Genomic DNA, 57671 nt, shown 5'->3' on the forward strand with positions numbered 1-57671 from the left:
AACACTTTTTAGCAAAGTGGACGACGATAATGGTTTCTAAAAAAGACGGTTTAGGGGCTATATTAGAAGGAAATAATCCCGATTTTGCGGGTGAACTTTTAATGACCTTGACCGTGATAGGATTTTATTTTGTCGCCTTCTCCCGTGAACGCACCGACGACGAATGGATTATGAAAGTGCGCCACGAGTCGCTACTCTGGGGGTTTTATGTACACCTTATCGGATTTATTTTGGCGGTTTGGTTGTCGTATGGCCTTGATTTTTATTTGATTGTATCGTGGAATATGCTCACGGCACCGTTGGTCTTTCTGGCGCGTTTTCACTGGATTGTCTATGTAAAACCGTTTTTTGAAGAAAGGAGAGCTGCCGCATGAAAAATACGATTCACGTAGAAAGAGCTATCAAGCGCATCACCCAAGCCGATTTGGCCGAAGCCGTGGGCGTTTCGCGCCAGACCATCAATGCGCTGGAAGCGTCGAAGTATGTGCCGTCGGTTGTGTTGGCGCTAAAAATCGCCCGTTATTTCGATAAACCCGTCGAGGCTATTTTTGAGTTGGAGAAAGAGGATTGAGGCCCATAGTCCATAGTCTATTAACCAGCGACCATCAACCATGGACTAAAAAAGCAGCTCAGGACGATACTCGAAGTGCATGGTGTCGTAGTGATACCACTTTCCTCCCCAGATAAAGCCGTGTTTTTCAAAGATTTCTACTACTTGAGCGGCTATCTTGTTACGGTAGGAAAGTGGTACATTTTCGTCTTTGCAACGACAATCCCACTGCCAATAATGCGATAAATTGAGGTTAATGTCGATGGCTACGCCGTAGCTGTGCATACTGAGGCGGTTGGTGCCGCTGATAAGTCGCCACACAAACGTACCCGCAGGGTTATTGACGTATTTGAGTAATTCGGGATGCCGCTCTAACTCGCCCGAAACCGCCTGAAAGTGTAGATGAACATTATTGACTTTTGACACCATCAGTTTTTTCTTCAACGTACTGGGTAGCCACACAATCTCTACGAGGTTTTGGCGGACTTCAGCTTCGGTATTTCCGTACATTTTTCTAAAAAAAGGTTCGTACCGAAATCTTCCTGGGTCATGGTTGAGTTGAGGGGCTTTTTCTTGGCGTTTTTTGGAATATTTCTGTACCAGTTGGTCTTCCAAGTCGGCGTTTTGGAGAAGTTCGGCAAAAGTCTTTTTTTGTCCGTCGTCAAACGGCATGAGGGTAGAGTCTTTCCACATTATGCCCCTGTGGGTGGCGCGTACAATGTGGTCAGGATAAGCCCGTAGGTATTCCGACTGGGCGTGGCTGGTGAGGTTTAATACGATAAAAAAAGCGGGAATGAAAAGCTTGAAAAATGACATTGTCGAAATTCGTTAATTGTCCTTAAAACGTCGTAAGTCACTTGGTTCAAAAGTCCACTCAGGTGTTTCCAATGTCTCGTTTTTAAGTTCGTACCACGGGCTAAGGGTGGAGTTGTTGGGGTTTTTCAAAATCTGGGTTTCTTGGGCGGGCATGTAGCTTTGGGCTAACAAAAACAATTTTTGCCCCGTCGTAGGATTTTGAACCATGTCCACTACCATCACCGCATGACCGAAAGGTACACCTTTTTGAATAAAAACGTCACCGATTTTCAGGTTTTGCATTGAAATAGGCTGCAACTCGTCGTGCAACGAACGGGTGTTGGCCGACGCGAAAATGGACTCCATGTACTTCCAAAATGTTGGATACGAATAGTCGCCTTTGGCGTAGGTGCTGAAATAACGGGGCTTACCGTCGGCCAAAAAATTGAAATGAATTTTATCAAACTGCTTTTGCTGAAACAAATACTCCGCCCGCAACCGCATGACGGCATCGGCGCATTGATGAAGGTCTTTTTTACCAATGCCTAAAGCCACGACCGAAACATAGACGTCGGGCGTGTTTTTGGTACGGCCGTCAAAATAGAGCACTTTACTTCCCCAGAGTTTGAGCGGAAGCTGGCGCAAAAACGCTTCAAACGATGTGGGCGCAGCGGCAGTACGCTGAAACCCCGCAGGCGCTGGAAACCGCGCCGACAAGGTCGTGGCGGAGGGTGACACGGGGGCTTGGGCGTGGCTGGTTTGAGGCAGAAAGTTGACCCCAAAGAGCAGAAAACAGGCGAGGAAGCGGTTCATAGAAAAGAGTTTTTTTAACACGTAGCGCACAGAGAATAAACACATAGAAAATACACCTATGTTTTTTATGGGCAAAAGCTATCTGATCTATGTGGTTAACTAAAAAGCTTCGTGCAAGAGAGAGTTAATCGACTGTGGAAAAACGAAGCGATGGGCAATTCATTTTTGTGTAGCTTTAAAAACTTTTTTGAAACGCTTCTATGAAACGCCCTTTGTACCTTTTACCGTTGGTGGTTATTGCCCAGTTTGCGGGTACTTCGCTGTGGTTTGCGGTCAATGCCATTTTGCCTGCCTTACAGGCATTCCATTCTACCACTGCGGCCTTTATGCCTACCATGACCACGGCTGTGCAGCTCGGATTTGTGATGGGAACGCTGACGTATTCCTATTTCTCGATTGCCGACCGATTTTCGCCCGTGCGGGTGTTTATGGGCTCGGCGCTGTTGGCGGCGGGTTGTAATTTGGCCGTGTTGGCTACCTACGAATCACTGACGGCGATGTTGTTGGCGCGTTGGGGAGTGGGTTTCTTTTTGGCGGGTGTCTATCCTGTTGGGATGAAAATTTGTAGCGATTGGTACGAAGCAGGATTGGGCAAAGCCTTGGGCTATTTGGTGGGGGCATTGGTGTTGGGAACGGCGTTTCCGTACGCAATCAAGTCGTTTTCATTGACTCTGCCGTGGCAATACGTCATTGAAGCGACCTCTGCGTTGGCCGTTGGCGGCGGGCTCGTGGTGGGTTTGCTACTGCGCGACGGCCCGTACCGTCGGGTAGCGGGGCGGTTCAACCCTGCGGTGTTACGGGAGGTGTTTCGAGACAAGTTGTTTCGTAAATACGCCTTTGGGTACTTCGGGCACATGTTTGAGTTATATACCTTTTGGGCGTTTGTGCCCGTAATTTTGAGTAGCTACAACGAACGTACGCATCACTCCTTACCCGTGGCCTTGGTCGCTTTTGCGGTGATTGCTTCGGGGGCGTTGGGCTGCGTCCTTACGGGCGAATTGTCGCTTCGCTGGGGAAGTCATCGAACGGCTTGGTGGGCGCTGATGGTATCGTACTTTTGCTGTGTGGCAAGTGTATTTTTACCTACCTACTCACCCGCCGTATTGCTGGGCTTTTTGCTCGTTTGGGGCATTAGCGTTGTGGCCGATTCCCCTCAGTTTTCTACCTTGGTATCGCTCAATGCGCCCGCGCATTACCGCGCCACGGCGCTTACGCTGGTGACTTCCATTGGCTTTTTTATCACCATTCCGAGTTTGTACCTGATTCAGTGGCTTTTTGGCTTATACGGCCACTACGCCCTGATTGTCTTGGGCTTGGGTGGCGTGGTTGGATTGCGGGCAATGGGGACTTGGAAGGGGTGAATCTCCGTTTACTTCATCCCAAACACCTGCACTTTGTCTTTGTTTTTGGCCAAAATAACGTAATTCTTCCCTTGCGCCGTTCGAAGGGTTTTCATGCGGCGTACTTGCCCGCGTACCGCAAAACCCGACTGCGCGGGGCGGACGGGCGCAAAAGTGGGCTGTCCGCTGGCATTTTTACCCATATTTTGAAGCAATAAACCATCGTTGGAGTCGTAGCGACCTATTTCTGGTAGCACGTCGAAGAAGTTGCCTGTGAGCAATAAATCGGTTTTACCGTCGTGGTTATAGTCGGTAGCTACAATGCCAAAAATGGGGGATAGCTGGGCTTCCAACGGTAACGCTACCAACGTAAAATTCCCTTTGCCATCGTTGAGCAATAAAGACGAGGCCGCCTGCACGGCTTTTTTGGTCTCGACACCTTCGAGTTGGTCGCTGGTAAATAATGCGTCGATGGGTTGCCCTGCGTAATCGACATGTTTCACGAAGCGCTTGTTGATGACAGGCAAGACTTTTTGCAAATCTGACTTCAAGACCATCGGGTAAGGTTTGCCGTCAGGATTGTACGAAACGATGATTTGTTCTACGGTGCCGTTTTGGTCAAAATCATTGATATACAGTTCGGCAGGTTCTTTTTCGGAGCACTTGAGCTTGGTGTTCAGCCCTAAGTTTCCGACCACAAAGTCAATGTCGCCGTCGTTATCAATATCCGTAGGTTCAATGACATTCCACCAGCCTTCCGACTGCGGAACGGTTTGCGGAAGGAATTTCCCTTTTTGATTTTTAAGTACCGTAATCGGCATCCAATCACCGACTACGACCAAATCGGGGTATGAGTCTTTGTCAACGTCGGCCCATTGGGCGTCAGTGACCATGCCTAGTTGCCCGTTGGTGAGGGTTTGCGTGGTAACGTCCGTAAAATTTCCTTTGCTGTCGTTTTGTAGCAGGTGGCTTTTGGGGCTGTAACCATACTGCGCCGACACCATCCGACTACCGACAAAGAGGTCAAGGTCGCCGTCGCGGTCGTAATCAGCCGCTGCCACGCACGAGCCATTGTCCAATAACTTAGGGAAGGTGTTGGACAGTGTAAAGTTCCCTTTGCCGTCGTTGAAATAGAGCGCATCGGCCAAGGCAGGGTCGTTGGATAAAAACTCATTTCCGCCCCTTACCACCAACAAATCAAGGTCTTTGTCACCGTCGGCATCGAAAAACAAGGCGGCGGTTTCGTCGGCTTGGCTAGGGGTATTGAACGTGATTTGATTAGACTTCGTGAATTTTCCCGCACTTGTTTGCAAAAACAACGCCCGTGGTTTGCCCGCCCCTCCACCAATGTAGGCATCGTCGAGGCCATCGCCGTTGACATCGCCCACGGCCAGCGCAGGCCCTTGGGTCGAATACATTTGTTTGAGAAGGCCGTCGCGGTTGTAGTCAACAAAGGCGTTTTCTTCGTGCAAAAAGTCCAGTCCCGAGGTTGACGTAAGATCGTTGAAAGGCAGGTTGGTAAACTGAGGAGGTGAAAACTTCCAAAGGTCGCGGGCGTCGGCGTGGTTCAACGTTAATTCAGTATCGGTCTTGACGTTGGCGAGTGTTTGCTTGCGGTCGTCAGGCCAAATGACCACCAAGGAATCGATTTGAGGGTTTTTTCCCAAACCAAAAACCATCGTCAGGTCGCTGGAGGATTGAAAACCGCGCGTTGGCATTTGTTGCAAACACTGCATTTGGCCTTTTTGGTAAACCGATACTTTGGCACCAATGGCGTGCGGGTTGGCGCTTGTGCCTTTTAAATTGACCCGTAAAAAATGCGTTTTGAGTTTTTCAACCGAGTGGTTTCGATACACACTGAGCGGCGAATTGTTGTTATTGACGACTAAATCTAAATCGCCGTCGTTGTCCAAATCGCCGTAGGCCGCCCCGTTTGAAAAACTAGGTTCGGCCAACCCCCAAGTGGGTGCTTTATCGTCGAAAGCAAGGTTTCCTTTGTTTTTGAAGGCAAAGTTTGAAATAGGAGTGGTCGAAATCATATCGACAAACTTGCGGTAGTCAAACTTCATTCTCCCTTCTAACATCGCCTGAATATTGTCTTTGTCGGCCAAAAACGCCACATAGTCTTGGTCAGTCAGGTTTTTGATGATGCCGTTGGCTACAAACAAATCCTTGAGGCCGTCATTGTCCATGTCAAAAATCAGCGCGCCCCAGCTCCAATCCGTTGCATGTACCCCCGCCAATTGCCCAACCTCGGTGAAGGTGGGGGAGAGGACTGTTTTCGGTTTTGGGTTTCCTGTTTCGAGTTTTTTGTTTTGGGTTTCCTGTTTACCATCGCCCATCGACTGTGGACTATCGATTATCGCCTGATTTCCCTGATTCAAATGCAGCATATTGCGCATGTACTGATGCCAATAATCTTGCTTTAGTTTAAATTCGGTCAGTTCGTATCCTTCAAATACTGTGGTGGTTTTGAGGCGTTTATCGTCGCGCGGTAGCATGTCGGTCACAAAAACATCTAATAAGCCGTCGTTGTTAATGTCGGCAATATCAGCTCCCATCGACGACATGCTGATGTGGTTCATGCTTTGCTCCAACGATTCTTTGAAGGTGCCGTTGCGTTGGTTGATGTACAAATAATCGCGTTCGTAGAAGTCGTTTGACACGTAAATATCCAGCCAATTGTCGCCGTTGACGTCACCCACGGTTACGCCCAAGCCAAACGCAATCAAACTCCCGTAGATGCCTGCTTCTTCGGAGACGTCGGTGAAGCGGATTGGGTTTTTGGATACCTCCTTTGTCGGTATGGCAAGTTTCGTGGGTGTGGCAAGGTTGGCTTTGCCTGCCTGAATCATTTCATTTCGAAAAAGCTTGTGGCCGCCGAGAGAATCGCGAACGGTACGGATGTTTTGGTATTGCAGTTTGTTGACGGGCGTAAAGCTATTGTTGAGCAAATACATGTCTAAGTCGCCGTCGCGGTCGTAGTCAAAAAAGGCGGCGTGGGTCGAATACCCTCCATCGACTAGCCCATATTCGGGGGCTTTGTCCACAAACGTAGGCACACCGTCGGGACCAATGCCTTGGTTGATAAATAGCTCATTTCCACGGCTATCGCCTTTGATGTTGCCCGCATTGCAGACATAAATATCCATCAGCCCGTCACCGTTGACGTCGGCAAAGGTAGTACCCGTGGACCAAGCCTTTTTGCCGCCTACGCCCGCTTTGCTGGTGACGTCCTCAAACTTCCAGCGTTCTTCGAGATTTTTACCTTTGTTGAGGTACAGTTTATTTTCTTCAAAATTAGAGGTTACGTAAATATCCGCCCAGCCGTCGTTGTTGACATCGGCGATGGCCACCCCGCCACCGTTGTAGAAATTGCGGTAGTTAAAGATGTTTAGTTCTTTTTTGTCAAGAATTTGATTGGTAAACTCAATGCCCGTTTCAGACGAAGAAAGTGTTTCAAACAGGTTTTCGTCAGGAGCGGATTGTTGACAACCGCTTGCTCCTAAAAACAAACTAAGAATAATAAATAATGAGGAATGCTTCATTGGTTACTAGGCCATTCTACGGCTGCCTATTTTACAAAAATACACAAAGCCACCTAGAACTTTCCGAAAGTTTTAAAACTTTCGGAAAGCTGGGGTGGTAAGTGATAAAATTTGGGCTTTATCGTTGTTTTTTGCCAATAGCCAGTACAATTTTCCTGCCGAATTTTTAAACGGTTTGATGTGCCGAACTTGCCCGTAAATCGGCACTTTGGAAAGCTGAATTTCAAACTGATTTTTGCCTTTGTTGAGCAAAACAGTGCCAAAATCGGCGTCGTACCGCCCCATTTGGATGTTGTTATCATAAAAATTTCCTCCTAAAAACACATCAGGCAGGTTATCGCCGTTGGCGTCGATGATGGTCGCTGTTTTGTACGGGCTCAACTGCGCCAAGTACGGCAAAGGCTGAAACTGAAAATTCCCTTTGCCGTCGTTGACAAACACGCCATTGGCAAATTCATTGGCTTCTAAAACCGCCATTTTACTGAGTTTATCTTTTCCAAACAGGTTTTCTACCGACGTTTTGGCAAAATCGCGGGCGTGGATGTATTCCTTTTTGATGTAGGGAAACTGCTTGTCGGTTTCCATTTTATTGGCAAACAAGGTTTCTTCGCCCTTGAGGTAGTAGGTCAAAATCTGGTCAACGCGGTCGTTTTTGTCAATGTCACCCACGTACAACCGAACGGGCTCTTTTTCAGAAGCTTTGATACGGCTATTTAATCCCAAATTTCCTGCCAAAATATCCAAATCACCGTCTTGGTCAAAATCGTGCGTCAGCGTAAAATTCCACCAGCCTTTCTGATTGCTTCCAAGGGTTATTGCTTTTTCAAACCGCCCGTTGTTTTGGTGAAAAACTGTTAGGGATTTCCACTCGATAGACAACAGTAAATCAAGGCGTTGGTCTTTGTTCAGATCCACCAGTTCAACATTGGTCACCATTCCGATGGTACGCAGTTCTGGCGCTAGTTGCGTTGTTTTGTCCGTAAAATTTCCTTTGCCGTCATTAACGAGTAAATACGAACTAGGATTGTCGCCGTAAGCTTTGGGAATGGAACGTCCACCGATGAACAAATCCACCGCTCCGTCGCCCGTAAAATCGAAAGCCCGCACGCACGAAGCCGTTACGTAAAGGTCTTTGAAGGCATCTTCTTTGCGGGTCAGTTGGCCGCGTCCATTGTTCAAATATACCCGTGGCTGGAGCTGGTACGTATTGCCAAAAAACTCATTTCCGCCGCTTGCCACCACCAAATCAAGGTGTTTGTCGCCGTTGACATCGGCCCATTGGGCGTCCACATCCTCGTAAATAAGGTCTTTTTCGAGGGCAGGTTGGGGCAAATTCTGAAACTTGCCGTTGGCATTTTGGAGATACACTTTGCTGAGGGCATCGCGGGCATTGCCCAAAAAAATGTCTTCAAGCCCGTCGTGGTTAATATCAGCTACCGCTACCGCAGGCCCTGCCGACGAGGCCAAATGCGGAATGAGTGCTTCGCGGTCAAGTTCGTTAAAATTGTTTTCTTGGTGCCCAAAATCTAGGGTCAGAGCCGTTGTTTTGTCCTCAAAAGGCACCTTGGGGGTCAGTAGTTTTTGCAAACGTTGATAATCAAAACGGGGCAAGTTTTCGCTTTGGACAAGTTTAAGCTGTTTTTTTACCTCGCTTTTACGTAACACTTGGTAGGTTTGATTGGGCCAAACGAGAAGCAACGAATCCACTTCGGCTATTTTTCCGACCCCCATCACCAGTGGAATTTCGGCGCTCGACTGAAAGCCCCGCACGGGAAATTTCTCGTAGCTAATCACTTCCCCTTTTCGGAATACCAAACACTTGGCGCCAATCGCGTTGCGGTTGCCCGTTTTCCCTTCGACTTGAAGGGTAATCGACTCGTTGGTCGTCGAAAGATTTTCGTAGATAAATGCCTTGTCGTTGATGTTGTTGGCAATCACGTCGAGGTCGCCATCGTTGTCCAAATCGGCATAAATCGCACCGTTAGAAAACGAAGGTTTGTCATTTTCGATGGCGTTTTGCCAATCAGTAAACTGCAGGTTTTGGGTGTTGTGGTAAAACTTATTGGGAAGTTTGATTTCGGGCAAAATATCCACCACTTCGGGGTCATCTTCGTTAAATTCGCCCTTGTTCATTTTCTGTTGGATGGCTTCGTTGGAGACAAACTGAATGTAGTCGATGTCGTTCATTCGTTTGGGAATGCCGTTAGAAATGAAAATGTCTTTCTTCCCGTCGTTGTCAAAATCCATCATCAGCGGCGACCACGACCAGTCGGTGGCGTGTATGCCCGCGTACATTCCCATTTCCGAAAAAAGGCCATTTCGGTTGAGTTGGAGGTTATTTCGGGCAAACTGATAGCTGTATCCTTGGCGGATTTTGTACTTGAAAATGTTGTACGAATCTTCTCCTTCCGAACGCTTCAAGATTTCTTTGTCGTTGGGAAGCATGTCGAGCGAGATAATCTCGGGCAGGAGGTCATTGTTCAAGTCGCCGATGTCGATACCCATCGAAAACTGACTCGTGTGCATGAGTTGCCGCTCAGAATCTTCGGCAAACGAGCCATTGCGCTGATTGATGTAGAGGTAGTCATTTTCGTGAAAATCGTTCCCGATGTACATATCAGGATAGCCGTCGAGGTTGACATCGCCAATGCCTACCCCCAAGCCGTAGCCTAGTACATCATCGATGATGTGCGCTTGCTGCGTAACTTCCACAAATTTGCCATTGTCGTTGCGGAAAAACTTATCGCCTGCCGTGGGGTGGGGCGTTCCTTGAAAAGCCGAACGAAAGCCAAAAGTGCCGTTTTGGTGAACGGAGTGGTTAAGTTGAAAAAAATCTAAATCACCGTCTAAATCGTAGTCAAAAAAGGCAGCTTGCGTGCCCAATCCTTTCAAATCGAGGCCGTATTCTTTGGCTTTCTCTTCGTAAATGGGGACTCCTTTTGCCGTAATTTCTTTACAAATAAACAGCAAATTTCGCCCGTCCAAACTCGGGATTCCGCCTACTTGGCTGATGTAAATGTCCAGTTTCCCGTCTTGGTTGATGTCCACGACCGACACGCCGTTGGCCCATGCCTTGCCTTGGTTGATGTTGGCTTGTGCAGTTACGTCTTCAAACTTCATTTTGCCCCGATTGAGGTACAGTTTGTTGTTCGAAAGATTTCCCGTAAAACACAAATCCACGAGGCCGTCGTTGTTGAAATCCCCCGCTCCTACGCCACTTCCGTTGTAGAAGTACATGTAGTTGAAGATATTAAGCTTGCTATCGGCTTTTAGATTGTTGGCAAACTCAATTCCCGTTTCGGACGATTCTAGTAATCGGAATTGGGCAGGTGCTTTGGGCTCGCTCGGCTGGCAGCCTGAGAACGAATAGGTTACGTAGCTAACGATACAAAAGGCAAAAAAACGGTATAAACGAGTGTGGTTAAGCATCATTAAAATTCAAAATTATAGGCTAAACTAACAATAGGCGCGCCAAAAATCTGCAAACGTTTTGCTTGGCTAATGTTCTTTTCGGTTTTGAAAAAGACCGAATATACATTCCGACGGGCGTACAAATTATAGACCGTAAATGCCCATTTACCTCTGAAACGACGGTCTTTCATGCTGGGATTGTAAATGTTCCAAGCAAAATCTAAACGGTGATAATCGGGCACGCGTTTGTTGTTACGTGCTTCGTAAAACGGAAAGAAATTGTTGAGGTAATTGACAAAACCCACGGGCTGCGTGTAAGGCCGCCCTGTGCTATAAATAAACGTAAAACTAAACGAATTGTGTTTGTCAATGCTGATGTCGAACGAAGTGTTGACGCTGTGCGGTCGGTCGTAATTGGCGCGGTACCAATCCCCGTTGTTGACTTGCTCAATCGAAGGGAGGTCGGTGTAGGTGCGGTTAAAGGTGCGCGAATAGGTATAATTGACCCAGCCGTTGAGCCGCCCTTTTTTCTTGGTCAACATCACTTCGAGGCCGTAAGCTTTGCTCAAACCTTGTACAATTTGCGTTTCGGGGTAGGGTTGGAGCAAAAAATCGGCGCCAGGTTTGTAGTCCACCATGTTTCGGGTGAATCGGTAATAACCTTCCACCGAAATCTCATAGATGTCGTTGTCGAACGAATAGTAGTAGCCTGCCGATAACAAATTGCTGATTTGGGGTTTGATGTGCAGGTCGCTTGTTTTCCAGCGAGAGGTTGGGATGGGCGTGGTGGTATTGGAAACAATCTGCAAATACTGACGCATGAGGTTGTACCCAAACTTGAACGACGTCCGTTCGTTCAGGGCGTACCGAATCCCGACTCTAGGTTCAAAACCGCCGTAGTGGCTAAACACTTTGTTGTTACCCGCTTGTACAGAGTCTATCACGGAGAAATCGTCGCGGGGTTGGCCTGCTTCGTAATTTCGGTAAAGGGCTGGCCCCAACGTCTGAAAATACGAATACCGAAGCCCGACTGAAATCGCCAATTGCTTGTTGAAACTGTATTCATTGTCGGCGTGCCATGCCCATTCGTTAGCGCGTTCGGAAGGCGTGAGCACATTACTCACACTGGTGCTGTTATTGGGGACTAGCTCGCCAGGTTGAATATCGTAACGGGTAAAACTAAGCCCCGTTTCCAGCTTGTAGTTGGTCAATACATAGTTTAGGTTGGACTTGAGTTGCTTTTGAGTCAGGGCCGAATTCAAATCGACGAAGTTGTCGGTGTCTTTTTCTTGGGTTGATATTTGTGGGGTATAATGGGCATAAACGGCGGTGGTTTGGATGTCCATTTTGGGTGAAATTACTGTCAACCAGCGGGCGGCAGCGTTGGTAGAAGTATGCTGGTAGCGGGTAAACTCACCAATCACATTGGGGAGCCCTGGGAGGAGATTGGTGCTAAAAAGGTCATAGCTTTTGTAAAACGTGCCCGTCAGGGTGTTTTTAGGGTTAATTTTCCAAAACCCTTTCCAAACGCCCTCGCCAAATTTTGCTTTGATGTCTTTCAACTTATCGGAAGCAATTGGCAACAAAAAATCATTGAAAGCACCCCGCGCTGCCACATAAAACCCAAGTTTGTCTTTGACAACGGGAACATTAACCATGAGTCGGTTTGACACAATGCTGACGCCACCCTTGATTTTGAGGCTGTCTAAGGCAGGATTTCGGAGTTTGATGTCGAGTACTGACGCCGCGCGTCCACCGTACCGACCTGGCACGTTGCCCTTGTACAAATCCAAGGTAGAAACCGCATCGGGAGGGAATACTGAAAACAGCCCAAACATGTGCGTAGGGTTAAAAATGGGCGTATCGTCCAAGAGAATCAAATTTTGGTCGGTGGTTCCGCCTCGAATATTGACCCCGTTGGAGGCTTCTCCCACGCTCGTAACCCCAGGGAGCATCTGAATTCCGCGCAATAAATCCACTTCCCCAAAAGCCGAAGGGAGTTTTTGGAAGGTCTTGATGTTGATTTGATTTACCCCCAAAATCGGTTGTCGAATGGTTTGGTCAAACCCTTTGGTCGTAATCACGACTTCCTCCAACTGATTTTCGGTTTTATCCAACAGCACAGTTATTTTCAGGCTGCGGGTCATTGGCGGAAAATACTTGGAATAAGGCACGTACCCTACATAACGTATGGCTACGACGTGACTTTGGCGGTCAACGGTGAGGGTAAACTCACCCTTTTCGTCGGTTTTGGTAGCTCCTTTGCTGCGGTTGTGGTCAAGGATAACAGTGGCTCCCACGAGCGGTTGCTTGCTAATGGAGTCCAAAACCGTTCCGCTAATGGTATATATCTGACCCAAAACGCTAGAGGCGCTCAAAAGCCATCCCAATAATAAGTAAAGTGTTTTTTTCATCGCCAGCCAAGGGGGGTAATAGGGGTGCGGGTAAAACTTGGTTGACAAATGGCCAACGGAATATCAGGACGCTCGTTTGAGAGTTCTTCGAGCGTAACGGGGCGGTTGTTGATAAAGCTATAAAGGCCATTTGGAAGCCCTCCTGTGGTATTTCGGCGGTCGAGCATTACGCGTACCTCGCTCACCGAAGAGGCCGAAAAATAGCCCAATACCAACTCATTGGCGTCTTTTATGTTTCGGATATTTCCTCGCAAAGGTGCAGGAGGCGTATCGGCCAAAGTACCTGTATTGATAGATTGGTCTTGGAGTAATTTTAGATAACGATAAGTGTTGGGTGCCAAGGACATTTGCTGGAGACTTACCAAGCAAGGATTCGACTGCCGCAGGGGAATTTGGGCGGCAAGCCTGTTTTTTTGAGATTTCCCATTGGTATAAACATCCGACAAAATGTTGATGTCCGAACTGTAAAAAATGTCCCAACAGCGCGTTCCGCAGTAATAATCAAATCGGTCGTTGACTTTTAAGGTCAGGTCTCGGTAGCAATCGCCTGTTTCTCCTTGTTCGGTTTCAAATAAATAATAGCGTCCTTGGGTGCACGTGGCACAAATGCGCTGGATTTCCCAGTTGACCCACCGCCAGCGGTAAAAATTCTTTTCGTTGGGGGCATCATCAAAATCGACATAAATATCGTTGCTCGAAACGGTTGTACTCGACCCTGCTGCATTGGGAATCCCTGTGAGGTTAAAATCCTCCGATACGTTTTTGATGGCTGGTACAGAATACATTGTTTCGACATCAGTTTCATATACTTTGCCGTTGGCCAACTGAAACCGCAATTGGTACGTATTTCCTGCTTTTGCCCGAAAACCATTGGGACAATAGTAGTAACCCGCGAGCCGTTCTTCGAGCTGAATTTCGTCTTTTTGATTGATAATCAGCTTGACGAGGGCTTGCTGCTCAGGGAAATAAGACTGCCGCGCTGGATAGATTTTGGACGTGAAATCGGAGCTTTTGAACGAAGCATCTTTGGGCGTACTAAAAATAGAGATATATTGAGGCTCGTTTAAGTCTGTCAGTGTCCCATCTACCAGCAAGTATTCTTTGGAGGTGTAAATATCTGCATTGAAATCGTCCACGCAGCCGATGAGATAAACCAAGCTACACAAAACTCCCATCGCTATCAATAACCGTTGGCGTATCATAGAATCATCATTTTTTTGGTGGTCACTTCCCCTTTTGTGTTTCTAAGCAGCACGGTAAAAATGCCCTTTTGAGGAGTCGAGGGGAGGCTATGGTGGGTTTGTTGGTATTGGGTCAAGTTACCGAGGGAGTGTTTGTAAACCAAGGTTCCCAGTATATCAATCACTTCAATGGTATAATCGTCGGTTGTAGGGGCGATGATTTGCAAGTTTACTGCGCCAAAGTCCTGGGCTGGATTGGGATAAACAACGAGGGCGTCTTTTGCTGATGGTACAACACTGGTGAGAATCCCCAAATCGGCACGAATGATTTGGACTGAGGCGGTCTTGTTACAATCCCAATCAAAGGGGATACTCAATTGAAAATTGGGTAAATCGTAATAGGCCGTTTTAGCTTTTAGGGGCGACTCCGTTAAAAAGCTAACGGGAATCGTTTGCCCATCGAGCAGCACCGCTTTAGGAATGCTGGTTACATTTTTTATTTCCAACAAAATATAACGACTCCCGAGCCCTTGGGCGTAGGTGTGCGTGCGGGTGAGTGTTACACCGATGGTGTCAGTCTTGGATTTTCCCGCCAGTTTGAGGAGTTCGTAATTTTGATTTGTAAGCGCGTTTGCATCCGTGCCCTTGTCGTGGAAAATGGTAAAATCGGAGTTAGGTACCGACACATCCTGAAAAAACTTGATGACTAAACTATCCGAAACGTAGGCATCGGTCGAAGACTTAGCACTGACGGCCATGGGGACAAAACCACCCGCAGGTACATACACGGGGATATTTTCGAGGGCTACATTTTCAAAAATATTACCTCCACCCTGATAAGATTTCTTTGACCAGAAATCAAACCATTTTCCATTGGGCAATTGCACTTTCCGAACGAGCATTCCGTGAATCATAACGGGAGCGACGAGTAGGTTTTTGCCAAAAAAGAACTGATCGTCGATGTTTGCTAGGCGGTTGGATGGTTCAAAGTAGTCCATTGAAAGGCACAAAGGCCGCCCCGTTGTGGTGGTGTGATAGGCAAGGCTGTAAATGTACGGAAGTAGCTGATAGCGAAGCTTTATCGCGGCGCGGGTGTTGTTGTAAAAAGGCTGCGTTAGGATGTATGGTTCGGTAACGTTTCGTTCACCATTGACGCGCATAATGGGCGAAAACGTCCCAAATTGTGTCCAACGCATGTCCATTTCTTCGTCTTTAGGCGCTTTGTCGGAGGGTGTCACATAACCCCCAATGTCGGAGTGCATATATGCTAAACCTGAGTAGCCCGCGTGAATCATCATCGGAATTTGGAGGGTAAGCCCTAGCCAATACCGAGCAACATTGCCAGTCCAAGGCAAAACTCCGTACCGCTGTGCGCCCGTCCAAGCCGAGCTTGAGAGATGAAACAAGCGACTGGCGGGAAAAGCCGCGCGGTGGTTGTCATAGATGGTTTTGGCCCAGAGCAACGAGTAAAGATTATGGACTTGTGCCGAGGGAGTATTGTTATGGACAAAAGACGTGGGATGTTGCGGTGGCTCTAGCCCGACACTCGCCCAGCCGCCGATACCGTCGTTTGTCCGAGGAGTTAGTTTACTGGCGAGCCACTGTTGGGTATTGGTTTGAAAAATGTCCAGCAAACTGGTCGTATCACCGCCTTGGGTGAGGATACCTGTGGCTGCCGAAAGTGTTTTTGTTAAAAGACGAAGCGAATCTAAACTACGGTAATTCGGGGAGGCTTTGTTGACGTAGGGTGAGTTCATCACCACTGTTTTTACCCCTTTGGCCAACCAGTTTTTCATCATGTTGGCGGGGGACGGAAAGCCCGTTTGTCCCCAATTCATATTCCCAAGGTTGTTGGTGTTTCCTTGCCACGGGGTATTGATGATGATGGCATCCAAGGGAAAGCTCTGACTCTGTAAATTGGTAATTACATCGTTTACCTCGCGCTCGGTACTGTAGCTGCTTTTGGATTGGAGATAGCCCAATGCCCAACGTGGAACCAACGGTTGCCGTCCCGTGAGGGCGGTATATTCGGATAAAATTTCGTCGTTGTTGGCGCCGTTGATAAAATAATACGACCAGAGTCCTGGGCTGCTTATTTGGGCATCTATTCGGGTAGAGTCCAATGCGCCTAAGTAAGCGCGCATGTCGCCAGGGAGCGGACTGTCGAGCAAGAGGCCGTATTGCCCCGAGGCCACAAAAAACGGGATGGTAATGCTTTGAGCCAATCCGAATGTTTGTCCATAGATATCATCAAAATACCACGAACGGAAGGTATTGGTAAACTCGGCGACTTTTCCTGTCATATTTACTTTGGACACCCTTCCTCCTGTACCGTGAAAAATTTCGTTGGGATTGATGACAAACGAGAGCGAAACGTCTTGGTTCTTATAGCCAAAAACGTCTTGTTTGATTTTGGTTTTGCTGTTTGATTTTAGCGCAATCGAAATCGGGGACTTGGTGATTTCTAATTGGCTAGAAGGGGTAACAATCGTCAGCGTCGAAGGGGTTTCTACCAACTGAAATTGACGCAGTGAAAGCGGTTGGCCAACGACGGCATAGGAGGTGTCTTGAAAAACGCTGTTGGAAGGAAACTGCGTTACCTTAAAAACGTTGTTCGAGAAGACCTGCACCCGCACTTCGGCCGACGAGCCAACTAAGCGGAGTTCGGTATTTTGGGCCGAAAAACGAAGTAAGTTGCCCGCATTTTGTGCTAAAATAGGCCAAGAAAAGCACCCAATAAGCGCGATTGTTGCCCCAATAAATTTCCACATTCCTGTCCGCACTTTGTTTTTCATAGCGTGGGTTTGGGCTGTTCTATTTTAAATAATTGTGGTATGGAATTGTTCAATAAACTAATCACGTATGGCGTGCCATTGACCTTGACGGGTTTTAGTTGGGTCATTTCGCCCTGCGGAGTAAAGCCCGAAAAGTGGTCGGAGACTGCGGCAAAAACGCCTTTTCCCTTGTTGATAAGAATTTTTCCCTTGAAAGCGTCCAAACGCGAAAACTGAGGAATGAAATTGTAGTTGTTGCCTCCCAGCAAAATATCTTTCAATCCATCGTTGTTGATATCGACGCAGTAGGTCGCGTTGATGCACGAAATCTGGGCTTCCACAGGAAGTATTGATAGGCTAAAATTGCCTTTGCCGTCGTTGATGGCTACGGCAGAGTGCATGTAGTTTACTTGTTTGACCGTTGCTTTTGAAAGTACTTCGGACGTAAATAAATCCTTTAGCCTTTTGGTCGCGTACGCCGAGTGTTTCAAACTTTCTTTTTTCAAAATCGGAAACTGCTCCATCATTTCGCGTTTCAGGAGCACAGGACTATCTTCGTCCTCAACGGTTTTGGTTAAGATTTTATCGGTTAATCCATTGTTGTCAAAATCGCTTACCCAAATTTTGATAGGGCTGTTTTCGGAAGCGCGCAACATGAAGTTATCGCCGATGTTTCCTAGTACCAAATCCAAATCTTTATCGTTGTCGATGTCCACGGCTTCGATTCTTCCCCAAAAGCCTTGGTAATCTTCTAAACCTGTTTTGATTTGGGTAAAAGCTCCGTTTTGGTACGCAAAAGTCATGGGATTCATCCAATCACCGACTACTGTGAGTTCTTTGTTACCATCGCCGTTGATGTCTTCCCAAGCAGCGTCACGAATCATGCCCAAGGTTTGGAAACTTTCGGGGGTACTGTCTTTGAATTTGAGGTTACCAAGGTTTTCAAAAACGTAGCTGACGGGAGAAAGTCCGTAGGTTTTGGGCAAACTTCGGCTACCGACAAACAAGTCTAAGTCGCCGTCTTTGTCATAATCCATCGGAATCACAACGCTGGTATTCATGCCGTTTGGTGGCAGGGCGTTGGCGGCGAGGGAGAAGTTGCCTTTGCCGTCGTTGGCATACAAGCGGTCGTTTAAACCTCGTTGTTTAGGGTCAAGTTCGTTTCCTCCTGCCCCAATGTATAAATCTAAGTCACCGTCTTTGTCGGCGTCGAAAAACACAGCTTCAGTATCTTCAAAATATTTAAAGTCTTCAAAAATCTTTTGTTCCGATTTTTTGAACGAGCCGTTGACTTGCAAATACAACTGCCCCGCTTGGTTGGCCGCCCCGCAAATGTAAATGTCTTCGGTACCGTCGTTGTTAACATCTCCTACGGCAGCCCTTGGGCCTTCTTTTGATAGCTTAACGGGGATGTTTTTTTCTTGGTAAAAATCTTCGTAATCGTTTTCCTTATGGGTGTCGAAGGGAGCATCGGTTTTTGCCAAATAGAGCGACAATCGCTCAACAGGGGTAGGAGCGGGGAGCTTTTTACCACTACTAATGCTCAGTTCGTGGGTTCGGTCAACGGGCAGGTTGTTAAGTTTGCTGATGCGGCCATCGTACCAAGTAATGGTTACGGAGTCGATTTTAGTATTTGCACCAAGACCCAGCGTTACGGGATATTCGGTACTTGACTGAAAGCCCCGCGCAGGCATGATATTTTTGCTTAAAATTTGGTCTTTTACATAGACTTTTAGCTGCGTTCCAATCGCATCGCGGTTTTTATCTTCGCCTTTTAGTTTAAACTTGACGTAGTGAATATTTTTGTCTTCGTTGGTTTTGTTGCGATACACAAACGCTTTTTGGTTGACGTTGTTGACGACCAAATCCAGATCCCCGTCATTGTCCAAATCGGCATAAGCTGCCCCATTGGAAAAGGAAGGCGTTCCAAATCCAAAACTTTTGCTGGCTTCTTCAAATTTGAGGTTGCCTTTGTTATGGAAAAAATTGTTGACAATGGGGCGTGAGGGCATTTGATTGATAATGGCATCAAAGCTCTTTTTCTCTCCTGAGAGCACCATTGTTTGGGCTACTTCGTCGGCAAAGAAGTCAATAAAATCTTGGTCAATGACGTCGTTATAAATACCGTTAGATACATAGATGTCGGTTTTCATGTCGTTGTCGGCATCAAACATCAATGCCCCCCAACTCCAGTCGCTCGCTTCAACGCCGCTCAGGCACGCAATCTCGCTGTAAGTGCCGTCTTGGTTGTTGAGCTGTAAGGCGTTTTGCATAAACTGATTGTAAAACCCTTTCTTTTGTTTGAGTTTGAAGATGTAATGGCTTTCAAACGAGGTGGTGCTTTTAAGGCGAGTTTCGTCGATGGGAAGCATGTCGGTCGTAAAAATATCCGAGTAGCCATCGTTATTAATATCGGCAAAATCAGCCCCCATGGAGGCCAAGCTGGTGTGCCCGATTCGTTGTTCTATTTCTTCTTTAAATGTCCCGTTGCGTTGATTGATATAGAGATAATCTTTTTCAAAAAAGTCATTTGAAATATAAATATCGGGGTAGTTGTCATTGTTGAGGTCACCGACGGTCACGCCCAATCCAAACCCAATCAAACTTCCATAAATCCCTGCTTGCTCACTGACATCGACAAACTTGTTGTTGTCGTTTCTAAGTAATTTATCCCCGCCACCTTTTAAGTAATCTTTGACAGGCCAGTCTTTGGCGCGTAAGTCACGGTTGTTGTCGTAGTTGAGGGTATTGACAGGGATGAAGCTATTGTTCAAAATATAACAGTCCAAATCACCGTCGAGGTCGTAGTCAAAAAAGGCGGCGTGGGTAGTATAGCCATCTTCATCGAGGCCAAATTCTTTGGCTTTTTCGGTGAAGGTCATATCGCCATTGTTGATATAAAGCGAATTGCCCTGGTTTTTGATGCGTTTGTCAATGCCCGCATTACAGACATAAATATCCAACAAACCATCGTAGTTAATGTCCACCATCACCACACCCGTGCTCCACTTGCCTGCCTCGGCAACGCCTGCTTTTTTGGTAATATCCTCAAACTTAAAATTGCCTTTGTTGAGGTAGAGTTTATTTTCACCCATGTTCGACGTCATATAAACATCGGGTAGCCCGTCGTTGTTGACATCACCTATTCCCACACCACCTCCGTTGTAGAAGTTACGGTAGTTGAAGATGTTGAAGTCTTCGCTGTTGGTTACCTTATTTTCAAAATCAATACCCGAACTGGTTACCGATTCAAAAAGCCCCTCGGTAGCATCTTCACTTTGGCAACTGGTGAAACCAATGGCGAATAAACTAAGGCAGATATATAGACGAGAATGACGCATGAATGAAATAAGTACGAGATGAATTAAAAGTAAAGTTGCTGAGGCGTGAGTCCTTGGACTTTTAAAAGGGGCTTTTTATAGACAATGACTCCTTCCACAGGTTTCCACGTCGCAGGGTTTCCCATGGTGGTATATTCTCCCACTTGTCCTTTGAGACGTAAAATAGCTTTTTCTTCGGATAATGCTTCGAGCGTTATTTCGCCCGATGTCATAATGTATCCTAAACCGCGACGATTGGCGGGGTCGGTTATGCGCCCAATCATGGCACTGGCTTGGGTTTGATTATTGGTATCAACGGCTTTGGTGATGGGCTTGGTCGCAAACCATTGGTCTCCGCCGATGGCAATTACGGTGTTCCCTTGAAACTGGTCGGTAATATTGATACGAAAAGCGTGGTCGAAGGCTGTGATTTCTCCTTTAAAAACACTACTGTCGCTGTAAAATGGCTGATTATCAATGGTAAATAGTACTTTGGCTTCGCCTTCTTTTAAGGTAGCGAGCACTTCAGTAACATTTGGGGAAGAGGAGGTCGAACAACTTAGAGAGATGTTTCCAACGATTAAAAGAGCTAAGTAAAATTGGCGTGTACGTAATTTCATAATAGGTGGGGAAAGTCACTAAAAGAAAAATGCCCGATGTGATTCGAGCATTTTTCTTTGAATTTATAACTACTAAAGCGGATTAATACCCTTGATTTTGTTTCAAGTTCGGGTTAGAAACAAGCGCGATAGCAGGGATTGGGAACAACACAGTGTAGGCTTCTTTGTTGTCGGCACCAGCACCTGTAGTGAACTTACCGTAGCGAACTTCTACAGTACGTTTGCCACCTTCCCAGTACAATTCGCGACCGATTTCGTCGAACATACCGTCAGTGTTAACTGAAGTAAGTGCTTTTGCTTTGCGGGCAGTTCTGATAGAGTTTACAGTTACCAACGCACCAGCAGCATCGCCACCACGAAGTTGAGCTTCTGCTTTCATCATAAGTGCTTCAGCATAACGCATCAAGATGTACTTACCAGCGGTTGCAGGGTGGTACTTGATAGCGCGGATACCTTTATCGGTAGCAGCACCTGCCAAAGGTACGTCACGAGTGAACGAAAGTACTTTTTGTGTACGTGTATCAACGAGGTCTTTACCTTTATCGTCGATTTGCTTTCCAATCAAGAAGCCATAACCGATACCAGAAAATTCTGTACCATCACCTTTGGCAGGTTTACCGATACGTGAATCATCTTTCTCGAACTTGTCGTAGAAATCAGCCAATGTAGTAAAGCCATTCCATCCCGATGGGTTTTGGTTGTAGTGCAACGTCATAAACCAACGGTTCTGAGGAGTACCTTCCAAGCTCACGAAAATGGTCTCCGAGTTGCCATTTTTCGAGAACGCGTTGAAGTAGTCAGTGTCAAGTTTGTAACCATCGGCAGTGATAGCATTTACGTAAGTTGCTACTTTGTCCATGTCAGCTTTGTCAAATGTATATGGACCTGCTGGAGTCGAAGCCTTGTAAACTGCCTTGTTTAAGTACAATTTTGCAAGTAGGAAGTTGGCAGCAGCCTTATTAGCCACGCCGTTGGTTGCCGACGGGCCTGCTTTTACTAACACAGGAAGTGCTTCTTCTAAATCTTTTACGATAAAGTCGAATGCTTCTGAGCGAGTCATGACACGAGGAAGGTCATCAACCCCTTGTGTAAACTCTCTGAAAGGAACTTGACCGTAGAAGTCCATTACCTGATACATGTTAAATGCACGCAAGAACTTAGCTTCTGCTTTTTGAGCCGCTGTTGCGGTTGTAGAAGCCAAAATTTCGGTGGTTTTAAACACGCGAGAGTTCAAGCTATTCCAAGTATCACGAACTTGTTGGTGGGTTGCATCCCAAGTATGTTGGTCAAGTGTACGCCATACGCCATTGTCACCCCAGTCAACCCCACGTGTAGGAGGAATCATTTCGGCAGAGGTGTGCATACCTAAAGCGTACGCATTGGCTTGGTCAGTATAAAATCCTAAATCTTTGTAGGCAGATTCTAATAGACCAACGGGGTCTCCTGCAACAGGAGTACCACCTTCCGACTGTCTAACGATAGAGTCTTTTTCGTTGTTTACTAAATCAGTACAAGAAGTAATGGTAGTCAAGCCTAGCCCAACTATCAAGGTTCTTACTATGTATTTATTAGTCTTCATTTTTTTGATTTTTTTGTTGGTTCTTAGAACGAAATGTTAGCACCGATGGTCCAAGTTCTAGCTCTTGGGTACGCCGTGTAGTCGATACCAAACGATGGAATACCGTTGATAGACTTGTTGGTGCTTACTTCTGGATCTTGTCCATCATACTTAGTGAAGGTCAACAAGTTTTGACCAGTTAAGAATACGCGCAAGTTTGAAATAGTTTTACCACTTACAGGTACACGGTAGCTCAAATTCAAGTTTTGCAAGCGAACGAAATCACCTTTTTGCAAGAAACGAGTTGATACGTCAGGAGCGTTCAATGGGCCTTCTTTGCTTGTAACCACGTCTTTGGTTACGTTACGACCGTTTGCGAATGAACCTTTTGTAAAGAAAGCATTCGCTGTATTTGAATAAAGATAGTTACCAAATACGCCGTTGAAGAACAAGCTCAAATCCCAGCTTTTGTAACGGAAGTTGTTAGTCAAACCACCCGTAGCGGTTGGGAGTGGGCTCTTACCGTTCAAGAATTGTTGGTAGTCACCGCTAGGATAAAGCGAGTTTCCGTTTTCATCATATCCACCGAAATCACGTAGGAAATAGGCAAACAAAGGTTGACCAGCGGCAATACGTTGTGCAAATGCGCCTGAAAGACCTTGTCCGTTGATTTCACCTGTGTCAAATACCCCACTAAGGTTATTAACCATGTTTTTGTTGAAACCAGCGTTTAGTAATACTTCCCAACCAAAGTTAGTTTGGTCAATTACCGAACCATTCAATGAAATCTCTAACCCACGGTTTTGGATGTCAGTATCCAAGTTTTTCCACGTAAATGGCGTAGGAGCAGGTTGTGCTGAAATAACGTAGAACAATAGGTCTCTGGTGTTTTTCTGATAGAAGTCAATCGTACCAGAAAGACGGTTTTTCAAGATAGCAAAATCCAAACCTAAGTTAATAGATGAAGTTGTTTCCCATTTCAAGTTAGGGTTGTTAAATGCTACTGCGTTCAAACCACCACCTTCGATATTGTCTGCACCTGCGTTGATTCCCCAGCCACTGTAGCGGTCGCGACGGTCATATACGTTGTGAGGAATTGATTGGTTACCCGTCAAACCGTACCCAAAACGAACCGCTAAATCGTCGAAGATATCCTTAGGGGCGAAGCTTTCGTTCATGATTTTCCACTTAGCAGCGAATGAAGGGAAAAAACCATATTTGTTGTTGCCCCCAAATTTCGTAGAACCGTCAGAGCGCAAAGTAGCAGTTAACAAGTATTTGTCATTGATACCTACGTTTACACGTCCAAAATACGATTGTAGTTCGTCTGTTTCTGAGCCAGAGTTATTGATAACGTTGCTACCAAACTTACCAGCGTTTGCAGAAGCAATGTTGTTCAACATCAAATCCATGTCAGACGTACGGAAGTTGGCGGCTGTGATGTTTTTCGTTGAACGATTGAAGCTTTGGTAAGAGTAACCTAACAACGCATTTACGTTGATTTTGTTAAACTCTTTATCGTAGGTAAAATAGTTCTCCCATAGTTTGTTGTCAGTCTCAATATCGCCAATGTACGCTCTACCGATACCTGTGTTTCCTTCAATTACCAAGTCTCTTGAATAAGCTGCTTTACGAGAAGAAAATGACTTATCGAAACCTACCACTGTTTTGAATTTCAAATCTTTGAAAATTTGTAATTCTGCATTGATGTTACCTAAAGCGCGCAACGAATTGGTGTTGTCTTGAGATAATGCAATAAATGCCAATGGGTTAGGCTCTGTTACACCTGGCTGAGTGAAAGTACCATCAGCATTATAGACGGCACGCGTTGGGTTAGCCTTCAAAATGTTCCCCATCAAATCTCCCGTAAAACCAATGTTTTCTGATACAGGGACGTTAGCATCTTGGTTGTTTGAAATATTGATGTTACTAGCAATAGTAAGTTTGTCATTAATAAATTTCTTTGAACCATTGAACCCGATGCTATAACGCTTGATGTCTGATTCTTTGATAATCCCTTGTTGGCTAAGGAATCCGAGTGTGAAACGGTAGCTTCCATTAGCATCACCACCGCCGTAAGCAAGGTTATGCTGGTTTGTGTAACCTGTTCTGAACAACTCATTTTGCCAATCAGTGTTTCCACCTTGGTCTTGACCACCTGCTGCACGGAACTCAGCAGCTGAAAGCAAATCGTAACGCTTTGTTATTTTGCTAGTTCCCAATGAGTAACCGTACTCAAGCGTACCTTTTCCTTTTCCTTTTTTAGTCGTAATCAACACTACCCCGTTAGCACCACGTGAACCATAGATTGCCGTTGCTGACGCATCCTTCAAGATGTCGATGCTGGCGATATCGTCTGGATTTAAGAAGTTCAATGGGTTTTTAGCTGCTTGGCGACCAACTCCAGACGCACTTGCGTCAGAAGAAGTGTTGTCACCTGCCAAAGGTACTCCGTCGATAACGAACAATGGGTTGTTACCACCGAATACTGAAGATGTACCACGGATACGAACGTTGATACCACCACCTGGCTCACCGCTTGACTGAGTGATTTGCACCCCAGCTACGCGTCCTTGCATCAATTGTTCTGGTGATACGACAACCCCTTTCTGGAAGTCTTTTGCTCCAATGGCATTGACAGCACCAGTCGCATCTTTTTTCTTGACTGTACCGTAACCTACTACCACTACTTCATTCAGAACTTTGTTGTCTTCGAGAAGCGTTACATCGACAACTGAGCGGGTGCCAACCGCAATTTCTTGATTTGAATAGCCTACATAGCTGAAAACAAGCGTAGCATTGGCAGGAACTGATACTTTGTAGTTTCCATCAACATCCGTACTCGTACCGCGTTGAGTTCCTTTTACCGCAACAGTAACACCTGGCATTCCTGTGTTTGTTGCATCTTTTACTTTACCAGTGACTTGTCTTTCCTGAGCCTGAACTCCCAAAAAGACCACTGTGAACAAAACTGTCATGGCGATTTTACCAAGGACAGCAAACTGACGAGCGAGTGAAACTCGCCCTGCAGAAGGAAAACTGTTCATCATAGGTTTGATAATTGTTTTGTGAATGATTACCTGTTTGGTCCAGTCACTTGGAAGGACTCACTACAAGGTGTTTTGGATTGTTCCAAGTATTTCTTGTCCGCAAGTAACCTAACCAGAAAGCAAATTACAATAATAAATTTCTATAATGCAAATTTTGAAAATTAAAAAGAAATAGCCTTTTTGGGTAATAGTGGAGTAAGTTGTACTTTTAAAAGTATGCAAGGCTATTTTCTTGGTAAAAATTTTAGATACAGCCTGCTTTGCCTAACTTTGCACGACATAACTTAAATCTCTCATTATGAAATTTTTCATTGATACTGCTAATTTGAAAGAAATTCAAGAAGCGTATGATTTAGGCGTTTTGGATGGTGTAACCACTAATCCATCGCTTATGGCCAAAGAAGGAATTACGGGAAAAGCGAATGTAATTGCGCATTACAAAGCGATTTGTGACATTGTGGACGGAGATGTGAGTGCGGAAGTGATTTCGACCGATTTGGAGGGAATGCTTAAAGAAGCAAGTGAGCTTATCGAAATAGATGACAAAATCGTGGTGAAAGTGCCAATGATTAAAGACGGCGTGAAGGCAATCAAAGCGCTTTCTGACCGTGGCATTCGTACCAACTGTACCCTTGTGTTTTCGGCAGGACAGGCGTTGTTGGCCGCTAAAGCGGGCGCCTCTTATGTATCGCCATTTATCGGTCGTTTGGACGATATTTCAATGGACGGTATGGAGTTGATTGAGCAGATTGTAGGTATTTACCAAAATTACGGATTCACAACGGAAGTATTGGCGGCGTCGGTGCGCCACCCAGTTCACTTGTTGAAATGTGCGGAACTTGGCGCGGATGTAGTAACTTGTCCACTCAGCGTTATTACATCGTTGTTGAAGCACCCACTTACAGATATTGGACTAGAGAAATTCTTGGCTGATTACAAAAAAGCAAACAATAATTAGCAGTTAGCAAATCAGCAGTCAGCGCACAATTCCACGAGCTGACTGCTGACCGCTATTCACTGACCGCTAACCACTGCAAACAAATGACCGCATTTTCTTCGGAACCCATCATTAAGCTTGAAGGAGTAGATATATACCAAAACGGCAACAAGTTGGTATTGTCGGATGTCAATTTTGAAATCAACAAAGGCGACTTTGTGTTTCTTATTGGCCGCACAGGGAGTGGCAAAAGTTCGCTATTAAAAACCCTATACGGTGACTTATGGCTTGAATCGGGGAAAGGAAAAGTGGTAGGATATGAATTGCAAAAAATGAAACAAGCAGAAGTGCCGTTTTTGAGAAGAAAACTAGGCATTGTGTTTCAGGATTTTCAATTGTTTTTTGACCGTAACGTTGAAGAAAACCTAGAGTTTGTTCTTCGTGCGACGGGCTGGACGGATAAGTCGGCCATTAAAACACGGATTTCGGACGTGCTAATGCAAGTGGGGTTGGGCACGTCTCCCAAAAAAATGCCACACCAACTTTCGGGTGGAGAACAACAGCGCGTGGTGATCGCCAGGGCCATGCTCAATGAACCCCAAATTCTACTTGCCGATGAGCCTACAGGAAACCTTGATCCAGAGGTAGGAGAGCAAATCATGCAAGTGTTTCAAACCATCAATACCGCAGGGACGGCTATTTTGATGGCTACCCACAATTATGACTTCCTAAAAAAATATCCTGCACGGGTGGTTAAATGCGAAAATGGAGCGGTGACTGAAATTCAGTAGTGAAGCCCGCAAAATTTTATATTGCTACGAAAAATACAAAATTTTGTCTCTCATTTGTCGTTTATTCGATAAATAGTCTTACTTTTGCAAAAGTTTTACTGCACGAACACGCTCGTTCGTCTCTGCGATTTTTTGTGTTAGGGTTTACCCCTTCTTTTCGTCCTCAGAAAATACACGCAGGCCATCTGTTTTAACCTACAGAGACTCTTCGGGCTGCAGTGCTTTTTTAAGCGAGTATTGAGTATTCAGTTTGTGGGTGTGGAGACGCTGTCGCGCCTGTATGTGCTGCTGTACTCTATGCTCCCAACACAATATTCAATATAAACAATACAATGCAAGAAGAAACATTAAGTTTTCAGACGTTGGGCTTATCAGATGAACTGTTACAAGCAACCAACGAAATGGGTTTTGAAAAACCATCTCCTATTCAAGCACAAGCAATTCCCCATCTTTTACAAGGATTAGACGTTATCGGACAAGCCCAGACAGGTACAGGTAAAACTGCGGCCTTCGGTTTGCCAGCGCTAGAACTTGTTGACGTTACTGAAAAACACACTCAGGTACTTATTTTGTGTCCAACGCGTGAATTGGCGGTTCAGGTAACCGATGAATTGCGTCGCTTGGCAAAATACAAGAAAGGCATAAAAATTGAAACGATTTACGGCGGTGATTCGATTGAGCGCCAAATTAAAGCGTTGCGCGGTGGCGTACATATCGTAGTAGGTACGCCAGGTCGTACGATGGATATGATGGAGCGTCGCGCCCTGAAATTAGAGAAAGTAAGTTACATGGTGCTTGACGAAGCGGACGAAATGCTTGACATGGGCTTCCGTGAAGATATCGAAAGCATTTTGGAAGAAATGCCAGGAGAACGCCAAACGGTATTGTTCTCTGCGACGATGTCAAAGCCAATTATGGCCATTACGCAGAAATTCCAAAATGATCCTGTACTCGTTAAGGTAACTCGTAAAGAAGTAACCAACGAAAACATCGAACAGGTTTGTTTTGAAGTAAAACAACGCGCAAAGGCGGAAGTAACTTGCCGTTTGATTGATTCTTACGACTTGAAACAAGTGATTATCTTCTGTAATACAAAACGTAAAGTGGACGAAATTACGGAAGATTTGATGATACGTGGCTACCAAGCTGAAGGACTTCACGGCGATTTGCGCCAAGCCCAACGTAACAACGTAATGGCGAAGTTTAGAGCAGGTACTACGACTATCTTGGTGGCTACCGACGTAGCAGCTCGCGGAATCGACGTGTCGGGCGTGGATGCGGTAATTAACTTTGACCTTCCACTCGACGAAGAATATTACGTACACCGTATCGGCCGCACAGGTCGCGCAGGTCGTACAGGTAAAGCGTTGACATTGGTTGCAAAAGACGAAAAATTCCGCCTTCGCCAAATTGAAGGCTATACAAAAGTTCGCATCGAAAAAGGAGTAATTCCTACGTTTGAGGACATTGTAGGCGTTCGTAAAGCACGTTTTATCGAACAAGTAGAGCAAGCAGCTACCGAAGGTGATTTAGACATCTACAGCGACATGCTCACGATGTTGCACCATACGACTGGCCTGAGCACTGAAACGATTGTAGCCGCTTTGGTGAAAATCAACATGGGAGTCCAGAAGAGCGAATTTGCTGATACTGACTTGGCATGGGACGAAGACCGTAAGTTTAAAGATAGAAATGGTGCCCGCGATGACCGTGGTGGACGTTTCGAAAAACGTGGTGAAGGTAGTGGCCGTTTTGGCGACCGTGGAGCTCGTGGTGGTGACCGTGATAGCCGTGGCGGAGATCGTCAGAAACGCAATGACCCAGGAATGGTTCGCTTGTTTGTGAGCGTAGGTCGCAAAGACCGTGTTCAACCTCGCGACATCGTAGGTGCCATTGCGGGTGAAGCTGGTATCCCAGGCCGCGTGATTGGTTCTATTGACATTTTTGATGCGTATTCGTTTGTTGACGTTCCTGAGCGTGATGCTCGTCGTGTGGTAGAAGCCATGAGTGGCAATACCATCAAAGGAAAACCAGTGAATATCGAAGTAGCACGATAGATAAAAAAGTAATCATTGGCAGTTCACAGTTTACAATAGCTTATTATATTGTAAATTGTGGACTGTTTTGTTTTGGGGTATTTCTCAAACTATTTTGTTTCATACTTGGTTGAGTAAATTAGCTTCGGTTGTGAGCAACCGAAGTTGTGGTTATGAGTAACCACGTCCACGGCAAGTGCTTTCGGTTGCTTACAACCGAAAAATAGCGGTTACTCATCACCGCGTGAAGTTGCTAAATTCCCATTCGCAAGAAAAATATTAAGGTGTTATGTTAGAAAGACCGATAACCGATTGGTTGCCCATTACAAAGAAAGAGGTTGAAAAACGGGGTTGGGACGAAGTGGATGTCGTCATTGTATCGGGTGATGCGTACGTTGACCATCCTGCTTTTGGAACGGCAGTGATTGGCCGAATCATCGAAAGTGAAGGCTTTCGGGTGGCGGTTGTGGCGCAGCCCAACTGGAAAGACGATTTGCGCGATTTTAAGAAATTTGGACGCCCTAAGTACTTTTTTGGCGTTACGGCGGGTTGTATGGATTCCATGGTTAACCACTACACGGCCAACAAACGCCTTCGGTCAAACGACTCATACACGCCTGGTGGTGAAGCTGGATTTCGACCCGATTATGCCACGACCGTTTATTCCAAAATATTAAAACAACTCTATCCCGATGTTCCTGTACTTATCGGAGGGATTGAAGCATCGCTTCGTCGGGTGACGCATTATGATTATTGGCAAGACCGCTTGATGCCAACGATTTTGGCTGATTCACAAGCCGATTTGCTGGTCTATGGGATGGGAGAACAGCCCTTGCGGGAGATTTTGCGTCGTCTGAAAGACGGGTACGATTTTTCGGGATTACGCGACATTCACCAAGTGGCTTATTTGCAAAAAGCATCCGACGAACTGCCTACGTGGAACGAATGGGAAACGGTTGAGTTGGCGAGCCATGAGGTATGTTTGCAAGATAAAATCAAGTACGCGGCCAACTTCAAAATTGTAGAAGTAGAATCCAATAAGTGGCAAGCTAATCGCATTACGCAGTTGGTTAATGATGACGTTTTGGTGATAAATCCACCATTTAAGGTAATGACCGAAACCGAAATCGACGCTTCTTTTGATTTGCCTTACACGCGCTTGCCGCACCCAAAATACAAAAACCGTGGGCCGATACCTGCCTACGACATGATTAAGTTTTCGATAAACATGCACCGTGGGTGTTTTGGAGGTTGTAGCTTTTGTACAATTTCGGCCCACCAAGGTAAGTTTATCGCTTCACGGAGTGAAAAGTCGATTTTGAAAGAAGTGGACGAAGTAACGAAACACCCAGAGTTTAAAGGATACCTTTCGGACTTGGGCGGCCCTTCGGCAAATATGTACCGAATGAAAGGTAAAGATGAGTCAATCTGTGCCCGTTGTACGAGCCCAAGTTGTATTCACCCAGTCATTTGTACTAACTTAGATACCTCACACAAGCCGATTACGGAACTTTACCGCAAGGTGGATGAGCATCCAAATATCAAAAAAGCATTTGTTGGTTCGGGAATTCGCTATGATTTGTTGGTGGATGATTTCAACAAAAACAACAAGGATGGCAACCACGACGAGTACATGGAGCAGTTGATTACGCGCCACGTATCGGGTCGATTAAAAGTAGCACCAGAACATACTTCTGACGATACGCTTCGCGTCATGCGTAAACCATCGTTTAAGTATTTTAAACTTTTCAAGAAAAAATACGACGAGATTTCGGACAAACATAACCTCAAACAACCCCTGATTCCGTATTTTATTTCTTCGCACCCAGGGTGTGAAGAGACGGATATGGCTAATTTGGCGGCTGAAACGAAAGAACTGGGTTTCCGTTTGGAACAAGTGCAAGATTTTACTCCAACTCCCATGACCGTTGCGGAAGTAATTTATTACACAGGCGTGCATCCCTACACGTTGAAGCCTGTTTTTACGGCCAAAACTCGCGAAGAAAAGCAGAACCAAAATCGCTTCTTTTTCTGGTACAAGCCTGAGTACAGAGATTTGATTCGTAACCGTCTCAATAAGCTCAAACGTCCTGATTTGGCCAACCGCCTTTTGGGGGGAGGAAATGCTAAAAAGAAATAAAAACGTTAGCCCTTCTTCAACGAAATCACTTCACTGTAAGCTTCGTTGAGGGCAGTAACCATTTTATTCCATTCAGGGAAACTTGATTTTTTGACCAAAAGCGAGTTCAACGTCCATTGACTGCGAACCACGATTTGGTCATTTTTTTGTTCATAACTCAGTTTAAAACCAAAGTCAGGGTGCGAAAACGACGCATTGGTAGGAAGGTTGGTTACGGTATATCCTTTTGGAATAGGCAAAATCGTTACCATGTCTTCGACATGCGTAAACTCATGTTTCCAGTCGTTTTTGCGACTTTCTTCCTGGCGTTTGTCAGCCCAAGGGCGCGTCAAATGAGGATTAATAAAAAGCTCACCTGCGGCTTCCTGAACGTAATCTGGCACCGAAAAAGCGTATTGAAGACGAACAGGTACGTCACGATCTTGAAGTCCCATGACTACATTTTTTAACAAGGCGCATTTGTTAGAACCTCGACTGAGTACATTTTTGTAGTATTCGTCGCGTTGAGGCTCCGAACGGTACTGGACGGCCGATTTGAGCGATGTTTTCCATAGCCCTTGAAAAGTCAAGGTGCCGTTTCCTTTCAATGTCTTTCCATCAATGGCAAGCACAATCGAGTCCACTTTGGTGTTTTGGTTGGCAGGAACAACGGGCACAGGAACGATTTCATACTTGTCTTCCGAAGTCATTATCAGGGCTTCTTTGCCTTGGATGTGGGAGGTTGGAAGGCCGAAGTCGATGCGGTCGTCGGTTGCGTCCAAAAATTGCCATTTTCCTTGCCATTTTACCGCCGCAATCATGTGGTTATCCACGCTCATAGAAGGATTTTCGGCATATTTGTACGGAATGTCACGCGTTCCAATCCACACCAAATACGACGGCACTCCTGCCAAATTGAGCATCGACGAAGTAAGACTTGCCATGTCTTTACAGTCGCCATAGCGTTTTTGACAAACATCGTTGGCCTGACGAGGAATAAACCCTCCAAGCCCTTCTTCAAAAGCAATGTATTTGACGTGGTCTTGCACCCAATAATAAACTGACCGAATTTTTTCCACTTCGCTTTTTCCACGCGTCAACGAATCAGTAAGTGCTTTGAGCTGCGAACTGGGCTGTTTGTTGAGGTCTTTGACCAAACTTTTGTAATAATTAAAGAGCTTCTGCACGTCCCCCAATACCTCCTTCGTTTGTCCATTGGCCGTATAACTTTCGATAAATAAAAATACCTGTGGTACGTAATGACGCAACGAAAGCGATTCCGTTTCCAGCGGCGACGCTTTTAAATTTTGTGCTTTCCAGGTATAAACTGTTTTGCCATTTTGAGTTGTTTTGGCAAAAACAATCCCTTTCATATCGCCGTAGGTTTTGTAGGAAACTTTTACTGAAGCGGGAAATGAAACCGAAAATTCGCTGTTGATGACAGGTACATAATTCCCAAAAACAAAGCCCGAAAGCATATAAGGGCTTTTGACTCTTTCGGTATAGGAAACGGTGCCAATGCCTCCTTCTTTAGCGCCTGGAAAGGTGAATTTTTTGACCTGCATATCGTCAAAAAAGATTCCTCCCCCTGGGCTGGGGCGTTCGGTCTTGATGTCGGTGACGGGCGTACGATTATAACCCGATTTTTCGGGAATGTATGAGACAGCATCAAGGTCTTTGATTTCCTGAAAAGTTTCGGAAAAGTAAATGCGTTCGTCGGCAAAAACACTGGCCCGTTTGTCCAAAAATACGCGGTCTTCTTGGTGAAAAACGTCGATTTGAAGCTCCCCATTCACAACCTCGATGGCTACTTTTTCGGAGCGATTGAGGTACGCCATTTCATCGTTAGGGAACTTCGCTTTCAGTTGCGACAAGTTGACTTTAGGTTGGGCCACTGCCGAAAGATGAGTGACGAGCAGGGCAAAAAAGAAAAAATGAAACAGAACCTTAAAATTCACCAACGCAAAGCGCATCATACGAGAAGGAATTAGTGTAGTTTCCAAATAACGGAAGGTTGGAAATAAAAGTTTTATTTTGCTGTCTTTATTGTGTTACTCACGGGAGCACGTTTATTTTGTAACAATGCCGCACGAAACTGATAAATTAACAAACTCCTCGCCCGAAGAACTAGAACAGGTGCTTCGGCTACCCAACTTGCTGCGCGATTTGTTGCTACAACTCATAAAAGACTTCCAAACGGCGCAGTTACCCTTAGAACTCGACATCAACGAACGCTATTCGTTTGAAGAGTTGCGTGAATATTTGGCCCACAAAATAGATGAGCATTTAAAAAAAGGAGGAACCCTAAAATACCTCTTGAACCGGGTTGATTTGACCGAAAAACAAATTCACCGTGCCATTCCTACCGCGATTCATGCTAGTTTACAACTACTTGCCGAATTGATTATCAAGCGCGAACTTCAAAAAGTGGTGATTCGGTATTGGTACCGACAGAGTGAGGAGAAAGAGGATTAAAACTAGAAATTTTTAAATTTTATCGAACATTAGTACTTTTGTGGGTGTTAAACCGACACATTTAACCTGTGAGGAATGAGTAACCGTAATGCGTCTTTGGCGCTTGAGTTGACAACGACTGTTGACGACGAGCGTCCTGTATTTATTTCTGGTAATTTTTGTGAGTGGTATCCTGATATTGAACGCTATCAGATGCAAAAAGTAGGAGTAGGAAAGTATCATTTTCAATTTCCCCCCGATTTTCACTTCGAACAACCCATTGAATACAAATATACCCGTGGTGGCTGGGACCAAGTAGAGCTTGATTCCTTTGGCGAAGCACCCCAAAACCGCCGTATTAAAGCTAAAAACGCTACCCAAAAGGATTTTGTGCCTCATTGGCGTCGCGATGGCCGTGCGTTTGATGTGACGTACGTGCCCACGATTCAGACTGTAGCGGAAGATTTTGAAATACCTCAGCTGGGCAAAAAACGCCGTATTCGTATTCTCCTCCCGCACGACTACAGTACTTCTACCAAACGTTATCCTGTGTTGTACCTCCAAGATGGGCAAAACCTTTTTGGTGATGGTTCTATTTTTGGAAATTGGGAAATAGATAAGCGCATGGCGGTACTGGCCGAGCAAAACAAAGGTGGTATCATCGTTGTGGCCATTGATCATGGAGATGAAGACCGTTTGCACGAATTTGCACCTTATACGCACCCAAAATTTGGCAAAGGAGCGGGGAAAAAGTACGCCAACTTCATCGTTCGTACCCTTAAACCGTACATTGATAAAAATTATCGTACCCGCACCGAGCGCCAATTTACGGGCATCGGTGGCAGTTCTATGGGGGGCTTAATAAGCATATATGCGGGCTTAATGTACCCCGAAACACTAGGCCGACTCATGATTTTTTCGCCATCGCTTTGGGTTTCGGACAAAATCTATTTTGACTCCATCGAATTCTTTAACCCCTTGGAAACCAAAATCTACGTCTATGCGGGGGGGAAAGAAGGACGCTATATGATTCCGAGTGTGGAACGTTTGAAAGAGGCGATTGAACGGCAAGGGTGGAACAACGAACGACTTCAATTTAAACTATCACTTGACCCTGCTGGAGAGCATACCGAAATGCGCTGGGGCAAAGAGTTTCCGAAGGCCGTAGAGTGGCTCTTTGGCTGATAGATAGCCCATTATCAATCATTTTGGCACTTTTATTGCTGTACCCAAAGAAATTTTACCCATTTCTTTGGATACAGCGATTTGTCGTTTTAAACGACACTCGAAAAACTCGGTGCCAGTAATGCTAGTTGTCAGGAAAACTATTTTGTGGGGTTTGCTATTGCTGGTGAGCAGTGTATATGCTCAATATCCGCTATTGCTGAAAGATATTAATCTTCAGGCAGATCCGCTTGCGACCTCTGCCACCTTGGGAAGCGACCCGCGCTTTCTTACCAATCACAATGGAATCCTTTATTTTACGGCCAAACAAAACGGCTCAACCGTGGGGTTGTGGAAATCCTCAGGACGAAATGCTACGACTGCTAAAGTGCTGGATTTGCCAGGCACGGCCTATGCTCTCACGAGTGTAGGAAGTTCATTGTATTTTGTGGCGGATCAGACAGGTTACGGCTACGAACTTTGGAAATCTAACGGAACGGCCGCAGGTACGACCCGCGTGAAGGACATCAATGACGGTCCGCTGGGAAGTATGCCAAGTGGTTTTACGAACGTAAATGGAACGCTTTATTTTGTGGCAACCACCGCAGGAGCAGGAAGTGAACTCTGGAAGTCGGGAGGTACGGATGCTACTACGGTCATTGTCAGAGACATTGTAACGGGGGTAGGAAGCTCGAATCCTCAACAATTGACCAACGTCAACGGAACATTGTATTTTGTGGCAAACGACGGCGCGAATGGGTACGAACTTTGGAAAACCAACGGCACGGCGGCAGGTACTACTTTGGTCAAAGATATTAATGCAGGAATAGCAAGCTCGAATCCTCAGTACCTCACCAACGTGAACGGAACGTTGTATTTTACGGCAACCAATGGCACCAACGGCTTTGAATTGTGGAAGTCGGACGGGACAGCTGTGGGGACGGTACAGGTAAAGGATATTTGGAGCGGTTCGATGAGTGGAATGCCGCACTATTTGACCAATGTGAATGGTACGCTCTATTTTGCAGCGAATAATGGCCAAACGGGAATCGAACTTTGGAAATCGAATGGGACAACGGCAGGAACGCAGCTTGCCGTCGATATTTTGTCGGGTAATGGAAGCAGTGACCCACGAAATCTCAAGTTGTTAAACGGAGTGCTCTATTTTTCGGCAACGGACGGCACCACGGGCCAAGAGCTGTGGCGTTCGGATGGGACAATAGCAGGGACAAAACTCGTTAGAAACATTCGCGTGGGGGGAGAAGGGTCTAACAGTACGCCATCGATGTTTAACCTCCGAAAAGGCATTGTGTATTTTACAGCCTACGATGATTTTGCGGGAAGAGAACTTTGGCAAACCGATGGCACTGAAGCGGCGACTAACGTATTGGAATTGTATTCGGGAACAACGGGAAGTGGAATAAGTAACCTTACTGTGCTGGGTGATACCTTGTTTTTTACGGCAGATGATGGCAAAAAGGGGAGTGAAATCTGGAAAATAGAAGCATGTATGCCGCTCAGAATGGCATCGGATACCACAATTTGCCACAAAGGCCCGTTGTCATTGCCTGCCCAAGTCGCAAACTATGGCAGTTTTACTACACCAATTTGGCGAAAAGGCTCGTACGACGGCCCGATTGTAACGAACCCTACCAACGTGCGTTTGGACAGTGCTGTCACCACGTTTTACCTCGAAGCACAATACACGACGGGTTGCACAAGTACAGCAAAAATTACGTTTCGAACCATGACCATGCCCGAGGGCGTAGGGAGTATTCGAGTGTTGTTGGAAGGTGCCTATCGCAATGGTGTAGGTTCGATGACAACGCTACTCAATCAAATGGGACTGCTTCCTGGGCAAACGCCCGTTAGTTCATTAGCCACCAAGACACCCGCAGGACAACCCTATCGAGGAGCGCCGTGGTATTATATGGGCGAGGAAACAGTGCCTATTTATGAGACTTCTGTCACCGATTGGGTGCTGGTTTCGCTACGAACCGATCCTGCAAATCCTGCTACTACTGTTTTTAAAGCCGCTGCCTTACTCCAAAACGATGGCTTAGTTCCTAGTATTCAGGGCTGCCCAAGTCGGTTAAAGGAATACACGAATTATTACGTGGCGGTCGAACACCGTAATCACCTGCCGATTGTGGCGGCCACTCCTACGCTTTTTGTGAACGGTGGTTTTTTCTATGATTTTGGTATCAATCAATCCTACATCCCTGCCAACGCCCCAGCAGTTGGTCAAAAGTTGCAGGATACGCGCTATATGATGTATGCAGGCGATATTGTCAAAGGGACAAGTGCAGAAATTAATGCAAATGATATGACAGTCTGGAATCAAACCAATGGCTCGTTTGGCAAATACTTGGCAGGAGATATCAACCTCGACGGCGAAGTGAACGCACTTGACAGGATTTTGTGGATAATCAATAACGGGTTGTTTTCGGGGGTAAGGTTTTAATTTGAAGAAATGATGAAGCGTTGTTTTGGGATATTGTTGTTGATAATGGGACTTTTTGGAAATGCCAACGCACAGGGCATTCCGAAAGAAGTACTGTACGAACCCGACGAAGGGGGCTATCCGCAAGGCTACACGCCCAATGCAAAACTGGGTACTTTTGATTTGTCAAGTACTGCGGCAAACGAACCGTTTCGACATTTATTAAAACTCTTTGAAGCCCAAAAAGTAGTGTGGGACGATGTGACAGATTTTCGAGATTATGGCTTTAAAGCATTTTTTGGCGGAGTAGGAGAAGGAAAACCCAAAGAAAATCGGTATGCGGATATTAACGAAGGGATTTTTCGGGATGCTTTTACGGTGCAGGGAGTAAGTTTTGGGAAAAACCCCGTGTACGTTCCCGACCCTAATCGAGTGCTTTCAGCACAGGGGAAAACTTTTCGTTGTTTCAATGCTCCTTTTGTGTCGGTGCCGATTGAAAATGTGGATGAGGCAGGCAAATGGAACCCTTTTTTACTAACCGAATACGAACTCGACCGCCGAGCCAAATACGCAGGCGACGGCCGCATGGGCTTTCTTCGCTGGGACATTGAGACATTTTCTAATGCGGAGTGGCTGTCTATCTTGCGGGGACGGCAAGTGTGGGAAAACGGAAAATACCGCCATGCCCTAAACGGCGGCACTGATCTTACTTACAGAAATTGGGACGATCAGCAGTTTTTTGACCACGTTCAGCACCGTTGGAGTTATGTTTTTACGGAGTTGTTTTACAAAACAAAACTTTACAGCAACGGCGCGAAAATATGGCAATACGGAGCGGGGCCTATCAACCAAATGGATCCTTTTATCTTTCCGCAATTTGATGATGTCGGCAACATTCACCACAACTGGGGTGTACCCAACAATCCCATTTGGAAGCTCAAAAATAAATTTAACAACCGCGCTGTCAATGAAGAACTTAACTACATGGAAGCGTGGGATTTTGTGCAGCAGTTTGCCATGTGGGCGGTTCTTCAGTACGATTCCAACGTAAATTATTGGGTAAATACCGACATTATTCGCCTGAAAGAAACCCCAAAAACCAACGTAACATTGGGCGTTCCCACGCGCTACCACATCGTTGACATTGGTGCCGACCCCAATACACCTTTGGGGAATCGGCGGGTGCGGGTGTCGCTGCACGCCCAAGACGGAAGCTTGCGCAACGCCGATAAAACCTACCGCATTACGTTTCAGCACTGGCGGGGTTTTACCGAAATAGACATTCCTGCGGGGATGAATACCGTAGAATTTACCACTTCTTCACCTGAGTTGGTTTGGCAAACCGATGACCATTTTTTGTTGCTCATTTGGAGTACTATCTACTGCGCTCGTTACCAAGAACCGACCAAATTGGGTTTTTTAAACTGGGAACCTACCCCGCGTACGTACAACTTTAGCCCGTATTCATTGGCTACAACCGATATTTTTGAACAGCGTATTTACGACGCCATGATTGGTTTTGCCAACCTCCAGAATTACGGCGTCGTCAACTGGGAGGCCAATACGGTAGGAAAAATAAACCCGATGGTACGCGAGAGTATTATTTTGGCCCAAAAGAAAATAGCACCTTACAAAAGCCACATTGAAAATCAATCACTCGTTCATGTAGATGTGAGCATTGATGGTGGACAAACGTGGATAACGGGGGGCTACCCTCAAACACCTTTTGAGGCTCATTACAATGGCTGGTGGATGGGTGGCTATTACCAAAACAATCAGCCTTATCCGATGGTATTTGGGTCGTATAATGCCCAGCAACGGACATTTTTATTTACCCACCTCGCAGGCCGCCTTCCTACGGGAACGTTGGGCTATAAGGTGCGCGTGAAGATTCCGAGTACTGCTACTTCATACACGTTTGATATGTCTTCTACGCGTGAGTTGGGATATAGTATCTTTAAGATTTGAGTGTCGAGTGCAGAGTGCAGAATGTCGAATTGTCACCGTTTTTCCCGTGCTGAGGGTTGCTCACAACCCGAGCTTACTGCGAATTTCGCTTACTTCAAAAGCGTAGCGTCAATTGCTTTCCAATCAATGCCTTTCACAATTTCGCGGGCGAGTTCGACGGGCGCCGTAATGGTAACAACAAGGTTTTCAACCAATTTACCTCCTTTTCTAAACTGGGGTTGGTAGCGCGTATCCTGACCTCTCTGGACTGGCTTGGTGTTCCACCCACCCAACAAAATCACCGTTTCTTGACGTCCCGTCGCTCCTTTTAAATCGGGTTTTAGCAATACTTCAAGCGCGAGGGTAGCGCCTAAGACATTGATAACCTGAGACGACTGTACCATGCGGGCGCTTTCGGTGTCTTGCAGTCGGTAATTTCCGAGGTTCATTTCCACACTGATGGAGTAGGTATCTTGCGCGCGCTGGGCGACGGCTTGCGGGTTTTCGGTGTACATTGTATCGCGGTGAACGTACAGCGAAGGTAAGGTAGAAGAAGCAGGTTTCATGGAATCAACCACCGCTTTTCGGGCCGAAGCAATGTCGGCTCGCTCCATGATGAGGTCGTAACGATCGGTACAAAGGTGCACAAATCCACCCCATTCGGAGGTGACTTCCAAAGCTCCTATTGAGTGCTTTTCGTCGAATATTTTCCAACTACCTTGTGGTGTTTTGGCCGTAAATTGCCGTTGAAGTTCCTTCACTACGCGTTCGTACGCCGCGTTTTCTTGCGCGTTGGCGGGACGACACTGAGCGTGAAGCCAAAGGGGAAGTGAAAGAAAAAATACACTGAATACGAGTTTCATAGCAGTTGGTTTGTCGGTTATTCAAAGTTACACTAAAAAACTGTTCTGACCTCAAACTTATGCTTTTTCGCCACAAATCGCCCCAACTTGACCACAAACTGTTGCTGACTTGCCTAAGACACAGTTGATTTGTAGCAACAATTAACGCCTAATACAACCATGAAAACATTTTCTTTTTGTACGATTCATTTTGTGAAAGTTACTAGCAAGCGCTGGCGAATTTTCTTCTTTCTCTTATTGGCGGGCTGGGCACAGACTACTTTTGCTCAAATCGATTCGGTTATGATTCCTGACCCCGATGAGTACGATTGGAGTAGCCATCTTTATTTAGGAGCCCCTTTTATCAATAATAGCATCGGGAGTTATACGCATCTAAGAAACTCGCTTAATCAACAAGGGCTTGGCTTTGCTCGATTACAAGGTAATTCTATGGCGTCGTATGGGTTTGGTATTCAAAAACGACGTGTTAAAATTGGGCTGGATGTAGTGTATGGGCTCGCTAACTCCAAAACCGACAAAAATACGGCCACTAAATCGCGCCTAGGATTTCAAGCATTTAGCGTGACACTTGGATACGGCCTAATTTTGCGACGTAATCGGCAGTGGTTTGTCAATGTGGGGATTGGTTCTCAAGAAACGAGAGTAAATATTTACAAAACGGGGGCAACTACGCCGTCGGTTTCGTTTGACGATTTGCTCACTTCCCCAATGGTAGGGCAGTCTCCAACGCTGCTGCATAAAAACACCTTTCTCGAACTTTCCGTAGAACACATGTTTCGTCCCAAACGCCCCATTTCGTTTAGCCCCGTCGTAAAATTTGGATACAGATACGGGACAAAACCAACGAGTTGGGGAACAGATGCCAATCTGTCGTTCCAAAATGCACCCTCGGATAGGCTAAACCAGTTTTTTATTCAAAGTATTTTTGTGGTTAGTAACAATCATAAAAAACGGACACACGCTGAAAAAGAAGCGCGTCGTAAGCGTAGAGAAGCAAATACATGGGGACTTAATCCGCAATAAAGGCCATGAAAAACGCACTGATGGTTGGATTGTGGATGATGTTTGCCACTGCAACCGAAGAATTGAATGAATCGGGCGAACGAGGAACGTTGGTTTTGTACCGAAGAAAGGACTACTTTTCCTCTGATTTTACCCTCAAAATCAATAACCAAGAGGTAAGCCAAAAATTTAGCAACAATGAGTACATACGCGTTGACGTACCCGCTGGAAGGCTAAAAATAGAAACGGAGGGTGGGTTTATTACCCAAAAACAAAATATGGCGTTCAGTGTTTTGCCCAACGAAACCTTGTATCTCAAAGGCATTGTAGATTATGATTACCTTAGCAACGCCTTGTACTTTAAGCGGACAGATGCTGAACAAGCCACCCGCGAAATGTCAAAAACAAAACTAGACGAAACCGCCCTCCGCCGAATAGAATGAAATTTCGCTCGTTTTTTTATAGCCCATGGCTGTTTGGATTTGTAGTTGCCTTGGTTGGAGGCTACATCGGTTGGTTGTTGACCGAAAGTCTCCAGTTACAGTTTGGCGATGAGGAGCAAGGTGTAGGTGGTTTTTTTAGGTTTTTGTTGAGTTATGTACTACTGGTTGTGCTGGTTTTGTCATTGAGTTGGCTCAATTTTCGTGGCCCTTTTCGTTGGTGGTTGCTTTCGGATAAAAAATGGACGTACTGGACGTGGCTGGTACTGCTGACATGGCTGACATTTGAAGGATTACAGTTTCGGCAAGGCTACGAGCAAGAGTTTGTGGATGAAAATGTACTCGTTACCTTGGTATTTGTAGGGGTTGTGATTGGTTTTGGGTACGTGGCCGATGCGTTTCGAGTTCGACGCGAACAGTTGGTACTTCAACAACAAAAAACGGAGGCAGAACTGCGGGCGTTAAAATCGCAAATCAATCCCCATTTTTTATTCAATGCCCTCAATACGATTTACAACGAAGCAGATGCTGCCCAAAATGATAAAGTATCGGAGCTGGTGCAGCAACTGGCGGGTATCATGCGCTTTACCTTGCAAGAAACCCAAAAAGACTTTACGAGTGTCGAACGAGAAATCGAATTTTTAGAAAAATACCTAGCGCTCCAGCAAGCACGGCTACCCAAGCGAAAGGAGTTGCGGATAGATGTGGTGATTGAATACGACGGGCAACCTGCGCGCATTGCCCCGTTGTTGTTGATTCCCTTTGTGGAAAATGCGTTTCAGTACGGTGTTAGTTTGCAGCAAGATAGTTTTATTGAACTAAAGCTAACGATTGAGGGAGGGCAGTTGTCGTTTTGGGTTCGAAATAGCATTTCGCCTCAAGCAGCGCAGAAACAAGGACACGGAACAGGAATCAAAAACGTACAGCAGCGTTTAGAACTGATTTATCCTAATCGTTATCAATTATCTGTAGCGACTAGCGAAGGTATATTTGATGTTTTGTTAGGGATAAAGCTTAAAATGTGAAAAATAGCCGCCCGATGGGGCTTCGTTTCAGGTCTGATTTATTCTTACTACTAAGATGTAGCTATCCTCTGGAGCAATAAATTAATGCGTTCAACCTGGAGTATATGTAGGTGAGTGAAATAAAGCTAAAATTGTTGTAAATTTGTTTATGAGTCAAAACAGAACAAACGTAATGGAAACAAATCAAAAGCCCCTTTCCGACCGACCCCCTATCTTTTCGGGGATACTTCATTGTATGCCAACTTCGTGTATGAGTTAGTTATCCCCAAATAAAATGATTGCTATTGCTCTTGACGACGAACCAGCCGCTTTACAAGTTTTGCGGCGTCATGCGGAAAAAGTGCCTTTTGTAGAACTCAAGCAGACGTTTGAAAGTGCGGCGGAAGCATTAAGATATTTGCACCAGAACCCCGTCGATTTGCTGTTTTTGGACGTACAAATGCCCGATATGTTGGGAACTGATTTTGCTCGACTTCTAAAAAATACCTCAACCCAAGTGGTCTTTGTCACAGCTTACGCAGACTACGCCGTAGAAGGGTTTGAACTGCAAGTCCTTGATTATCTGCTTAAACCTGTGGAGTTTGGGCGTTTTCTTCAGGCGTGTAATCGAGCGTTGGGGCAGCAAGCCAAGCAAATTGGCGAAGCATCAAGTTTGTTTGTAAAAGATGGGTACGATTGGGTACGCGTCCATCTCGATGAAATATTGTACATTCAATCAGACACCAATTTGCTTTTTATTCACGAGCGCAACCGCAAAGTAACGACTCGAATGACCCTCAACGAAATGATGGGACAACTGCCCTCTGACAAGTTTTTACGGATTCACAAATCCTACATTGTAGCGTTGAAATCCATTCAGAAGCTCGAACGCCATCAAGTGACTGTTGGAAGCGTCGCCATCCCCTTAGCAGGAACCTACAAAACTGAACTAGAGGAACGGCTATTGAGGTGAATTTACTGTTTCAACGCCTTCTGATAGGTTGCCAAGCAGCGCTCACGGGCGGCGGCATGATCCACAATCGGCTTGGGATAGTCAAAGCTGTTTATTTCGGGAACCCATTTTTTGATATAAACCAGTTGGGGGTCGAATTTCTGCGTTTGAGACGTAGGGTTAAAGATTCTGAAATAAGGAGCTGCATCTGTCCCTGACCCCGAAGCCCATTGCCAGCCACCATTGTTGGCCGAAAGGTCAAAATCAAGCAGTTTTTGGGCAAAATACGCTTCGCCCCAGCGCCAGTCGATGAGTAGATGTTTGGTCAAAAAGCTAGCCACCACCATCCTGACGCGGTTGTGCATAAAACCCGTCGCGTTGAGTTCGCGCATTCCTGCATCTACAATCGGGTAACCCGTACGGCCTTCGCACCATTTTTTAAATTGCGCTTCGTCGTTACGCCATTCGATGCGGTCATAATCCGCTCGAAACGCTTTACCTTCACCCACGTGCGGAAAATGCCAGAGAATTTGCATGTAGAAATCTCGCCAAATGAGTTCGTTCAGAAACGTTTCGCTGAGGTCTTTGGTATGACGTGCCAGTTCGCGAATTGAAATAGTACCAAATCGTAAGTGTACACTTAAACGCGAAGTACCCTGAATCGAAGGAGTATCACGTCGTTCTTTGTAGTTTTTAACCAATTCATCCCTAACTGATTTTCCTGGGAAAGGCTGGCCAATGGGTTCAAATCCAATCTCTGCTAAAGTAGGAAGTGGAAGCGGAGAAGTGGGGAGAAAATGTTGGTAATACTTTTCGGCAGGGTACGATTTTAGGTAGAAAGAATTTAGCTTTTCTTTCCACTTGCGGCTGTAAGGAGTAAACACCGTGTAGGGTGTTCCTGCGCCGCTTAGTACTTCGTTTTTCTCAAAAATACACTGGTCTTTGTAGGTATAAAAAGCAATTCCGCGCGCATTGAGCCATTCGCCGATAGCTTTGTCGCGACGAATCGCAGTGGGTTCGTAGTCATGGTTGGTATAAACTTCGGCTACGTTGTAGGTGCGGGTGAGTTCTTCCCAGCAAGCCGCCGATGAACCGTGTTTTACCACCAACGTTGTACCCATTTGAGTCAACTGAGCTTGTAATTCTTGCAATGCGAGGTGAATGAACTCCACTCGTCGGTCACGTTTGTCTTCGAGCTTGTCTAAGATGTCGGTATCAAAAAGAAAAACAGGAAGCACAGGGTTTCCCGACTTGAGGGCGTGATACAAAGCAGCATTGTCGTGCAGGCGCAAATCGCGGCGAAACCAAAACAACGTAATCGGTTGACTCATAAAAAAGCGTAGTGTTTTGAGAACAACTACGCTTTGGGAAAGATTGTTTTTTTGTAAAAGTAAAGTCGGAGACTTTGTCCCGTTTTCGCCCCGAGTTTAACTCGGGGCGAGCTGCGTGTTATTTCACTTTCTTGCGACGCTCGTACATTTCACGCCAAGTGGTGAGGACAATTCCTTCTTTGTCCAGAAAAGTTTTCAATTCTGGGTCGAGCATGGCCCAGAAATCGCCATAACGTGTAGGCCAAGAATCGGTGATTTCTTTGAAATTATCGCTCGGCGCTGCGCAGTGCATAATTACCATGGTGATGCCAGGTTTCGCCTCTTTGAGGAGTTCGATGTACTTCTGGGTTTTCATTTTGCGCAAATTTTCTTCCGTATTAGCAGTTCCTGCGGGCAATTTCCAACCGTAGGTGTCGGCAAACAAGTCGTCCAATACAGGTAAGCCAGCGCCCCATAGTATTTTACCTACTTGCTGAAATTGCTGAATTTCTTGCGCTGGGCTGTTGCGTTCTTTCGCGATGAGGGTAGCATGACCGCCAGGCAACATGACAGGAATTTTTTCTTGAATACCTACCTTAACATAGCGCTCCGTAAAAGCAGGTGAACCAAACAACGTCCCCATGTGGGAGTCGATGTGTGAAGGTTCGACACCAAAACTCCGAAAACGTGCAATTTGTGCCCGAATTTCAGTTTCTACTTCATCGGCGGAGGCGTGTTTTACGACATCTCCGACGTTCGACCACATTGCCCCTTCTTTATCAACTAACCCAGGTACTTTTTCTCGCCCCGAAATCGGAAACCAGCGGTAGCCTTTCCACTCCGAGGTGAGCGTGAGGTGAACGCCCGCATCGGTCGTTGGGTGTTGTTGGAGGTATTTCATGTAGGCAGGTACCCATCCACAAGGCATCATCACACTGGTAGAGTTGGCCACCCCTTTTTCCATGGCAATGATGGTGCCTTGGTTGGCCTCGTACGACATCCCTGCGTCGTCGATGTGGAATAGAATGATTTTTTTGCCTTTGGGGTAGCCCAATTTCTCGGCATACGTTTCTTGGGCTTGGCTAGGGTGGTAGAGGAAAGAAATAAGCGCAGCAACAAAAAAAAGCTGTTTCATGGACTCGCAACGGTTATATTTGTTTGTATAAAGTCTTGCAAAGGTAAACCATACCCAATCAAGCCTTGGAGGGAAGTCCTTCTACTTACTTAACATTCAGATGAAAAGACTATTACGCAAGTCAGTTTTTGGTTTAGGAGGCCTGTTGTTGGCAGGTACGGCACTTACGTACGCCCCGCCTTTGGTGCATATTCGTAATTATGTAGAGCGGGGAGCGGTCGATATTTTGGATTACAAAAAACATCCCGTTAGGCAGGTGTTGGCGTCGGCGCGACCCGAGCCTTGGCCGCTGGATTCCAATTTTAACAAAGCCAAGATTTCTCAAAACCTCATTGATACCCTCGAAAAATACGAAACTACGGCTTTTTTGGTCTTTAAAGACGGAAAACTCAAATACGAGCATTATTGGGAAGGCTATGATACCAAAACGCTAAGTCAGTCGTTTTCGGCGGCTAAAAGTGTCATTTCAATGCTCGTAGGGATTGCGCTCAACGAAAACAAAATCAAAAGCTTGGATGAGCCTATTTCGCATTATATAGGTTCATTTTCGGAGGGAGAAAAAAAGAAAATCACGATTCGGCACTGCCTGACGATGAGCTCGGGGCTCGATTGGCACGAAAAAGACCGTGGGGTATTTAGCAACAATGCCTATGGCTACTACGGCGAAGATATTGCCAAAGTTATCGACAATCTCACTGTAGAAAAGCCCGTTGGAAAGGAGTTTGAATACCGCAGTGGCGATACCCAAATCTTGGGTTTGGTGCTGGAAAAAGCCTATAATAAGAAAATCTCGGACTTGGTCTCTGAAAAAATCTTTCAGCGGATTGGTTCCGAAACCGATGCCCTCTGGATGTTGGATAAACCCAAAGGCCGCGAAAAATCCTTTTGTTGTTTTGCTCCTACCGCCCGCGACTATGCTCGTTTTGGACACTTGATGCTTTGGAAAGGAGCATGGGGGCAGCAGCGGATTGTATCCGAAAAGTACATGAATCAAGCACTTAGCCCTGCTACAAACTTACTTGACCCCAAAACAAACGCCCCGCTTCAGGTGTATGGATTTCAGTTTTGGATTCAGCCTTATAAAAACCTCCAAACGGTGAGTATGCGTGGGCTGTTGGGGCAATTAGTTTGGGCGATTCCTTCGGAGAATGCGGTGGTGGTACGTTTGGGTCACAAAGAGTCACCAGCGAAAGTAGGCCTGTATTTCCGTCAAGATTCAGAAGCTTATTTGGCGGCGGCGTTGGAGGTTCTTAGGCAGTAAGAAGGGAAGGGACTGCCATTTATCCTATCAAATCACCAAACATCCACAAGTAGTTGAATAATCGGGCATAAAGACTGTATTTTTCGGTATAATCTTCTACCAAAAACATGTCTCACATTCTCGAAGCGCATGACATTGTCAAGCAATATGCTACCCATCGCGCCCTCGACGGCGTTAGTCTTAGTGTTCCCAAAGGATGTATTTTTGGGTTACTTGGCCCCAACGGAGCGGGAAAAACATCGCTGATTCGTATCATTACCCAAATCTCAGCCCCCGACGAGGGTTATGTGTTATTTGATGGCCAGCGCCTTCAGCCCAACCACATTCAGGATATTGGTTACTTACCCGAAGAACGTGGTTTATACAAAAAAATGAAAGTAGGCGAGCAGCTACTCTATTTGGCACAACTCAAAGGTTTGTCGGAGCGCGAAGCCATGGACAAGCTGAAGGTTTGGATAAAAAAGTTTGACATCAAAACTTGGTGGACAAAAAGCATTGAAGACCTCTCTAAGGGAATGCAGCAAAAGGTACAATTTGTGGCTACGGTGATGCACGAGCCTAAACTGATTATCCTTGATGAACCTTTTTCGGGTTTTGACCCCATCAATGCTAACCTCATCAAAGACGAAATTTTGGAGCTCCGCCAACGTGGTACGACAATCATTTTTTCGACCCACAGAATGGAATCCGTAGAAGAGCTCTGTGACCACATTGCACTCGTCAATAAATCGAGGATTATTTTGAATGGCAGTAAAAAGGAAATTAAAAACCAGTTCAAAGAAAATAGCTACTCGGTGAGTTTCCATGGTGAGTTAGGTGATTTACCTCCTGATTTTGAGTTGATTACTACAAAAGATTCGGGGGAAAGCTTGCAACAAGCTACCATTCGTATTGTGGGCGATGCTACCGTAAACCAGTTGGTTGGCAACCTCATTAATCAAGTGGAGTTGGTTTCTTTCCACGAAAATATTCCTTCTTTCAACGACATTTTCATCAAAGCCGTAGGTAGCGACGCTCCCGACGAATCAAAATAATTTAGAACAATACTATGAAAAACATTTTCCTTGTTCTCAAGCGCGAATACCTCGTACGGGTACGCAAAAAGTCATTCATCGTAATGACGTTTCTAACGCCTATTTTGATTGCTGCTTTCTACGGAATTATCGTTTGGGCGGCAGTGGGCTCTTTCAAAAGCGAGCACAAAACGATTCAGGTAATCGACGAAAGTGGGTTGTTTAAAGAAAAATTTAAGAGCGATAAAAACACCACGTTTGAACTTATCAGCGGCTCCGTAGCCAAGGTACAGAAACAGCTAAAGGGCAAAGAAGACAACTTACTCGTCCACATTCCTGCTGACATTATGAGCCGTCCAAATGGCTTGCAGATTTATGCCGAAAAGAACATTGGTCCGATGCTCAAAAACCGCATCGAAAAAGTAGTTCAGCAAGGGTTAAGAAACATCAAGTTGTCAAAAGCAGGAATCACTCAGCAAGTGATTGAGGATGCGAATCAAGATGTTGACGCTCAGACTTATAGCCTCGACGATGAAGGTAAGTCGCAGTCGAGCAGTACCATGGCCGCATATGTGGCGGGCTATGCGGCGGCATTTTTGTTGTATATCTTTATTTTGGTCTATGGTGCGGGAGTAATGCAAGGGGTCATGGAAGAAAAATCAAATCGTATCATCGAGGTGATTATTTCGTCGGTAAAGCCTTTTCACTTGATGTTGGGTAAAATTTTGGGCGTGGCGGCTGTGGGGCTTACCCAGTTTGTGTTGTGGGGAGTGCTTACGTTTGGCGTATCGAGCGCCACTCAAACGCTCTTTGGCTTTAATCGCTTTACGGCTACGGAGGAGGTGATGAAAAAACAAGCCGAGCAAGCCGATCCCGAGGTGAAAAAGGAGATGGAGAAGCAGCAAAATAATACCTTGCAGACAATCGAAAACTTCTCAAAATCAGCCCAATCATTGCCACTCGCCAAAATTTTCTTCTGCTTCCTATTTTACTTTTTAGGGGGCTATTTGTTGTACAGCTCGCTGTACGCGGCGATTGGAGCCTCGGTCGAAAACCAACAGGAAGCGGGGCAGTTCACTTTCCCAATCATGCTGCCGATTATTGCGGCCATTGTCTTTGCCCAATTGGCCATCAATCAGCCCGATGGTTCGTTGGCTTTCTGGACGTCGATGATTCCGTTTACGTCGCCTGTGGTGATGATGGCGCGGATTCCGTTTGGTGTACCTGCGTGGGAAATTGCCCTTTCGATGGCACTGCTCGTGCTTGGATTCGTCGGTACAACTTGGATTGCCGCGCGAATTTATCGTATTGGTATTTTGATGTACGGTAAAAAAGTGAATTACAAAGAGTTGTCTAAATGGTTGTTTTACAAAGGATAAATAATTAGCCAATCCAACATCCCGAAAGTTTTGAACTTTCGGGATGTTTTTTGTCTCCAAAATGTATGGAATCAAAAGAAAAAGTACAAGAAAAAGCAGCGACTTCCTCGCCCAAAAAGTCAGCACTGAGAGAGTGGGTTGATTCGGTAGTGTTTGCGGTAGTAGCGGCGACCTTCATTCGGTGGCTGTTTTTTACGCCTTTTACCATTCCGTCGTCGTCAATGGAGAAAACACTTCTCGTGGGTGATTTTTTGTTTGTTAGTAACCTGCATTACGGCGCTCGTACGCCTGTGACACCGTTGCAAATTCCGCTGACGCATCAAACCATTTGGGGAACATCTATTCCATCCTTTTCGACCTTGATTCAGTTGCCGATGTATCGTTTGCCAGGTTTTACGCACATCAAACGCAACGACGTGGTGGTGTTCAACTATCCAGGTGATGCCGACGAACCGTTTGAAGACGTGTCGATTGGGAATGGAGGTTATAAAGACTTTCCTGTCGATTTGAGAAATAACTTTATCAAGCGCTGCGTGGCTGTAAGTGGGGATATTCTTGAGATTAAAAATGCAGAAGTGTATATCAATGGAGTAAAAGCTCCCGTGCCTCCGCACGCTGAGTTATACTACCGAATGGAGTCGAGCGATGTATTGGACGACCGCTTTTTTGACAAAGAAAATATTCAAGATTATAGCGCCCTTCCTCCCGATTCTGCACGAACTGGAATTAACCGCTATCAAATAAGAACGACGCCCGAAATCGTTGAAACTCTGAAAAAATACGATTTTGTGCGCTCGATTCAGCAAATAGCTCGCTACAATGCCAGTATTTCAGAACCAGGTATTTACCCAGCAGCTTTGGCTCAAAATCAAGAGTTTTATGGGCCTATTCAGATTCCTAAAAAAGGCTTGACGGTTACGCTTGATTCGGTCAGCATCGCCAAATACGGACACGTTATCAAGTATTTTGACTACAACGATGCTGAAAAAGTAAATGTCACAAAGACGCAAATTACCATCGACGGTAAGCCACTGACGCAATATACTTTTAAGCAGGACTACTTTTTTATGATGGGTGACAATCGCTATGAGTCGGCCGACTCACGTTTTTGGGGATTTGTTCCTGAAGACCACATTGTGGGTAAGGCGCTTTTTACGTGGATGTCGATTGATCCCAATCCTAAATCATTTATTCACAAAATCCGTTGGAATCGCCTATTTCGCTTGATTGAATAGGTTCGTTAAAGGTATGAAACATTGGTTATTGTTCTTGTTGTTGGGTGGGACGTTGGTTGCTAAAGCGCAACAAAACGCGTATTTGTTTTCGTATTTCGTGAAAAATGGGGAAGATGGTCTTCACTTTGCTTATAGCACCGACGGGTTGCACTGGAAAGCATTGAAAGGAGGGAATTCCTTTTTGAAACCCACCGTGGGAAAGGATAAACTGATGCGCGACCCGTGCATTTACCAAGACAAAAAGGGGACTTTCCACATGGTTTGGACGAGCGGGTGGTGGGACAAAATCATCGGTTATGCTTCTTCCAACGATTTAGTAAATTGGTCGGAACAGCGGGCTATTTCGGTGATGGAGCATGAACCTACGGCTAAAAATAGCTGGGCACCCGAAATTGCTTACGATGACAAAACGAAACAGTTTTTAGTATTTTGGGCAACCACCATTCCTGGCCGTCATACTGACGTGGCCGATTCGGAGCGCGAAAAAGGCTTGAACCACCGTATGTACTACGTTACAACCAAGGATTTTAAGACATTCAGCGAAACAAAGCTATTTTTTAATCCTGATTTCAGCGTCATTGATGCGACCATCTTGAAGCGAGGTAAAAACTACGTGATGTTTCTGAAAAATGAAAACCCCAATCCGCCCGAAAAAAATATCCGTATCACCGAAGCGAAAAGCGCGCTGGGGCCATTTCCTACAAAAGTGTCTGAACCTATCACGGGGAAATACTGGGCTGAAGGGCCTACCGCGATTGAGGTGGGAGAGTATGTGTACGTGTATTTTGATAAATATACCCAGTACAAGTACGGAGCAGTACGTTCAAAAGACCTGAAAACATGGGAAGACGTGTCGGAGCAGGTAACTTTCCCTGAAGGTATTCGCCACGGAACAGCCTTCAAAGTGCCGATGACGCTGATGGAAGCTTTACAGAAGTAGAAGAGAAAAAGACCTGCCAAGTTTTTGAAACTTGGCAGGTCTGCCTACAAAATAGGGGAGGTTGTAAGCAACCTCCCCACAAATCTATACCTCCTTACAAAAATCTCTACTTAATCATCTCAAATCCACAGTAAGGTACCAAAGCCTTCGGAATACGGATTCCTTCTGGCGTTTGGTTGTTTTCGAGCAGGGCGGCCAAAATACGTGGCAATGCCAATGCCGACCCGTTGAGGGTATGTAATAACTGCGTTTTTCCGTCGGTTTTATAACGTAACTTGAGGCGATTGGCTTGGTACGTTTCAAAGTTAGATACCGAGCTACATTCCAACCAACGGCCTTGAGCGCCTGACCATACTTCAAAATCGTAGGTAAGGGCCGAAGTAAAGCCCATATCGCCACCGCACAAACGAATGATACGGAATGGCAACTCCAACGCTTGAAGCAATCCTTTTACGTGCTCGGCCATTTCGTCGAGGGCTTGGTATGATTCCTCTGGTTTGCGTACTTGCACAATTTCTACTTTGTCAAACTGGTGAAGGCGATTAAGCCCACGTACGTGCGCGCCCCAGCTACCCGCTTCGCGGCGGAAACAAGGGGTGTATCCCGCGTTTTTGATAGGTAACTCACTCTCTGCCACGATAACGTCACGGTACAGGTTCGTGATAGGTACTTCCGCCGTTGGGATGAGGTATAAGTCATCAGCAGTGGCGTGGTACATTTGTCCTTCTTTGTCGGGCAATTGCCCCGTACCAAAACCCGACTCGGCATTGATTAGAATAGGGGGTTGTACTTCCATGTAACCCGCTTCAACGGCTTTGTCCAAAAAGAATTGAATCATCGCCCGCTGAATACGCGCTCCTTGTCCTTTGTAAACAGGGAAACCTGCGCCTGTGATTTTGGTGCCTAGTTTGAAATCAATAATGTCGTATTGCTCAATCAAGTCCCAGTGAGGCTTGGCGGTTTCGGGTAGCGTAGGTTTTTCTCCCCACAGATACACTTCTACGTTTTCTTCGGGCGTACGGCCAGGAGGAACGCTTTCGTGGGGAAGGTTGGGTAGTAATACCAACGTCGCTTGAAGTTGCTCTTCGACTTCTTTCAGACTTTCTTCCAGCGATTTCGCGCGAACCTTCAGGGTGGATGTTTGAACTTTAGCCGCTTCTGCCTCCTCTTTCTTACCCTCTTTCATCAATTGCCCGATTTGCTTGGCTAAGGCGTTGGATTGTGCCAAAGTAGCGTCCAACTCACTTTGCGTATCACGACGCTGTTTGTCCAAGCCTAAAATAGTGTCCACCGCTTCGGTAGCACCTTTAAAATACTTGCGTTCCAACCCTGTAATGGTTAGTTCGCGGTTTTCGCGGATGAAGTTTAACTGTAGCATTACAAAATAGATATAGTTATTTAGGGCTAAAGCCCTTGTGTTATTTACTTCGTACTACCCCAGCCTAAAGGCGTGGGGTTAAAAGAGAATCATTCATATCCTTTCGCATTTCCATCCTTGAACCCCATGCCTTTAGGCTGGGGTATGGGCTGTTGTGTTACGAGTACTAAGGGCTTTAGCCCTGACGTACTTGGAATCCAAATTTGGCCATAAATTCTTGGCATTCTTCCAAATACGTTTTCTTTCGGTGGTGTTCTTCTTGATTCCTGATGTAATTCCTCACAGCTTCTATTTGAGATTCACTGACCGAAACGGCATAGTACTCATCAGCCCAATATAATTTTTTGCGAAATAACTGTTGCTGATTACTCCAGAAAGCAGCTTCTCCTTTGATGAGCTGCATTGTATTTGACAAGGTCAAGTCAGCGTTTAGCGCTAACAGACAGTGAATATGGTCTTCGACCCCATTGATAAAATCTATGTAAAAGCCCTTCTGTCGAGCATTTTCTCGAATATGGGAAAACAACAATTCTCGTTTCCCTTTTTCAAGGATATTTTCTCGACTTTTAGTCCCCCAAACGGCATGAACCCAGATTTTTACAAAAGCCATTTTTACACTGTTTAGTCAGGGCTAAAGCCCTTGTTCTGTAAGCCTGATTGCGTTTCCCCAGCCTAAAGGCGTGGGGTTAAAAGAGCTATTCTACTAACCATCTAGCCATTTTTACACTGTTTAGTCAGGACTAAAGCCCTTGTTCTGTAAGCCTGATTGCGTTTCCCCAACCTAAAGGTGTGGGGTTAAAAGAGTTTTTTTACGAACCCTCTATCCATTTTTATGGTGTCTAGTCAAGGCTAAAGCCCTTGTTCATTGAATGCCTATTTTGTTTCCCCAGCCTAAAGGCGTGGGGTTAAAAGAGTTTTTCTACGAACCCTCTAGCCATTTTTATGGTGTCTGGTCAAGGCTAAAGCCCTAGTCCATTGAATGCCTATTATGTTTCCCCAGTCTAAAGGCGTGGGGTTATAAGAGTTATTTTTACTCTAATCCTACGCCTTCTCCAGCCTAAAGGCATGGGGTTAAAAGAATTATTTTTTCCTCTAACCCCATGCCTTTAGGCTGGGGTATGAACTATGGCGCTACTTCTAAGGGCTTTAGCCCTGACTTTGCTAGCTGCTATTGTGCATTAAAAATCGTCTTCATCGCATCTTCATAATAGAAGAGACGCTCATTGAGGACATTGAGGGCTTCGGCTTTGTCTTTTGACCATACCAAAATCGAAAGGTTGTGTTCTGACGCTCCGTACGAAATCATTCGGATTGGAATGTGTTTCATGGCTTCGAATACTTTCAACGCAATCCCTTCTTTGTCGGCTTTGAAGTCACCTACGATACAGATAATCGACAAGTCGCGGTCGTGTTCTTCCAAGTCGGCGATTTCGCTCAACTCCGCCGTGATTTCGCTCAAGTGCGTATCGTTGTCGATAGTGACTGATACCGATACCTCCGATGTCGTAATCATATCCACAGGTGTCTTATATTTCTCGAAAATCTCAAATACACGACGCAAGAAACCGTACGCATTCAGCATACGAGTCGAGTGAATATAAATGGCGGTCAGACCGTCTTTCGCCGCAATTGCTTTGATTTCGCGGTCGGTTGTAGTCGTAGCAATCAGCGTACCAAAGGCTTCGGGCTCCATTGTATTTTTCAAACGAACGGGTACGCCGCGTAATTTGGCGGGGGTAATGGTGCTTGGGTGCAAAATTTTTGCTCCAAAATAAGCCAACTCAGCCGCTTCTTCAAACGTCAATTCGCGGATGGGGAACGTGCGTTTTACAATGCGTGGGTCGTTATTGTGCATTCCGTCGATGTCGGTCCAAATCTGGATCTCTTCCGCACGAATTGCGCCCCCAATCAACGAGGCAGTATAATCAGAACCACCGCGTTTGAGGTTGTCAACTTCACCGCGAGGGTTACGGCAAATAAAGCCTTGGGTAACGATGATTTGTTTTTCTGGATGATGACCGAGCATATCGCTCAATAATTCCTCGATGGTTTCCAGTTCAGGTTCTCCGTCGTGGTCAATACGCATAAAATCCAAGGCGGGCAATAGCACAGAGCTTTCGCCTACTTCTTCCAAATACGCTTGGAACATCTGCGTACTCATAATTTCCCCTTGAGCCACTAACTCTTTGTCTTGTTTAAGGCCAAAAGGACGGCTTTTTAACACCGAACGAATGAAGTTAAACTCATTGTCAACGACCGCCTGGCCCTTTTGGAGACCTTCTTCAGTGCTATATAATTCTTTGATAAACGCGTCGTAGTGCGCTTTCAAAGCGTCTATTTTCTCTTGTACTTCGGCTTCGTTGTTTGCCTTGGCCGAGTCGCCCATCGAAATCAACGCATTGGTGGTTCCCGAAAGCGCCGATAATACTACGATTTTGCGGCCGCTATCTGCCGTCACTAGATTTCTGATTGAGTGCATCCGTTCGGGTTTTCCTACCGACGTACCGCCAAATTTCCAAACTTGCATTTTGTTACTGAATGATTATTGGTGAGTTGTGTTTGAATCAAATCTGATTTAGTGGGTGTTGGGCTGGCGTTTAAACATTCCCCAAAGCGCAATCCCTACCCAAATGATATTGACCATTGCAGACGGAATAGCGCCATAGGTAAGGGTATTAACAATGAGAAAGGCACTTCCTACCAAATTGGCCCACAAATAAGCCTTGGTCGTGGCATGTAACCTACCGCTGATGTTGAGTGCATACGCGCCCACTACCAGCACCGAACCCACCCATCCGAGAATATCTATGATAAGACGTTCTGTCATTTTTCTGAAATTTTCCGCAAAATTACACGATAAATCGGTACAATCTTGTCCCGTTTACCAATACTTGAAAATTGTCGTGATAATCTTGTAACCTGCTAATACAACGCCCTTTACCGTACCCGATATTTTAGAAAAGCCAATACGCTTTCGGTAGTTAACCGCTACTTCTGTTGATTTGAGGTGCTGTTTCGCCGCTTTTAGTTGCATTTCGACCGTCCAGCCGTAGGTTTTGTCTTGCATGTCAAGCGCCAAAAGCTTATCCCATTTAATAGCCCGAAAGGGGCCTAAATCAGTGTATTGAACGCCGTATAAAAGACGTAACAGAAATGTAGCGAGCCAATTGCCAAACACTTGTTGCGGAGTCATGGAACCACGTTCACGTTTACCTAAAGACCGTGAACCAATGACCATGTCATAATTTTGTTCCAAAATCGGTCGCACTAAATCAGGAAGTTCATCGGGATAATCGGAGTGATCACCGTCCAAAAAGACAATGATATCGGGTGGCGTTGCCAATAATTTTACGTAGTCCATTCCGCGTAAACAAGCCCGACCGTAGGCAGGTAGCGCTTCGTGAACAACAGTCGCTCCTGCTTCTTGGGCACGAATGGCTGTCTGGTCTGTAGAGCGGTTATCGACAACGACAACCTCACGTACCCAATTGCGAGGTATTTCGGAGATTACTTGCCCAATGGCAGCTTCTTCGTTGTAAGCCGGAATAATGACAATAATGTTCAAAAGATTACAATTTGCAGTGAGGAGTTTGCAAAGATAGGGAAACTTTACGGCGATATGTTTGGTTTAGGGAGATAGACTCAAGGCGCTATTTTTCTCAACTCATGCATTGTCAACCCTTACCACTTGCATCCACAGGGGCGTTTCCCCCACTTTTTTTAGATTACATTTCCCAAAAAGACCAGTTGCAGCCATTCTACGGTTTATTCCCTGTTCTTGAAAACTTTGAAAAACAACTCCAGCAAAAGTCCGCGTTTAGCCCGCAGCACCGCCAAGTACTGGTGCAATCGCTTGAACGTCAGTATGCTCACTTGAGTCAGAAGCCCGACTTTTCGAGTTTATTGAACGAAAATACATTTACCGTCACAACGGGACATCAGCTCAATATTTTTACTGGGCCGTTGTACGTCATCTATAAGATTGTAACGACCATCAATTTGGCGCGTCAGCTCAAAGCGGCTTATCCCAATTATGATTTTGTGCCAGTGTATTGGATGGCAACCGAAGACCACGACTTCGACGAAATCAGTTATTTTAATCTTTTTGGTAAAAAATATACGTGGCAAACCCAGCAAAAAGGAGCCGTTGGGCGCATGAATCCGAGAGAGTTGGGCGAAGCGTTGAAAATTTTACCTGAGCGACTGCCTATTTTTGAAAAAGCCTACTTGCGCCATGACAATCTTGCGGATGCTGTGCGTTGTTACATGAACGATTTGTTTGGCAAAGATGGCTTGGTGTGTGTGGATGGCGATGATGCGGCGTTAAAACGTTTGTTTTTGCCCGTTATCGAAGACGAACTCAAAAATTCAAAAGCGTTTGATTTGGTAAAAAGTACCACTGAAGCCATCGAAAGCCTTGGATACCACACCCAGATTAGCCCGCGTGAAATCAACTTCTTCTATTTGGCGGATGGCCTGCGCGAGCGGATTGTG

41 protein-coding genes (2 of these 41 cut by a window edge) are annotated in these 57671 nt (G+C 45.7%); 21 read left to right on the forward strand and 20 right to left on the reverse strand.

All coding sequences use genetic code 11. The annotated features are described in order from the left end of the window. Both K339_RS0118680 and K339_RS0118685 read left to right on the forward strand, forming a co-directional pair. Positions 1–374, forward strand: the 3' portion of a protein-coding gene (locus K339_RS0118680; protein WP_028524966.1) for a hypothetical protein. 127 nt of this gene lie to the left of the window's left edge; the window shows 374 of its 501 coding nt (coding positions 128–501); its start codon lies off the left edge, out of view; its stop codon occupies positions 372–374. Beyond that, positions 371–571, forward strand: coding sequence for a helix-turn-helix transcriptional regulator (locus K339_RS0118685; RefSeq protein WP_028524967.1), 201 nt, complete (start codon positions 371–373; stop codon positions 569–571). Before K339_RS0118680 ends, K339_RS0118685 begins: the two co-directional genes overlap by 4 nt. A gap of 45 nt (positions 572–616) precedes the next feature. On the opposite strand, the gene K339_RS0118690 is transcribed toward K339_RS0118685, so the two are convergent. Continuing rightward, positions 617–1366, reverse strand: coding sequence for a M15 family metallopeptidase (locus K339_RS0118690; RefSeq protein WP_037301089.1), 750 nt, complete (start codon positions 1364–1366; stop codon positions 617–619). A 12-nt stretch (positions 1367–1378) separates the two neighbouring features. After that, complete coding sequence (locus tag K339_RS34120; protein WP_037301091.1) at positions 1379–2158, reverse strand: DUF4846 domain-containing protein; 780 nt, start codon at positions 2156–2158, stop codon at positions 1379–1381. Positions 2159–2358: 200 nt separating this feature from the next. Here K339_RS34120 and K339_RS0118700 point away from each other — a divergent pair, with 200 nt between their 5' ends. Beyond that, the gene (locus K339_RS0118700) at positions 2359–3519 is read left to right on the forward strand and encodes an MFS transporter (RefSeq protein WP_028524969.1); all 1161 of its coding nucleotides are present in this window, start codon (positions 2359–2361) and stop codon (positions 3517–3519) included. 8 nt (positions 3520–3527) lie between these two features. Here K339_RS0118700 and K339_RS0118705 read toward each other — a convergent pair whose 3' ends face one another. The 9 genes from K339_RS0118705 to K339_RS0118745 form a co-directional block, all read right to left on the reverse strand. Beyond that, positions 3528–7046, reverse strand: coding sequence for a VCBS repeat-containing protein (locus K339_RS0118705; RefSeq protein ID WP_028524970.1), 3519 nt, complete (start codon positions 7044–7046; stop codon positions 3528–3530). A gap of 72 nt (positions 7047–7118) precedes the next feature. Then, a complete protein-coding gene (locus K339_RS34125; protein ID WP_229598772.1) occupies positions 7119–10478 on the reverse strand; it encodes a VCBS repeat-containing protein in 3360 nt (1119 codons plus the stop codon). Further along, complete coding sequence (locus tag K339_RS0118715) at positions 10478–12871, reverse strand: TonB-dependent receptor (RefSeq protein WP_028524971.1); 2394 nt, start codon at positions 12869–12871, stop codon at positions 10478–10480. Before K339_RS0118715 ends, K339_RS34125 begins: the two co-directional genes overlap by 1 nt. Then, a complete protein-coding gene (locus K339_RS0118720) occupies positions 12868–14073 on the reverse strand; it encodes a DUF4249 domain-containing protein (protein ID WP_084332257.1) in 1206 nt (401 codons plus the stop codon). Before K339_RS0118720 ends, K339_RS0118715 begins: the two co-directional genes overlap by 4 nt. After that, positions 14070–16847 carry a TIM-barrel domain-containing protein gene (locus K339_RS0118725; RefSeq protein ID WP_028524973.1) on the reverse strand — a complete coding sequence of 926 codons (2778 nt, stop codon included), beginning with the start codon at positions 16845–16847 and terminating at the stop codon, positions 14070–14072. Before K339_RS0118725 ends, K339_RS0118720 begins: the two co-directional genes overlap by 4 nt. Beyond that, the gene (locus K339_RS0118730; protein WP_037301097.1) at positions 16844–20167 is read right to left on the reverse strand and encodes a VCBS repeat-containing protein; all 3324 of its coding nucleotides are present in this window, start codon (positions 20165–20167) and stop codon (positions 16844–16846) included. Before K339_RS0118730 ends, K339_RS0118725 begins: the two co-directional genes overlap by 4 nt. Positions 20168–20190: 23 nt before the next feature. Then, a complete protein-coding gene (locus K339_RS0118735) occupies positions 20191–20766 on the reverse strand; it encodes a hypothetical protein (RefSeq protein WP_028524975.1) in 576 nt (191 codons plus the stop codon). A gap of 82 nt (positions 20767–20848) precedes the next feature. Then, entirely contained in the window at positions 20849–22345 is a 1497-nt protein-coding gene (locus K339_RS0118740; RefSeq protein WP_028524976.1) for a RagB/SusD family nutrient uptake outer membrane protein, read from the reverse strand. Positions 22346–22368: 23 nt separating this feature from the next. Continuing rightward, a complete protein-coding gene (locus tag K339_RS0118745; RefSeq protein WP_028524977.1) occupies positions 22369–25374 on the reverse strand; it encodes a SusC/RagA family TonB-linked outer membrane protein in 3006 nt (1001 codons plus the stop codon). Between the two features lie 298 nt (positions 25375–25672). Here K339_RS0118745 and fsa point away from each other — a divergent pair, with 298 nt between their 5' ends. From fsa to K339_RS0118765, 4 genes are all read left to right on the forward strand, one after another. Then, positions 25673–26332 carry a fructose-6-phosphate aldolase gene (gene fsa / locus K339_RS0118750; protein ID WP_028524978.1) on the forward strand — a complete coding sequence of 220 codons (660 nt, stop codon included), beginning with the start codon at positions 25673–25675 and terminating at the stop codon, positions 26330–26332. Positions 26333–26415: 83 nt separating this feature from the next. Next, complete coding sequence (locus K339_RS0118755; protein WP_028524979.1) at positions 26416–27102, forward strand: cell division ATP-binding protein FtsE; 687 nt, start codon at positions 26416–26418, stop codon at positions 27100–27102. Positions 27103–27434: 332 nt separating this feature from the next. Beyond that, positions 27435–29159: a DEAD/DEAH box helicase gene (locus tag K339_RS0118760; protein WP_028524980.1), complete on the forward strand. Its 1725-nt coding sequence runs from the start codon at positions 27435–27437 to the stop codon at positions 29157–29159. Positions 29160–29427: 268 nt separating this feature from the next. Beyond that, complete coding sequence (locus tag K339_RS0118765; RefSeq protein WP_028524981.1) at positions 29428–31278, forward strand: YgiQ family radical SAM protein; 1851 nt, start codon at positions 29428–29430, stop codon at positions 31276–31278. Positions 31279–31283: 5 nt separating this feature from the next. Here K339_RS0118765 and K339_RS0118770 read toward each other — a convergent pair whose 3' ends face one another. Then, the gene (locus K339_RS0118770) at positions 31284–33260 is read right to left on the reverse strand and encodes a DUF3857 domain-containing protein (protein ID WP_157607652.1); all 1977 of its coding nucleotides are present in this window, start codon (positions 33258–33260) and stop codon (positions 31284–31286) included. A gap of 79 nt (positions 33261–33339) precedes the next feature. Between K339_RS0118770 and K339_RS0118775 the strand changes: the two genes are divergently transcribed. The 4 genes from K339_RS0118775 to K339_RS0118790 all read left to right on the forward strand — a co-directional run bounded on the left by K339_RS0118775 (position 33340) and on the right by K339_RS0118790 (position 39286). Beyond that, positions 33340–33732, forward strand: coding sequence for a hypothetical protein (locus K339_RS0118775; protein ID WP_028524983.1), 393 nt, complete (start codon positions 33340–33342; stop codon positions 33730–33732). Positions 33733–33807: 75 nt separating this feature from the next. Then, positions 33808–34896: an alpha/beta hydrolase gene (locus tag K339_RS0118780; RefSeq protein ID WP_028524984.1), complete on the forward strand. Its 1089-nt coding sequence runs from the start codon at positions 33808–33810 to the stop codon at positions 34894–34896. A 121-nt stretch (positions 34897–35017) separates the two neighbouring features. Next, entirely contained in the window at positions 35018–37339 is a 2322-nt protein-coding gene (locus K339_RS36090; protein ID WP_051398108.1) for an ELWxxDGT repeat protein, read from the forward strand. 9 nt (positions 37340–37348) lie between these two features. After that, positions 37349–39286, forward strand: coding sequence for a hypothetical protein (locus tag K339_RS0118790; protein WP_157607653.1), 1938 nt, complete (start codon positions 37349–37351; stop codon positions 39284–39286). 89 nt (positions 39287–39375) lie between these two features. On the opposite strand, the gene K339_RS0118795 is transcribed toward K339_RS0118790, so the two are convergent. After that, on the reverse strand, positions 39376–40128 hold the full coding sequence (locus K339_RS0118795) for a hypothetical protein (RefSeq protein ID WP_028524986.1): 753 nt from the start codon (positions 40126–40128) through the stop codon (positions 39376–39378). 159 nt (positions 40129–40287) lie between these two features. On the opposite strand from K339_RS0118795, the gene K339_RS0118800 reads away from it, so the two are divergent. The 4 genes from K339_RS0118800 (at position 40288) to K339_RS0118815 (ending at position 43547) form a co-directional block, all read left to right on the forward strand. Further along, the gene (locus tag K339_RS0118800) at positions 40288–41151 is read left to right on the forward strand and encodes a hypothetical protein (RefSeq protein ID WP_028524987.1); all 864 of its coding nucleotides are present in this window, start codon (positions 40288–40290) and stop codon (positions 41149–41151) included. 5 nt (positions 41152–41156) lie between these two features. Beyond that, positions 41157–41573 carry a hypothetical protein gene (locus K339_RS0118805; protein WP_028524988.1) on the forward strand — a complete coding sequence of 139 codons (417 nt, stop codon included), beginning with the start codon at positions 41157–41159 and terminating at the stop codon, positions 41571–41573. After that, entirely contained in the window at positions 41570–42595 is a 1026-nt protein-coding gene (locus K339_RS0118810) for a sensor histidine kinase (protein WP_028524989.1), read from the forward strand. The genes K339_RS0118805 and K339_RS0118810 overlap by 4 nt, the downstream gene beginning before the upstream one ends. Positions 42596–42869: 274 nt before the next feature. Next, on the forward strand, positions 42870–43547 hold the full coding sequence (locus tag K339_RS0118815) for a LytR/AlgR family response regulator transcription factor (protein ID WP_028524990.1): 678 nt from the start codon (positions 42870–42872) through the stop codon (positions 43545–43547). Between the two features lie 2 nt (positions 43548–43549). Here K339_RS0118815 and K339_RS0118820 read toward each other — a convergent pair whose 3' ends face one another. Next, positions 43550–44857 carry a cryptochrome/photolyase family protein gene (locus K339_RS0118820; RefSeq protein WP_028524991.1) on the reverse strand — a complete coding sequence of 436 codons (1308 nt, stop codon included), beginning with the start codon at positions 44855–44857 and terminating at the stop codon, positions 43550–43552. A 118-nt stretch (positions 44858–44975) separates the two neighbouring features. Then, on the reverse strand, positions 44976–45971 hold the full coding sequence (locus K339_RS0118825) for a polysaccharide deacetylase family protein (protein WP_028524992.1): 996 nt from the start codon (positions 45969–45971) through the stop codon (positions 44976–44978). Between the two features lie 100 nt (positions 45972–46071). On the opposite strand from K339_RS0118825, the gene K339_RS0118830 reads away from it, so the two are divergent. The 5 genes from K339_RS0118830 (at position 46072) to K339_RS0118855 (ending at position 51799) form a co-directional block, all read left to right on the forward strand. Beyond that, positions 46072–47232, forward strand: coding sequence for a serine hydrolase domain-containing protein (locus K339_RS0118830; RefSeq protein ID WP_028524993.1), 1161 nt, complete (start codon positions 46072–46074; stop codon positions 47230–47232). Positions 47233–47339: 107 nt separating this feature from the next. Beyond that, the gene (locus tag K339_RS0118840) at positions 47340–48266 is read left to right on the forward strand and encodes an ABC transporter ATP-binding protein (protein WP_028524994.1); all 927 of its coding nucleotides are present in this window, start codon (positions 47340–47342) and stop codon (positions 48264–48266) included. 14 nt (positions 48267–48280) lie between these two features. Beyond that, positions 48281–49624 carry an ABC transporter permease gene (locus K339_RS0118845; protein ID WP_028524995.1) on the forward strand — a complete coding sequence of 448 codons (1344 nt, stop codon included), beginning with the start codon at positions 48281–48283 and terminating at the stop codon, positions 49622–49624. Between the two features lie 65 nt (positions 49625–49689). Continuing rightward, on the forward strand, positions 49690–50859 hold the full coding sequence (lepB, locus tag K339_RS0118850; RefSeq protein WP_028524996.1) for a signal peptidase I: 1170 nt from the start codon (positions 49690–49692) through the stop codon (positions 50857–50859). Positions 50860–50872: 13 nt separating this feature from the next. After that, complete coding sequence (locus K339_RS0118855) at positions 50873–51799, forward strand: glycoside hydrolase family 43 protein (protein WP_028524997.1); 927 nt, start codon at positions 50873–50875, stop codon at positions 51797–51799. Between the two features lie 106 nt (positions 51800–51905). On the opposite strand, the gene serS is transcribed toward K339_RS0118855, so the two are convergent. The 5 genes from serS to K339_RS0118880 all read right to left on the reverse strand — a co-directional run bounded on the left by serS (position 51906) and on the right by K339_RS0118880 (position 56742). Continuing rightward, positions 51906–53177: a serine--tRNA ligase gene (serS, locus tag K339_RS0118860; protein ID WP_028524998.1), complete on the reverse strand. Its 1272-nt coding sequence runs from the start codon at positions 53175–53177 to the stop codon at positions 51906–51908. Between the two features lie 175 nt (positions 53178–53352). After that, the gene (tnpA, locus tag K339_RS0118865; protein WP_028524999.1) at positions 53353–53787 is read right to left on the reverse strand and encodes an IS200/IS605 family transposase; all 435 of its coding nucleotides are present in this window, start codon (positions 53785–53787) and stop codon (positions 53353–53355) included. 558 nt (positions 53788–54345) lie between these two features. Further along, positions 54346–55704 (reverse strand): aspartate kinase, encoded by a 1359-nt coding sequence (locus K339_RS0118870; protein WP_028525000.1) that lies wholly within the window; start codon positions 55702–55704, stop codon positions 54346–54348. A 48-nt stretch (positions 55705–55752) separates the two neighbouring features. After that, positions 55753–56004 (reverse strand): CBU_0592 family membrane protein, encoded by a 252-nt coding sequence (locus tag K339_RS0118875; RefSeq protein ID WP_028525001.1) that lies wholly within the window; start codon positions 56002–56004, stop codon positions 55753–55755. A gap of 54 nt (positions 56005–56058) precedes the next feature. Next, on the reverse strand, positions 56059–56742 hold the full coding sequence (locus K339_RS0118880) for a glycosyltransferase family 2 protein (protein ID WP_028525002.1): 684 nt from the start codon (positions 56740–56742) through the stop codon (positions 56059–56061). A 101-nt stretch (positions 56743–56843) separates the two neighbouring features. On the opposite strand from K339_RS0118880, the gene bshC reads away from it, so the two are divergent. Then, positions 56844–57671 carry the 5' portion of a bacillithiol biosynthesis cysteine-adding enzyme BshC gene (gene bshC, locus K339_RS0118885; protein WP_028525003.1) on the forward strand. 729 nt of this gene lie beyond the right edge of the window, so only the first 828 of its 1557 coding nucleotides appear in the window; its start codon is at positions 56844–56846; its stop codon lies beyond the right edge, outside the window.

The organism is Runella limosa DSM 17973, assembly GCF_000482465.1.
GTDB classification, from domain to species: domain Bacteria; phylum Bacteroidota; class Bacteroidia; order Cytophagales; family Spirosomataceae; genus Runella; species Runella limosa.

Bases quoted from the DNA above. Each gene is read 5' to 3' on its own strand.
- K339_RS0118805 (WP_028524988.1), top strand. From the start codon at position 41,157: ATGAAAAACGCACTGATGGTTGGATTGTGGATGATGTTTGCCACTGCA.
- K339_RS0118740 (WP_028524976.1), bottom strand. From the start codon at position 22,345: ATGAAGACTAATAAATACATAGTAAGAACCTTGATAGTTGGGCTAGGC.
- fsa (WP_028524978.1), top strand. From the start codon at position 25,673: ATGAAATTTTTCATTGATACTGCTAATTTGAAAGAAATTCAAGAAGCG.
- K339_RS0118705 (WP_028524970.1), bottom strand. From the start codon at position 7,046: ATGAAGCATTCCTCATTATTTATTATTCTTAGTTTGTTTTTAGGAGCA.
- K339_RS34125 (WP_229598772.1), bottom strand. From the start codon at position 10,478: ATGATGCTTAACCACACTCGTTTATACCGTTTTTTTGCCTTTTGTATC.
- K339_RS0118790 (WP_157607653.1), top strand. From the start codon at position 37,349: ATGATGAAGCGTTGTTTTGGGATATTGTTGTTGATAATGGGACTTTTT.
- K339_RS0118760 (WP_028524980.1), top strand. From the start codon at position 27,435: ATGCAAGAAGAAACATTAAGTTTTCAGACGTTGGGCTTATCAGATGAA.
- K339_RS0118795 (WP_028524986.1), bottom strand. From the start codon at position 40,128: ATGAAACTCGTATTCAGTGTATTTTTTCTTTCACTTCCCCTTTGGCTT.
- K339_RS0118755 (WP_028524979.1), top strand. From the start codon at position 26,416: ATGACCGCATTTTCTTCGGAACCCATCATTAAGCTTGAAGGAGTAGAT.
- K339_RS0118815 (WP_028524990.1), top strand. From the start codon at position 42,870: ATGATTGCTATTGCTCTTGACGACGAACCAGCCGCTTTACAAGTTTTG.
- K339_RS0118875 (WP_028525001.1), bottom strand. From the start codon at position 56,004: ATGACAGAACGTCTTATCATAGATATTCTCGGATGGGTGGGTTCGGTG.
- K339_RS0118765 (WP_028524981.1), top strand. From the start codon at position 29,428: ATGTTAGAAAGACCGATAACCGATTGGTTGCCCATTACAAAGAAAGAG.
- K339_RS0118840 (WP_028524994.1), top strand. From the start codon at position 47,340: ATGTCTCACATTCTCGAAGCGCATGACATTGTCAAGCAATATGCTACC.
- K339_RS0118745 (WP_028524977.1), bottom strand. From the start codon at position 25,374: ATGATGAACAGTTTTCCTTCTGCAGGGCGAGTTTCACTCGCTCGTCAG.
- K339_RS0118870 (WP_028525000.1), bottom strand. From the start codon at position 55,704: ATGCAAGTTTGGAAATTTGGCGGTACGTCGGTAGGAAAACCCGAACGG.
- K339_RS0118720 (WP_084332257.1), bottom strand. From the start codon at position 14,073: ATGATACGCCAACGGTTATTGATAGCGATGGGAGTTTTGTGTAGCTTG.
- K339_RS0118800 (WP_028524987.1), top strand. From the start codon at position 40,288: ATGAAAACATTTTCTTTTTGTACGATTCATTTTGTGAAAGTTACTAGC.
- K339_RS0118700 (WP_028524969.1), top strand. From the start codon at position 2,359: ATGAAACGCCCTTTGTACCTTTTACCGTTGGTGGTTATTGCCCAGTTT.
- K339_RS0118855 (WP_028524997.1), top strand. From the start codon at position 50,873: ATGAAACATTGGTTATTGTTCTTGTTGTTGGGTGGGACGTTGGTTGCT.
- K339_RS0118775 (WP_028524983.1), top strand. From the start codon at position 33,340: ATGCCGCACGAAACTGATAAATTAACAAACTCCTCGCCCGAAGAACTA.
- K339_RS0118715 (WP_028524971.1), bottom strand. From the start codon at position 12,871: ATGAAAAAAACACTTTACTTATTATTGGGATGGCTTTTGAGCGCCTCT.
- tnpA (WP_028524999.1), bottom strand. From the start codon at position 53,787: ATGGCTTTTGTAAAAATCTGGGTTCATGCCGTTTGGGGGACTAAAAGT.
- lepB (WP_028524996.1), top strand. From the start codon at position 49,690: ATGGAATCAAAAGAAAAAGTACAAGAAAAAGCAGCGACTTCCTCGCCC.
- K339_RS0118845 (WP_028524995.1), top strand. From the start codon at position 48,281: ATGAAAAACATTTTCCTTGTTCTCAAGCGCGAATACCTCGTACGGGTA.
- K339_RS36090 (WP_051398108.1), top strand. From the start codon at position 35,018: ATGCTAGTTGTCAGGAAAACTATTTTGTGGGGTTTGCTATTGCTGGTG.
- K339_RS34120 (WP_037301091.1), bottom strand. From the start codon at position 2,158: ATGAACCGCTTCCTCGCCTGTTTTCTGCTCTTTGGGGTCAACTTTCTG.
- K339_RS0118810 (WP_028524989.1), top strand. From the start codon at position 41,570: ATGAAATTTCGCTCGTTTTTTTATAGCCCATGGCTGTTTGGATTTGTA.
- K339_RS0118690 (WP_037301089.1), bottom strand. From the start codon at position 1,366: ATGTCATTTTTCAAGCTTTTCATTCCCGCTTTTTTTATCGTATTAAAC.
- K339_RS0118830 (WP_028524993.1), top strand. From the start codon at position 46,072: ATGAAAAGACTATTACGCAAGTCAGTTTTTGGTTTAGGAGGCCTGTTG.
- K339_RS0118725 (WP_028524973.1), bottom strand. From the start codon at position 16,847: ATGAAAAACAAAGTGCGGACAGGAATGTGGAAATTTATTGGGGCAACA.
- K339_RS0118735 (WP_028524975.1), bottom strand. From the start codon at position 20,766: ATGAAATTACGTACACGCCAATTTTACTTAGCTCTTTTAATCGTTGGA.
- K339_RS0118685 (WP_028524967.1), top strand. From the start codon at position 371: ATGAAAAATACGATTCACGTAGAAAGAGCTATCAAGCGCATCACCCAA.
- serS (WP_028524998.1), bottom strand. From the start codon at position 53,177: ATGCTACAGTTAAACTTCATCCGCGAAAACCGCGAACTAACCATTACA.
- K339_RS0118780 (WP_028524984.1), top strand. From the start codon at position 33,808: ATGAGTAACCGTAATGCGTCTTTGGCGCTTGAGTTGACAACGACTGTT.
- K339_RS0118820 (WP_028524991.1), bottom strand. From the start codon at position 44,857: ATGAGTCAACCGATTACGTTGTTTTGGTTTCGCCGCGATTTGCGCCTG.
- K339_RS0118825 (WP_028524992.1), bottom strand. From the start codon at position 45,971: ATGAAACAGCTTTTTTTTGTTGCTGCGCTTATTTCTTTCCTCTACCAC.
- K339_RS0118730 (WP_037301097.1), bottom strand. From the start codon at position 20,167: ATGCGTCATTCTCGTCTATATATCTGCCTTAGTTTATTCGCCATTGGT.